49 protein-coding genes are annotated in these 51,897 nt (G+C 30.5%); 28 read left to right on the forward strand and 21 right to left on the reverse strand.

Annotated elements, in window-relative coordinates; all coding sequences use genetic code 11:
• Window positions 1-433: 433 nt before the first annotated feature.
• Complete coding sequence (locus ACIQ16_RS06680) at window positions 434-952, reverse strand: DUF2892 domain-containing protein (protein WP_396149871.1); 519 nt, start codon at window positions 950-952, stop codon at window positions 434-436.
• A gap of 150 nt (window positions 953-1,102) precedes the next feature.
• Here ACIQ16_RS06680 and rpmH point away from each other — a divergent pair, with 150 nt between their 5' ends.
• Both rpmH and carB read left to right on the forward strand, forming a co-directional pair.
• Window positions 1,103-1,264, forward strand: a complete 162-nt coding sequence (rpmH, locus tag ACIQ16_RS06685) for a 50S ribosomal protein L34 (RefSeq protein WP_091315350.1) — start codon at window positions 1,103-1,105, stop codon at window positions 1,262-1,264.
• Window positions 1,265-1,362: 98 nt separating this feature from the next.
• Complete coding sequence (gene carB / locus ACIQ16_RS06690; RefSeq protein ID WP_396149873.1) at window positions 1,363-4,218, forward strand: carbamoyl-phosphate synthase large subunit; 2,856 nt, start codon at window positions 1,363-1,365, stop codon at window positions 4,216-4,218.
• Window positions 4,219-4,260: 42 nt separating this feature from the next.
• Here carB and ACIQ16_RS06695 read toward each other — a convergent pair whose 3' ends face one another.
• The 3 genes from ACIQ16_RS06695 to ACIQ16_RS06705 all read right to left on the reverse strand — a co-directional run bounded on the left by ACIQ16_RS06695 (window position 4,261) and on the right by ACIQ16_RS06705 (window position 6,326).
• On the reverse strand, window positions 4,261-5,727 hold the full coding sequence (locus tag ACIQ16_RS06695; protein WP_396149875.1) for an aminoacyl-histidine dipeptidase: 1,467 nt from the start codon (window positions 5,725-5,727) through the stop codon (window positions 4,261-4,263).
• A 93-nt stretch (window positions 5,728-5,820) separates the two neighbouring features.
• Window positions 5,821-6,117 carry a type II toxin-antitoxin system RelE/ParE family toxin gene (locus ACIQ16_RS06700; RefSeq protein ID WP_396149877.1) on the reverse strand — a complete coding sequence of 99 codons (297 nt, stop codon included), beginning with the start codon at window positions 6,115-6,117 and terminating at the stop codon, window positions 5,821-5,823.
• Window positions 6,117-6,326 carry a hypothetical protein gene (locus tag ACIQ16_RS06705; RefSeq protein ID WP_396149879.1) on the reverse strand — a complete coding sequence of 70 codons (210 nt, stop codon included), beginning with the start codon at window positions 6,324-6,326 and terminating at the stop codon, window positions 6,117-6,119. The genes ACIQ16_RS06700 and ACIQ16_RS06705 overlap by 1 nt, the downstream gene beginning before the upstream one ends.
• Before the next feature lie 73 nt (window positions 6,327-6,399).
• Between ACIQ16_RS06705 and ACIQ16_RS06710 the strand changes: the two genes are divergently transcribed.
• Both ACIQ16_RS06710 and ACIQ16_RS06715 read left to right on the forward strand, forming a co-directional pair.
• Window positions 6,400-7,467: a DUF3810 domain-containing protein gene (locus ACIQ16_RS06710; RefSeq protein WP_396149881.1), complete on the forward strand. Its 1,068-nt coding sequence runs from the start codon at window positions 6,400-6,402 to the stop codon at window positions 7,465-7,467.
• Window positions 7,457-8,647: an LETM1-related biofilm-associated protein gene (locus tag ACIQ16_RS06715; RefSeq protein WP_396149883.1), complete on the forward strand. Its 1,191-nt coding sequence runs from the start codon at window positions 7,457-7,459 to the stop codon at window positions 8,645-8,647. Before ACIQ16_RS06710 ends, ACIQ16_RS06715 begins: the two co-directional genes overlap by 11 nt.
• Here the strand turns inward: ACIQ16_RS06715 and ACIQ16_RS06720 are convergent.
• Window positions 8,644-9,567 carry a LysR family transcriptional regulator gene (locus ACIQ16_RS06720; protein WP_396149885.1) on the reverse strand — a complete coding sequence of 308 codons (924 nt, stop codon included), beginning with the start codon at window positions 9,565-9,567 and terminating at the stop codon, window positions 8,644-8,646. The genes ACIQ16_RS06715 and ACIQ16_RS06720 overlap by 4 nt on opposite strands.
• Window positions 9,568-9,663: 96 nt before the next feature.
• On the opposite strand from ACIQ16_RS06720, the gene ACIQ16_RS06725 reads away from it, so the two are divergent.
• Genes ACIQ16_RS06725 through ACIQ16_RS06740 form a run of 4 tightly spaced genes read left to right on the forward strand, consistent with a single transcriptional unit; the run spans window position 9,664 to window position 12,710 of the window.
• Window positions 9,664-9,942: a hypothetical protein gene (locus ACIQ16_RS06725; RefSeq protein WP_396149887.1), complete on the forward strand. Its 279-nt coding sequence runs from the start codon at window positions 9,664-9,666 to the stop codon at window positions 9,940-9,942.
• 1 nt (window position 9,943) lies between these two features.
• Window positions 9,944-10,780 carry a DUF6671 family protein gene (locus tag ACIQ16_RS06730; RefSeq protein WP_396149889.1) on the forward strand — a complete coding sequence of 279 codons (837 nt, stop codon included), beginning with the start codon at window positions 9,944-9,946 and terminating at the stop codon, window positions 10,778-10,780.
• Between the two features lie 3 nt (window positions 10,781-10,783).
• Window positions 10,784-11,746, forward strand: coding sequence for an L-threonylcarbamoyladenylate synthase (locus ACIQ16_RS06735; RefSeq protein ID WP_396149891.1), 963 nt, complete (start codon window positions 10,784-10,786; stop codon window positions 11,744-11,746).
• A 1-nt stretch (window position 11,747) separates the two neighbouring features.
• A complete protein-coding gene (locus ACIQ16_RS06740; RefSeq protein WP_396149893.1) occupies window positions 11,748-12,710 on the forward strand; it encodes a sodium-dependent bicarbonate transport family permease in 963 nt (320 codons plus the stop codon).
• A gap of 4 nt (window positions 12,711-12,714) precedes the next feature.
• Here ACIQ16_RS06740 and can read toward each other — a convergent pair whose 3' ends face one another.
• From can to ACIQ16_RS06755, 3 genes are all read right to left on the reverse strand, one after another.
• The gene (gene can, locus ACIQ16_RS06745; RefSeq protein ID WP_353079079.1) at window positions 12,715-13,359 is read right to left on the reverse strand and encodes a carbonate dehydratase; all 645 of its coding nucleotides are present in this window, start codon (window positions 13,357-13,359) and stop codon (window positions 12,715-12,717) included.
• A 12-nt stretch (window positions 13,360-13,371) separates the two neighbouring features.
• Window positions 13,372-15,012: a SulP family inorganic anion transporter gene (locus ACIQ16_RS06750; protein ID WP_396149895.1), complete on the reverse strand. Its 1,641-nt coding sequence runs from the start codon at window positions 15,010-15,012 to the stop codon at window positions 13,372-13,374.
• Window positions 15,013-15,077: 65 nt separating this feature from the next.
• Window positions 15,078-15,392 (reverse strand): hypothetical protein, encoded by a 315-nt coding sequence (locus tag ACIQ16_RS06755; protein ID WP_396149897.1) that lies wholly within the window; start codon window positions 15,390-15,392, stop codon window positions 15,078-15,080.
• A 132-nt stretch (window positions 15,393-15,524) separates the two neighbouring features.
• On the opposite strand from ACIQ16_RS06755, the gene pyrF reads away from it, so the two are divergent.
• The 4 genes from pyrF to ACIQ16_RS06775 all read left to right on the forward strand — a co-directional run bounded on the left by pyrF (window position 15,525) and on the right by ACIQ16_RS06775 (window position 21,908).
• On the forward strand, window positions 15,525-16,343 hold the full coding sequence (gene pyrF, locus ACIQ16_RS06760; RefSeq protein ID WP_396149899.1) for an orotidine-5'-phosphate decarboxylase: 819 nt from the start codon (window positions 15,525-15,527) through the stop codon (window positions 16,341-16,343).
• Window positions 16,344-16,532: 189 nt separating this feature from the next.
• A complete protein-coding gene (locus tag ACIQ16_RS06765) occupies window positions 16,533-17,363 on the forward strand; it encodes an ABC transporter substrate-binding protein (protein ID WP_396149901.1) in 831 nt (276 codons plus the stop codon).
• A 1-nt stretch (window position 17,364) separates the two neighbouring features.
• Complete coding sequence (locus ACIQ16_RS06770) at window positions 17,365-18,144, forward strand: alpha/beta fold hydrolase (protein ID WP_396149903.1); 780 nt, start codon at window positions 17,365-17,367, stop codon at window positions 18,142-18,144.
• 341 nt (window positions 18,145-18,485) lie between these two features.
• Window positions 18,486-21,908: a methylmalonyl-CoA mutase family protein gene (locus tag ACIQ16_RS06775; protein ID WP_396149905.1), complete on the forward strand. Its 3,423-nt coding sequence runs from the start codon at window positions 18,486-18,488 to the stop codon at window positions 21,906-21,908.
• Window positions 21,909-21,981: 73 nt separating this feature from the next.
• Here the strand turns inward: ACIQ16_RS06775 and ACIQ16_RS06780 are convergent, their stop codons facing one another.
• The 4 genes from ACIQ16_RS06780 to glyA all read right to left on the reverse strand — a co-directional run bounded on the left by ACIQ16_RS06780 (window position 21,982) and on the right by glyA (window position 27,280).
• Window positions 21,982-22,851, reverse strand: coding sequence for a cation diffusion facilitator family transporter (locus tag ACIQ16_RS06780; protein WP_396149907.1), 870 nt, complete (start codon window positions 22,849-22,851; stop codon window positions 21,982-21,984).
• Window positions 22,852-22,864: 13 nt separating this feature from the next.
• Entirely contained in the window at window positions 22,865-25,087 is a 2,223-nt protein-coding gene (locus ACIQ16_RS06785) for a M20/M25/M40 family metallo-hydrolase (RefSeq protein ID WP_396149909.1), read from the reverse strand.
• A gap of 57 nt (window positions 25,088-25,144) precedes the next feature.
• The gene (locus ACIQ16_RS06790) at window positions 25,145-25,732 is read right to left on the reverse strand and encodes a tRNA-(ms[2]io[6]A)-hydroxylase (RefSeq protein WP_396149957.1); all 588 of its coding nucleotides are present in this window, start codon (window positions 25,730-25,732) and stop codon (window positions 25,145-25,147) included.
• 273 nt (window positions 25,733-26,005) lie between these two features.
• Complete coding sequence (gene glyA, locus ACIQ16_RS06795) at window positions 26,006-27,280, reverse strand: serine hydroxymethyltransferase (protein WP_396149911.1); 1,275 nt, start codon at window positions 27,278-27,280, stop codon at window positions 26,006-26,008.
• Window positions 27,281-27,391: 111 nt separating this feature from the next.
• On the opposite strand from glyA, the gene fahA reads away from it, so the two are divergent.
• Both fahA and ACIQ16_RS06805 read left to right on the forward strand, forming a co-directional pair.
• Window positions 27,392-28,678: a fumarylacetoacetase gene (gene fahA / locus ACIQ16_RS06800; RefSeq protein WP_396149913.1), complete on the forward strand. Its 1,287-nt coding sequence runs from the start codon at window positions 27,392-27,394 to the stop codon at window positions 28,676-28,678.
• Window positions 28,679-28,718: 40 nt separating this feature from the next.
• Entirely contained in the window at window positions 28,719-29,900 is a 1,182-nt protein-coding gene (locus ACIQ16_RS06805; protein ID WP_396149915.1) for a hypothetical protein, read from the forward strand.
• 55 nt (window positions 29,901-29,955) lie between these two features.
• Here the strand turns inward: ACIQ16_RS06805 and ytxJ are convergent, their stop codons facing one another.
• Complete coding sequence (gene ytxJ, locus ACIQ16_RS06810) at window positions 29,956-30,354, reverse strand: bacillithiol system redox-active protein YtxJ (protein WP_396149917.1); 399 nt, start codon at window positions 30,352-30,354, stop codon at window positions 29,956-29,958.
• Window positions 30,355-30,498: 144 nt separating this feature from the next.
• Here ytxJ and ACIQ16_RS06815 point away from each other — a divergent pair, with 144 nt between their 5' ends.
• The 4 genes from ACIQ16_RS06815 to ACIQ16_RS06830 all read left to right on the forward strand — a co-directional run bounded on the left by ACIQ16_RS06815 (window position 30,499) and on the right by ACIQ16_RS06830 (window position 34,431).
• Window positions 30,499-31,293 (forward strand): sulfite exporter TauE/SafE family protein, encoded by a 795-nt coding sequence (locus tag ACIQ16_RS06815; RefSeq protein WP_396149919.1) that lies wholly within the window; start codon window positions 30,499-30,501, stop codon window positions 31,291-31,293.
• A 31-nt stretch (window positions 31,294-31,324) separates the two neighbouring features.
• Window positions 31,325-32,899: a S41 family peptidase gene (locus tag ACIQ16_RS06820; RefSeq protein ID WP_396149921.1), complete on the forward strand. Its 1,575-nt coding sequence runs from the start codon at window positions 31,325-31,327 to the stop codon at window positions 32,897-32,899.
• Window positions 32,900-33,022: 123 nt separating this feature from the next.
• Window positions 33,023-33,583: a GNAT family N-acetyltransferase gene (locus tag ACIQ16_RS06825; RefSeq protein WP_396149923.1), complete on the forward strand. Its 561-nt coding sequence runs from the start codon at window positions 33,023-33,025 to the stop codon at window positions 33,581-33,583.
• Window positions 33,580-34,431 carry an aldose 1-epimerase family protein gene (locus ACIQ16_RS06830; protein WP_396149925.1) on the forward strand — a complete coding sequence of 284 codons (852 nt, stop codon included), beginning with the start codon at window positions 33,580-33,582 and terminating at the stop codon, window positions 34,429-34,431. Before ACIQ16_RS06825 ends, ACIQ16_RS06830 begins: the two co-directional genes overlap by 4 nt.
• 3 nt (window positions 34,432-34,434) lie before the next feature.
• On the opposite strand, the gene ACIQ16_RS06835 is transcribed toward ACIQ16_RS06830, so the two are convergent.
• Together ACIQ16_RS06835 and ACIQ16_RS06840 are read right to left on the reverse strand one after the other, a co-directional pair.
• A complete protein-coding gene (locus tag ACIQ16_RS06835; RefSeq protein ID WP_291241846.1) occupies window positions 34,435-34,893 on the reverse strand; it encodes an RNA methyltransferase in 459 nt (152 codons plus the stop codon).
• A gap of 60 nt (window positions 34,894-34,953) precedes the next feature.
• Entirely contained in the window at window positions 34,954-35,631 is a 678-nt protein-coding gene (locus ACIQ16_RS06840) for a Crp/Fnr family transcriptional regulator (RefSeq protein WP_396149927.1), read from the reverse strand.
• A gap of 109 nt (window positions 35,632-35,740) precedes the next feature.
• Between ACIQ16_RS06840 and ACIQ16_RS06845 the strand changes: the two genes are divergently transcribed.
• The 8 genes from ACIQ16_RS06845 to ACIQ16_RS06880 all read left to right on the forward strand — a co-directional run bounded on the left by ACIQ16_RS06845 (window position 35,741) and on the right by ACIQ16_RS06880 (window position 44,362).
• Entirely contained in the window at window positions 35,741-38,128 is a 2,388-nt protein-coding gene (locus ACIQ16_RS06845; protein WP_396149959.1) for a heavy metal translocating P-type ATPase, read from the forward strand.
• Between the two features lie 88 nt (window positions 38,129-38,216).
• On the forward strand, window positions 38,217-38,378 hold the full coding sequence (gene ccoS, locus ACIQ16_RS06850) for a cbb3-type cytochrome oxidase assembly protein CcoS (RefSeq protein WP_291241849.1): 162 nt from the start codon (window positions 38,217-38,219) through the stop codon (window positions 38,376-38,378).
• Between the two features lie 9 nt (window positions 38,379-38,387).
• A complete protein-coding gene (gene ccoN / locus ACIQ16_RS06855; protein WP_396149929.1) occupies window positions 38,388-40,565 on the forward strand; it encodes a cytochrome-c oxidase, cbb3-type subunit I in 2,178 nt (725 codons plus the stop codon).
• A gap of 4 nt (window positions 40,566-40,569) precedes the next feature.
• Window positions 40,570-40,740: a CcoQ/FixQ family Cbb3-type cytochrome c oxidase assembly chaperone gene (locus ACIQ16_RS06860; protein WP_396149931.1), complete on the forward strand. Its 171-nt coding sequence runs from the start codon at window positions 40,570-40,572 to the stop codon at window positions 40,738-40,740.
• Between the two features lie 12 nt (window positions 40,741-40,752).
• On the forward strand, window positions 40,753-41,682 hold the full coding sequence (locus ACIQ16_RS06865) for a cbb3-type cytochrome c oxidase N-terminal domain-containing protein (RefSeq protein WP_396149933.1): 930 nt from the start codon (window positions 40,753-40,755) through the stop codon (window positions 41,680-41,682).
• Between the two features lie 72 nt (window positions 41,683-41,754).
• Window positions 41,755-43,176 carry a cytochrome c oxidase accessory protein CcoG gene (ccoG, locus tag ACIQ16_RS06870; protein ID WP_396149934.1) on the forward strand — a complete coding sequence of 474 codons (1,422 nt, stop codon included), beginning with the start codon at window positions 41,755-41,757 and terminating at the stop codon, window positions 43,174-43,176.
• Between the two features lie 13 nt (window positions 43,177-43,189).
• Window positions 43,190-43,636, forward strand: coding sequence for a FixH family protein (locus tag ACIQ16_RS06875; RefSeq protein ID WP_396149936.1), 447 nt, complete (start codon window positions 43,190-43,192; stop codon window positions 43,634-43,636).
• A 24-nt stretch (window positions 43,637-43,660) separates the two neighbouring features.
• Window positions 43,661-44,362, forward strand: a complete 702-nt coding sequence (locus tag ACIQ16_RS06880; RefSeq protein ID WP_396149939.1) for a sulfite exporter TauE/SafE family protein — start codon at window positions 43,661-43,663, stop codon at window positions 44,360-44,362.
• Window positions 44,363-44,365: 3 nt separating this feature from the next.
• Here ACIQ16_RS06880 and hemN read toward each other — a convergent pair whose 3' ends face one another.
• The 6 genes from hemN to ACIQ16_RS06910 form a co-directional block, all read right to left on the reverse strand.
• A complete protein-coding gene (gene hemN, locus ACIQ16_RS06885; protein ID WP_396149942.1) occupies window positions 44,366-45,727 on the reverse strand; it encodes an oxygen-independent coproporphyrinogen III oxidase in 1,362 nt (453 codons plus the stop codon).
• A 111-nt stretch (window positions 45,728-45,838) separates the two neighbouring features.
• Complete coding sequence (locus tag ACIQ16_RS06890; RefSeq protein ID WP_396149943.1) at window positions 45,839-46,654, reverse strand: purine-nucleoside phosphorylase; 816 nt, start codon at window positions 46,652-46,654, stop codon at window positions 45,839-45,841.
• Window positions 46,655-47,024: 370 nt separating this feature from the next.
• Window positions 47,025-47,891 (reverse strand): hypothetical protein, encoded by an 867-nt coding sequence (locus ACIQ16_RS06895; protein WP_396149945.1) that lies wholly within the window; start codon window positions 47,889-47,891, stop codon window positions 47,025-47,027.
• 61 nt (window positions 47,892-47,952) lie between these two features.
• The gene (locus ACIQ16_RS06900) at window positions 47,953-48,654 is read right to left on the reverse strand and encodes a hypothetical protein (protein ID WP_396149947.1); all 702 of its coding nucleotides are present in this window, start codon (window positions 48,652-48,654) and stop codon (window positions 47,953-47,955) included.
• 26 nt (window positions 48,655-48,680) lie between these two features.
• Window positions 48,681-49,385 carry a hypothetical protein gene (locus tag ACIQ16_RS06905; protein ID WP_396149949.1) on the reverse strand — a complete coding sequence of 235 codons (705 nt, stop codon included), beginning with the start codon at window positions 49,383-49,385 and terminating at the stop codon, window positions 48,681-48,683.
• 99 nt (window positions 49,386-49,484) lie between these two features.
• Window positions 49,485-49,709, reverse strand: coding sequence for a hypothetical protein (locus tag ACIQ16_RS06910; RefSeq protein WP_396149951.1), 225 nt, complete (start codon window positions 49,707-49,709; stop codon window positions 49,485-49,487).
• Window positions 49,710-49,784: 75 nt separating this feature from the next.
• Here ACIQ16_RS06910 and ACIQ16_RS06915 point away from each other — a divergent pair, with 75 nt between their 5' ends.
• Both ACIQ16_RS06915 and ACIQ16_RS06920 read left to right on the forward strand, forming a co-directional pair.
• Window positions 49,785-51,065, forward strand: a complete 1,281-nt coding sequence (locus ACIQ16_RS06915; protein WP_396149953.1) for a hypothetical protein — start codon at window positions 49,785-49,787, stop codon at window positions 51,063-51,065.
• 71 nt (window positions 51,066-51,136) lie between these two features.
• The coding region (locus ACIQ16_RS06920) for a hypothetical protein (RefSeq protein ID WP_396149955.1) at window positions 51,137-51,897 on the forward strand (761 nt) is incomplete at its 3' end.

Raw genomic sequence — 51,897 nt, forward strand, 5'->3', positions numbered from 1 at the left:
CTTTCCGAACAGAGAAGTTAAGCCCAACTGCGCAGATGGTACTGCAGTTATGTGGGAGAGTATGTCGCCGCCTTCTTTTATTAAAGCCTTCAAGTTTTACTTGAAGGCTTTTTTTGTTATATAAACGTGATTCATAGCTTGTTTACAAGATTTATCTTATGAAAACCAAAGCGTTAGTGGGTGAAGTGGCATCCTTTTTTTAAAAAATAACACCAAAAAAGATATAACGGAACACACGACCTGAAAGGGAACGCACTAAAAATAATATAAAAGGTGTAATTTATGTAAAGAAAAGTTAATGTTTTGTATATTTTGGCAGAGAAATTTTAATGTCCTTTGATTTGATTATTTCAAATGGTTAAAAATTGAATACCTTTTAAAATTAAATCGTAATTATGAAGCACAAAAAAAGTCCCAATTGGGACTTTAAAAATTATATTCTCTTTAATTGTTGTTTCATCATTACAATTTGATCTTTCAACATATTGTGTTTGTCTAATTTTTTTGCTTCACTTAGCCATTTTTCTGCTTCAATTTTTCTTCTTTTTGAAGCAGCAATTCCTGCTAATTGAAGTTTGGCTAAAGCTAAGTCTTGATCCATACTTAAGCCAAGTTCAATTGCTTTTCTAAAGTATTTTTCTGCTTGATTTAGGTTAGTTTGCGAAACCATTAATCCATTTAAGTAATTATAATACCCTTGTTGTTTTTTAACCAAAGCTGTTTCTGGATTGCTAATTTTATCTAAATATTTTTTAGCGCCGTCAAAATTTTGTTTTCTTAACTGTAAAAATGATAAAATAATTAATTCATTTTTAAAATAGAATAAGATAAAAAGGGTTGATAATAGAATTAAAAATATTCCATTTCCAATATTACCACCAATAGTGAATAAGTAAATTGCAAATGAAATTAATCCTGCTGCTGTAATTAGTTTTATGTTTTTATTGAACATGATATTTAGTTTAGTTTGCAAAGGTAATAAAATCTATTAAAAATAATTTTAAAAAAGTATTTGTATTTGAAAAAAGTCTTTGTATATTTGCACTCGGTTTAAAGAAAGCCATATTATTAAAGAATTATATAGAATTTAAAAATACTAACAATGAGTAAGAGAACATTTCAACCATCAAAGAGAAAAAGAAGAAATAAGCACGGTTTCATGGACAGAATGTCATCTCCTAACGGAAGAAAGGTGCTTGCTCGTAGAAGAGCTAAAGGAAGACATAAATTAACAGTATCTTGTGAACCAAGACATAAGAAATAATGGTATTAGTTAATCGAAATATCAGGGTGTTACTATTTTAATAGTAACACCTTTTTTTTATATTTGCATTAAATTAAAATCTACAATAACACAACAATATGCCAAAAGACAATTCAATAAAATCGGTATTAATTATTGGTTCAGGACCAATAGTAATTGGACAAGCTTGCGAATTTGATTATGCAGGTTCTCAATCTGCACGCTCTTTAAAGGAGGAAGGAATTGAAGTTATTTTAATAAATTCAAATCCTGCTACCATCATGACAGACCCAACTATGGCTGATCATGTGTATTTAAAGCCATTGACTACTAAATCTATAATAGAAATTTTAAAAGCACATCCTCAAATTGATGCTGTTTTGCCAACGATGGGTGGTCAAACTGCTTTAAATTTATGTATTGAAGCCGATGAGAAAGGAATTTGGACGGATTTTGGTGTTAGATTAATTGGTGTAGATATAAATGCAATAAATATTACCGAAGATAGAGAGCAATTTAAAAATTTATTAAATAAAATTGGAATTCCTCAAGCGCCAGCTAAAACAGCAAACTCTTTCTTAAAAGGAAAAGAAATTGAGCAAGAATTTGGTTTTCCTTTAGTAATTCGTCCTTCATTTACTTTGGGAGGAACCGGTGCGGCTATTGTTTATAAAAGAGAAGATTTTGATGCGGCTTTAACTTACGGTTTAGAAGCGTCTCCAATTCATGAAGTTTTAATTGATAAAGCTTTAATGGGATGGAAAGAATATGAATTGGAATTATTGCGTGATAGTAACGATAATGTGGTAATTATCTGTACGATTGAAAATATGGACCCTATGGGTATTCATACTGGTGATTCCATAACTGTTGCGCCAGCGATGACGTTATCTGACACTACATTTCAACGAATGCGTGATATGGCCATTTTAATGATGCGTTCTATCGGAAATTTTGCAGGAGGTTGTAACGTGCAATTTGCTGTCTCACCTGATGAAAAAGAAGATATTGTTGCGATTGAAATTAATCCTCGCGTATCTCGTTCTTCTGCATTGGCATCAAAAGCTACTGGATATCCAATTGCAAAAATTGCATCGAAATTAGCTTTAGGTTATAATTTAGATGAATTGCAAAATCAAATTACGAAATCTACTTCGGCTTTATTTGAGCCAACTTTAGATTATGTGATTGTAAAAATACCACGTTGGAATTTTGATAAATTTGAGGGTGCAGATAGAACTTTAGGATTACAAATGAAATCTGTTGGAGAAGTAATGGGAATTGGACGTTCGTTTCAAGAAGCGCTTCATAAAGCTACTCAATCACTCGAAATTAAACGAAATGGTTTAGGAGCTGACGGAAAAGGGTATACCAATTACGAACAAATTATTGAAAAACTAACCTATGCAAGTTGGGACAGAGTTTTTGTGATTTATGACGCTATTGCGATGGGAATTCCATTGAGTAGAATTCACGAAATCACTAAAATAGATATGTGGTTTTTGAAGCAATATGAAGAATTATTTCATTTAGAAAAAGAAATTTCAAAATATAAAGTAGATTCTTTACCTAAAGAATTATTATTAGAAGCCAAACAGAAAGGATATGGTGACAGACAGATTGCTCATATGATGAAATGTTTGGAAAGTCAAGTTCATAAATTACGTGATGAAATGAATATTCAACGCGTTTATAAATTAGTGGACACTTGTGCCGCAGAATTTAAAGCACAAACGCCTTATTATTATTCTACTTTTGAAGCCGAAATTGAAAAAGCAGATGGTACGAGATACGTTCATAATGAAAGTATCGTAACTGATAAGAAAAAAGTAGTAGTCTTAGGTTCTGGACCAAATCGAATTGGACAAGGAATTGAGTTTGATTATTCTTGCGTACACGGTGTTTTGGCGGCTAAAGAATGTGGTTATGAAACGATTATGATTAACTGTAATCCAGAAACGGTTTCTACAGATTTTGATACGGCTGATAAATTGTATTTTGAACCTGTTTTTTGGGAACATATATACGATATTATTCAGCACGAAAAACCAGAAGGTGTGATTGTGCAATTAGGTGGACAAACTGCTTTAAAATTAGCTGAAAAATTATCGAAATACGGAATTAAAATTTTAGGAACTTCATTTGATGCGTTAGATTTAGCAGAAGATAGAGGAAGGTTCTCTGATTTATTGACGGAATTAAAAATACCATTTCCACAATTTGGAATTGCTGAAAGTGCTGAAGAAGCTTCGCAATTAGCAGATACATTAGATTTTCCTTTATTAGTCCGTCCTTCTTATGTGTTAGGTGGACAAGGAATGAAAATTGTAATCAATAAACAAGAATTGGAAGAACACGTTATTGATTTATTAAAATCGATACCAGGAAATAAACTTTTATTAGATCATTATTTAGATGGCGCTATTGAAGCTGAAGCGGATGCTATTTGTGATGCAGATGGAAATGTTTATATAATTGGAATTATGGAGCATATTGAGCCTTGTGGCGTCCATTCTGGTGATAGTAATGCTACGTTACCTCCTTTTAACTTGGGTGAGTTTGTAATGCAACAAATAAAAGATCATACAAATAAAATCGCAGTAGCTTTAAAAACGGTTGGATTAATTAATATTCAATTTGCGGTTAAAGACGATATTGTTTACATTATTGAAGCCAACCCGAGAGCATCTCGTACTGTACCTTTTATTGCAAAAGCGTATGGAGAACCTTATGTAAATTACGCAACAAAAGTAATGTTAGGAGAAAATAAAGTAACTGATTTCGCCTTTAATCCGAAATTAAAAGGATATGCGATTAAGCAACCGGTTTTCTCTTTTAGTAAATTTCCAAATGTAAATAAAGCCTTAGGTCCAGAAATGAAATCAACAGGTGAAAGCATTTTGTTTATTGATGATTTAAAAGATGATCAATTTTATGATTTATACGCAAGAAGAAAAATGTACTTAACGAAATAAATAAAAAAATCCCAATTGAAAAATTGGGATTTTTAGTTTTTACTATTTTCTAACTGGAATATTCTCTAAAATTTCCAATACAAATTTCCAATATTTTTGAGCGGATGCAATATTTGCTCTTTCATCTGGGCTGTGTGCGCCTTTTATTGTTGGCCCGAAAGAAATCATATCCATTTCTGGGTAATTGGTTCCTAAAATCCCACATTCTAAACCTGCGTGACAAGCTACAACTTGTGGTTTGGTTCCGTTTTGTTTCTCGTATATTGAAGTTAAAATATCTAATATTTCTGAGTTGGCATTTGGAGTCCAACCTGGATACGAACCTCCGAAAGTGACTTCACAACCCATTAATTCGAAAGCGGAACGTAAAGCGTTTGCTAAATCAAATTTTGAGGTTTCCACAGAAGATCGTGTCAAACATTGTACTGTTAATTTACCATTAGCAACTGTTATTTTTGCGATATTATTTGAAGTTTCTACTAAATTTTCAAAATCTGCACTCATTCTATACACGCCATTATGCGCTGCATAAATCGATCTAACCATATAAAACTGTGCCATTGGAGGCATAACTTTAGTAGGTGTTGTCGCTGATTTTTCAATTACAATTTCTAAATTGGGTTCTGTAGTTTTAAATTCAGCTTTTATTTCATTGATAATTTCTTGCATATCAAATGTAAATGCTTCATTGTAAATAGGAGCAATGGCTACTTCTGCTATACTTTCTCTTGGAATGGCATTACGTAAGCTTCCGCCATTAATAGTTGAAATTTGTAAACCAAAATCTTCAAAACCATTAAATAATAAGCGGTTCATAATTTTGTTTGCATTACCTAAACCTTTGTCGATATCCATACCTGAATGTCCGCCATTTAAACCTTTTACAGTAATGGTATAACCAACAGCATCGGCAGGAGTGTCTTCTTCATCGTATTCTGCAACTGCAGTAACGTCTACACCGCCTGCACAACCAATATCAATTTCATCGTCTTCTTCGGTGTCTAAATTTAAAAGGATTTCACCTTCTAATAAGCCACCTTTTAATCCCATTGCACCTGTCATACCAGTTTCTTCATCTATAGTAAACAAAGCTTCAATGGCAGGATGTGGAATTGTGGTGCTTTCTAAGATTGCCATAATTGTAGCAACACCTAATCCGTTATCGGCACCTAAAGTAGTTCCTTTGGCACGAACCCAGTCACCATCTACATACATTTCAATACCTTGTGTGTCGAAATCAAAATCGGTATCATTGTTTTTTTGATGCACCATATCTAAATGCGATTGCATTACAATGGTTTTACGATTTTCCATTCCGGTAGTTGCAGGTTTCTTTATAATTACATTTCCAACTTCGTCTTTAATGGTGTTTAAACCTAATTCTTGACCAAATTTCATCATAAAGGCAATAATGCGTTCTTCTTTTTTAGATGGACGTGGTACGGCATTTAAATCGGCAAATTTGTTCCAAAGCACTTTTGGTTCTAAATTTCTTACTTCTTGACTCATTTTATTTTTGTTCTGTTTATTTTTTAATGTTATTGTTCAAAATTCGTTATTCAATATTCAAAATTCGTTTTTTTTTGAATATTTAAACATAGTTTATAAATCGTAATATGAATTTGGATTTTTAGAAGTGTTAAATACAGAAATAATGTGAATTTTTTTGGTTTCTTCCGTAATGTAATAAAACACAATAAAAGGGAATTTTTTCAAAGGCAAACCTATATAATCTTTATATCTAATTTGAAAGTTTGAATTAATTATTATGGTTTCAATTGCGTTTTCTAAAGAAGTATAAAAAACTTCTCCCAAACCTTCTTTTTTTATATCATAATAGGAAACGGCTTCTTGAATATCATTGATAGCATTTTCTTCAAAGAAAACGGAATAACTCATTATTTTTTATTAAAAATTATCTTTGATTTCACTTCATTCCAAGGAATGTGATTTACTTCATTTGAGTTTTTTCGTCGAGTATCAAGTATATTTTTTATTTCAGATGTCATTTCGAAATCAGAAATAGTAGTATCATAATTAAACTTTTCTATTAATTGCATAAAAAAGTTTAAATCTTGATCAGGAATATTTAAAGTAACTTGTGTCATAAGATTAATAGCTATGAAACAAAATTATAAAAAATATTACTATTTATTAGTCTATTTGTAATAATTTTAGCAAATGAAAAAATATCTAAGTTTATTTTTATTCGTTCAAGTTATTCTGATTAATGTGCTTTCACTTTTTCCAGAAGTAGTAGAACGCTTTTACAGTAATGGCTTGTATTTGTATCTTTCTAAGATTAGTCGATTACTTTTAGGTTGGATTCCTTTTTCTGTAGGTGATATTTTCTATATTATTTTGATACTACTTGTTCTAAGATGGTTGTATAAAAATAGAATTGGTTTTTTGAAAAATTGGAAATCTAACGGTTTAACTATTTTGAATTTTATTTCGATTTTGTATTTTTTATTTCATTTTTTATGGGGATTGAATTATTACAGAATTCCATTGCATAAAAAAATAGGTATTGAAAAAGAATATACTAAAGAACAATTGCAAAATTTGACGTTAAAATTAATTGCCGAAACAAATCATTTGCAACTTCAAATAGAAAAATTACATTATAGGAAAGTGGTTTATAACTATTCAGAACAAAAAATGTATGAAATGGCTTTAAACGGATATGCTAATTTGCCTAAACCGTTGTCGCAAATTAAGTATCAACATAAAAGTATCAAATCCTCTATTTTTAGTTTGCCATTGAGTTATATGGGATTTGGAGGGTATTTAAATCCATTTACAAATGAAGCGCAGGTAAATAATTTAAAGCCGAAATACACTTCACCATTAACAATTTGTCACGAAATGGCACATCAAACCGGAATTGCCTCTGAAAGTGACTGTAATTTTATTGGATTTATTGCTGCTTCGCAAAATAAGGATGTTTATTTTAAATATTCCGCCTATGCTTTTGCTTTGAATTATTGTTTGTATAATTTAGAAGTAATGGAAGCAGGTAGTAGTAAAACGTATAAAGTATTTATTAATAAAGGTGTTTTGGAAAATTTTAACGAAAATAGAACCTTTTGGAAACACTATCATTCGTGGATTGATACTTTTTTTGAATACATTTACGACACATTTTTAAAAATGAATCAACAAAAAGATGGAATGGAAAGTTATAGTAAATTTGTAGGTTTATTAATTAATTACGATTTAAAACACCAGATAATTCATGCAAATTAACCCTTCAATTAACGGTTGGATTGAAAAATTTATTCAACAACATGCTGCTGATGTCGTTACATACGATACCGACGAGTCATTCTTTAGGGCTTCTCAAAAAAGTGGTTTGATTTATGGTTATGTTGTAAACTATCATCTAAAAACAGACATAGATGATGCGAAATGGGATGCTGAAGAAAAAATGAAAGTTGGTTTTTTAGCCACATTAATTGCTTTGTTTCAGTCTCAAAAGTTGAATTCAAAAAATGCTTTTTTAAATGAATTGTTGTCTTTTTACGATCAAATTTCAAGAGGAAAATTTAGTTTTTTAAATATGGTATTGCCGCAATCTAATTCATATCAAAAATTAGAGAGTATAATAAATGAACGTTTGCAAACAAATGATAATATTGTTACCAAAAATTTCACTCATATAGTAACCAATTCCATGTTGTATATTGATGTTTTGGCATTTGAATATTATCTTAAAAACAAATCGATTTCACTTGATTTTTTTAAGAATTTAGAACGAAAATGTTTGGCATTAATTATGTTTTCATTGAATGTGAAAAAACATAAATCGGAGTACGACTTAATGCTTCTAAAAATGTTTGAAAATTCGTTACGATATTCTAAGGTTTCTAAAATAAATAATCATGAAATTATTGATATTGTTTTTGAAGGGAATCGGTCTGAATTAGAAAGTTTATATCTATACGAAATTGCTCATATGACGTTGTTAAGCGATGGTGTTGTGTATGAAAACGAGCAAGTTTTTCTTTCAGAATTTGCTTTAAAATTAGGTTTAAATAAAATAAATCAAAACACTGGTTATGAATTAGTTGAATTTATAAATAAGAATAAAAATAATTTACCTTTTTATAATTTAAATCATCCGGTAAAGCAATTTTACACGAACACCCAAGATAATATTGCAAAGTTAGTAAGTAGGAATAAAACCCGTTTACTTAAAGAGCTTTCAGAGAGCAAAGAATTAGTAAAGTTATTAGGGAAATCAACTCAAAATGAATTAAGTTTTGAAGAAAAGAAAAAAGTAAAAAAACAGTTATTAGACATTTGCAAAAGCATTCCTTCGCTTACTATTTTTTTACTTCCGGGGGGTGGTTTATTATTGCCAATTTTAATAAAGTTTATCCCACAATTATTGCCTTCTGCTTTTAATGAAAATTTAAAAGATTAATAATTCGAAATCCAAGAAAAATATTCGTTTTTAATTTCTTCGTGGGCGGCATTTATGTGTTTTAGATAAGCATTTGCGACTGGACTAAATTTTTTCCCTTTTAACCAAATTAATCGCCAGCTAGAAACAATTGGTAATTTTTTTACTGGAATTATTTTAAGATCACCTTTGTCTAATTCATTTTTCAATCCTATTAGAGGCATTATCGAAAGTCCTAATCCTGCAATTACAGATTGTTTTACTGCTTCATTTGAAGTTAATTGGAGTTTCATATTTGGTTTAATTCCGTTTTGATCTAAATAATTTTCCATTGTAATTCTTGTTGCAGATCCAGCTTCCCTATATATAAGCGGGTAATTTGCAGCGTATTCAGCTAAATCATTTTTAGGATTACTATCTACATATTTATTACCTATTAAAAACAATTTGTTTTCTAAAATAATTTTCGATTCAACTTCTATATCTTTTGGAAGTATTGAAACTAAAGCAAAATCAATTTCATTATTTTTTAACGATTTTAACGTTTTTGTTTTGTTAGTCACATCCATCTCCAATTCTACTTCTTTATTATTTTTAATAAAATCACTCAAAAAATAGGGAATTACATATTTTCCTGTTGAAACTACTGATATTTTTAATCTTCCTGATAGTTGACCTTTGTAAGCTTGCGTTTTATAATTTATTGCATATACTTCATTAAGAATTGCTTCTGCTGCAGTTGCAATTTCTTTTCCAAAATCGGTAATATAAATTTGTCTTCCCACCATTTCTGTTAATGGAATATCAAATTGGTTTTGAAAATTTTTTAATTGTATTGAAACCGCTGGTTGAGTAAGAAATAATTCTTCGGCAGCTTTAGTAATACTTAAAGTCTCTGTTATTTTATAAAAAACCTGAAGTTGGTGTAAGGTATAATTCATAAATATATGTTATGGTTTGCATTACAAATATAAATAAAAATTTATGAATAAAAAATATCAATTTTGCAACATAAAATTATTTAACACAAAAATATAATGGAAAAAGAACAAGACTTTAAATTTATTGATGGTGTTTTTACTTTCGATGACGCTGACAAACTTTTAATTGCTTTGCTTAATTATAAAATCGATTATCATAATAGAGAAGATTTCAGTAACCATATCCGATTTAATCAAGAAATGGCACATTCAAAAGTTCGTATTCAAGAATTAATAGCAACTAAAGATGAAATTAAACAAGTTATTGCCAGTGCAAAAGAGAAAAATAAAAAATTGGTAATTAATAGTACGCTAACCATTCGTTTAGAAGAATAATATGTTTGAAGGTCGAAAAGTACTAATTGCTACAAAACATAAAAAAGAGCTTGTTATGACTCCTATTCTCGAGAAAGAACTTGCGATTAGTTGTTTTGTATCTGAACAATTTGACACGGATACTTTAGGAACATTTTCTGGTGAAATTGAACGTAAATATGATGCCTTAACCACACTAAGAAATAAATGTTTCCTTGCTGCTAATGCCTCAAAATCTGATTTAGTAATTGCAAGTGAAGGTTCTTTTGGAGCGCATCCATCTATTTTTTTTGCACAAGCTAATCAAGAATTAGTAATGCTAAAAGATTTTAGTAATGATCTTGAAATTATAGCAAAAGAAATTAGTTTGGAAACCAATTTTAATGGTCAAAAAATTTCTAATGAAACAGATTTACTGACTTTTTCCGAAAAAGTGAATTTTCCTTCTCATGCACTAATTTTAAAATCAGATGAAACTAACTTTTCAACTATTTTCAAAGGCATACAATCTAAAAACGAGTTGCTAGAAAAATTTCATAAATTAAATAATAAGAATGGTTTTGTACATGTAGAAACGGATATGAGAGCCATGTTCAATCCTACCCGTATGAAAGTAATTGAAAAAGCAACATGGCAGTTAATTGAAAAAATAAAATCACTTTGTCCTACATGTCAAACACCAGGTTTTGATATTGTAGATGCTGTTTCAGGTTTGCCGTGTGAGCTATGTAAAAATCCTACACGCTCCACTTTATATTATATGTATCAATGTAAAAAATGCCATTATAGTAATAAAAAAATGTTTCCAAGAGGTATTACTTATGAAGAGCCAACCTATTGTGATACGTGTAACCCATAATTTATGATTCAAATTTCAAAAGATTTAGATTTTGCGAAAAATCTGCTAGAAAACGATGAAGTAGTAGCTATTCCAACAGAAACGGTTTATGGTTTGGCAGGTAATATATTTAGTGAAAAGGCAATAAAAAAAATATTTGAAACCAAAAAAAGACCATTTTTTAATCCGTTAATCGTTCATGTGCATTCCTTAACTTGTTTAGAAGAGATATGTTCGGAAATTCCTTTAAAAGCGAAATTATTAGCAAATAATTTTTGGCCAGGTCCGCTAACGCTTGTATTAAAAAAACGAAATTCTATTTCTGATTTGGTTACTGGCGGAAAAGATACAGTTGCGGTTAGAATCCCTAATCATCCATTAACTTTAGATTTATTGTCTAAACTAAATTTTCCATTAGCAGCTCCAAGCGCAAATCCTTTCGGTTCAATTAGTCCTACTACAGCAGAACATGTTGCAAATTATTTTTCAAATACACTTCCATTGGTTTTAGATGGTGGTAATTGTGAGAATGGTATAGAGTCTACAATAATCGGATTTGAGAATGAAGAGCCAATTTTGTATAGACTAGGAGCTATTTCAAGAGAAGCGATTGAAAGCGTTATTGGTCCAATTTTACTTAAAAATAAAAACGAGAATGCTCCAGAGGCACCAGGAATGCTTACCAGGCATTATGCGCCCTTAACAAAAACTATATTAGTTAATGATGTAAAAAAAGAGATTGAAAAATATTCAACAAAAAAGATTGGATTGCTTTTATTTAATAATGTTACGATTGATAAAGAAGATGTAGTTGTTGAGATTCTATCAAAGAAAGGGAGTCTGAAGGAAGCTACAGCTAATTTATATGCGGCAATGCATCGTTTAGATACTCAAAATTTAGACCTAATTATTGCTCAAAAGTTTCCAGAAATCGATTTGGGAAACTCAATTAATGATCGTTTAGAACGAGCTACTAAAAACAAATAAAATGAATTTAGATTTACTATTTGAAAACCTTACGAACCCAGCGCTACTTTTTTTTATTTTAGGAATTGTAGCTGTAAAATTAAAAAGCGACTTAGAAATACCACCTAATTCTTCTAAGTTCATATCACTATATCTATTATTCTCTATCGGATTTAAAGGTGGCCAAGAATTAGCTCATAGCGAATTTACATTGGAAATTGTTTGGTCTGTTTTGTTCGGTGTAGTTATCGCATTGATTATTCCGATATATTCCTTCTTTATTTTGAGAAGAAAATTTAATGTTTTTGATGCCGGTGCAATAGCTGCCGCTTATGGTTCAGTAAGTGCGGTAACTTTTGTAACTGCTGCTTCTTTTTTAGAGATTCAACACATGACTTTTAGCGGGCATATGGTAGCTGTTATGGCATTAATGGAAGCACCAGCCATTATTGTGGGTGTCATATTAATACGAATGTTTGATAAGAAAAAAGAAACGAATACCTCACTTATATCTTTAATTAAGCATTCTTTTACCAATGGAAGCGTACTCTTAATTTTAGGTAGTTTAGTAATTGGTTTGTTGGCTAGTGAAGAACAGGCGATGGGAATAAAACCTTTTACAAATGATTTATTTAAAGGTTTTTTAGCCATATTTCTTTTAGATATGGGAATTGTAAGTGGTAAAAAATTAGGAGATTTTGTAAAAAGCGGCTGGTTTGCAGTATTTTTTGCTCTGTTTATTCCTTTGATTAATGGTTGTGTTGTAGCTTTATGCAGTCAAATAGTAACGGACGATATAGGCAATCGATTTATGTTAGCGGTTTTAGCAGCAAGCGCATCATATATTGCTGTGCCTGCTGCTATGAAAATTGCCGTGCCAAAAGCAAATCCAGGGTTGTTTTTACCTATGACATTAGCAGTAACATTTCCTTTAAATATTACGATAGGAATGCCTATTTACTTAACGCTAATTAAATGTTTGTAATTTTTTAGTTCGAAAACTTCAATTGATACACTTCATCTAATTCTTCATTAGAACTCATGTTTACGCCTAAATCGGTTACATAACCTGAATTTAAACCATAGGTCCAACCGTGAAGTGTAAGTTCTTGTCCATTTCTCCATGCATTTTGAACAATTGAAGTTTTCGCTAAATCAAATACTTGTTCTTGCGCGTTGACTTCAACAAATTTATTAAATCGTTCTTCTTCATCTTCAATAGTATTTAAATATGTTTCATGTAATCGATAAACATCTTTAATGTGACGGATCCAGTTATCTATTAATCCAATAGATTGATTACCCATAGCAGCTTTTACTCCACCACAACCATAATGTCCACAAACAATTACATGTTTTACTTTTAATACATTTACAGCATAATCTAATACGCTTAACATATTCATATCACTATGAATAACCATATTTGCAATATTTCTGTGCACAAAAACTTCACCTGGTTTTGCTCCAATAATTTCGTTAGCTGGCACACGACTGTCTGAACAGCCAATCCATAATAAAGGTGGTTGTTGTCCTTTAGCTAAATCTTTAAAATATTCTACATCAATTGCTAATTGATTTTCAACCCATTTTTTATTGTTGTCTAAAATCTTTTTGTAAAAATCATTACTCATTTTTCTATATTTTTATTTATTACTTCTTACTATTTCTACTTTTCGTTTCAAAGCATTGTATTTTTTTTCAAAAGTTACAGTGCTTTTAAAATATTCATTATTTTCTAAATTATATGCTTTTTTAAAACCTTCTAATTTCACATCAATATTTAATTCTTTTGCATTTACTTCTGCAAATTCTGTAATCAAAGTTAAAATATCGTGTGCAATATAAACAGTATTTGATGCATTAATGGTTACAAAAGCATTTTCTGGTATTTCAGATAATGTTGTTTTTATTGCCGCTTTGTTCAAAAACGAAACTTCCTGTGCTAAATCGATATGAATAATGTCGCCATCGTGATATTCTTCTTTTTTGAAATGGTAAGCACGTTTCATATTACCCTTTAAAACAAATATAACGCTAATAATCATTCCTAAAGCAACACCTTTTAATAAATCTGTAAAAACTACTGCACCAAAAGTAGCTATAAATGGAATAAATTGATATTTTCCTTTTTCCCAAAAATGCTTAATTGTTGCAGGATTAGCTAATTTATAACCTACTAATAACAAAACTGCTGCCAATGTAGCTAAAGGTATTTTATTTAATACTGTTGGAATTGCTAAAACACTTACTAGCAAAAGCACACCGTGAATTATTGCTGACATTTTTGATTTTGCTCCAGCAGTATTATTTGCTGTGGTTCTTACTACTACAGAAGTCATTGGTAAACCACCTAAAAGGGCACTCAAAATATTTCCAATTCCTTGCGCTTTTAATTCAACATTTGTATTGGTATATCTCTTTAACGCATCCATTCGGTCTGATGCTTCTATACATAATAAGGTTTCAATTGAGGCAACTACAGCAATAGTTATAGCAACAATCCAAACTTTTGAATTTGAGATGGCAGTAAAATCTGGTGTTACAATAATATTTTTGAATTCTTCTAAAGTAGTTGGTACAGGTAAACTAACCAAATGCTCTTTTACGATCGCTAAATTACTTCCAGATTGTATAAAAAATTCGTTTAGCAGAATACTTATAATAACCGCTACTAAAGCTGGTGGAATTAGTTTTATTTTCTTTAAAACATCAACTTTATTCCATAAAATCAATATTGCCAATGAAATCAGAGCTATTACAATTGAACCTAATTGAATATGATCAAATATATTGAAAATTTCAGAAAAAGTATTTTGTCCATCAGGTTGAAAAAAAGATTCATCACCTTCAAAATCTGGATCATAACCAAATGCGTGAGGAATTTGTTTCAATATTATAATTACTCCAATTCCAGCCAACATTCCTTCAATAACATTATTTGGGAAATAGTTAGAAATACTTCCAGCTTTAATAAATCCTAAAATCAACTGAATTAATCCAGCAATTAAAACAGCTAAAAGAAATGCGTTAAATGACCCTAAATCAGTTATTGCGGTTAAAACAATTGCTGTCAAACCTGCCGCTGGACCAGAAACACTTAAATGCGACTGACTTAAATATCCAACAATAATTCCGCCAACAATACCCGAAATAATTCCTGAAAATAAAGGTGCTCCACTTGCTAATGCAATACCGAGACATAATGGCAAAGCCACTAGAAAAACCACTAAACCTGAAGCGAAATCAGATTTAAGGTTTGAAAAAAGATTGATTTTTTTAGACATACCAAAATATAAATTTAATAAATTATTCTTCGATGTTGAAACAAACATCGATATGTGAAAACGTATTAAACTAATTCTGGAGGTGGAGAAAAAATTTCTTTAAATTGAATATTATGATTACTTAGAAAATGAAATAAATTTAATTCATCATCATTAATTGATGTTTTGAAATAAAATTTTTCTGAAAAAAATATTTTGTCAAAAAAATCCAGTTCATTTTTATCTAATTCTTTTTCTTCAGAATTATCTAGCTCTTTTTCAGATTTATCGATGTCACAAAATGAATAGCATTTTTCAACATCCTTTACAAACCAACTAAGTGTAGGCATCGTTAAAGATGATACGAAAATAAAAATTACTATTTGTGCTATGGTTTTCAATGTATTAAATAAATTTATGGCAAATATAAGCAATTATTATGCATTTTGTTTCAATTTTATAACAAAACATATTGCAGGTTAGTTACTTCTCAATTAAATTATTTATACTTTTGTAAGCAGAAAACTGATAAAATGACAACATCACAACTTATTGAACAAATTCGTCTAAAAAAATCATTTCTATGTATTGGCTTAGATGTTGATTTAACTAAAATCCCAGCACATTTATTAACAACAGAAGATCCAATTTTCGAATTTAATAAAGCGATCATTGATGCTACGCACGATGTATGTGTATCATATAAACCAAATACGGCATTTTATGAAGCTTATGGCATCAAAGGTTGGCAATCGTTACAGAAAACAATCGATTATATAAACAATAACTATCCCGATATTTTCACAATTGCCGATGCAAAACGCGGTGATATTGGAAATACATCAACAATGTATGCCAAAGCTTTTTTTGAAGATTTAAATTTTGATTCGGTTACAGTGGCGCCTTATATGGGAAAAGATTCTGTAGAACCTTTTTTGGCTTTTGAAAACAAACATACTATTATGTTAGCTTTAACGTCAAATGAAGGTGCTTTCGATTTTCAAACTTTAAATACTAACGGACAAGAATTATATAAAACGGTTTTAGAAACGTCTAAAAATTGGAAAAACAGTCAAAATTTAATGTATGTTGTAGGGGCTACAAAAGCAGAATATTTTACAGAGATTAGAAAAATTGTACCAAATAGTTTCTTATTGGTTCCAGGCGTTGGTGCTCAAGGCGGAAGTTTAGCCGAAGTTTGTAAATACGGAATGAATGAAAACGTTGGCTTGTTAATCAATTCTTCACGAGGTATTATTTATGCTTCAAACGGAACTGATTTTACTGAAAAGGCAAGGGAAGAAGCATTGAAGTTGCAACAAGAAATGGAAGTTATTTTAAGTAAAAAGTAAAAAGTAAAAAGTAACAAAGTTGCAAAGTTGCAAAGGGACAAAGTAAAAGCTAGTCAATCTATATTTTCTAGGCATAGCGAAGCTACCTAATTTACCAAAATCTTTTCTTTGTTTCTGTATGTTTAATTATAGTAGAAAATTAAAAACCAATACCCAAAACCCAACACCCAAAACCCATCACCATTAAAAATGAAACAATTCACAGACCAAATTGGCACTATTCACACCTTCGAAAATGCACCGAAAAGAATTATTTCTTTAGTGCCGTCACAAACGGAATTGCTTTATGATTTGGGTTTGGAAGATTCAATAGTTGGTATTACGAAGTTTTGTGTGCATCCGTTTCATTTTAAATCTACTAAAGAAATTATTGGCGGTACGAAAACCATCAAATTCGATAAAATAAAAGCGCTAAAACCAGATATTATCATTGCCAATAAAGAAGAAAACACCAAAGAAATTGTAGAGCAATTAAGAACTATTTGTCCAGTTTGGGTGACAGATATTGTTACAATTGCCGATAATAATAAAATGATTGAAGATTTCGGAAATCTGTTTAATAAAAGAACCAATGCACAAAAGTGGATTGATAAAATTAACTTCGGATATCAAAAACTCCAAACTCTTTTAGCTTCAAAATTTGAAGAAAATGCCAAACAAAAAGTAGCGTATTTTATTTGGGCCAACCCATATATGGTTGCTGCTGGCAATACATTTATTAATGAGATGCTAAAATTGAATGGATTAGAAAATATCTACGATAAAAATCCAAAATATGAAGGAAGATATCCAGAAGTGGTCATAAATAAAATTCGAATTCAAGGTGATCCTGATTTTGTGTTTTTATCTTCTGAACCTTTTCCTTTTACTGATGAGCATGCATTCGAATTAGGCAGACATACGCACCACGCAAAAACTATTTTTGTTGATGGTGAAATGTTTTCTTGGTATGGAAGTCGTTTAGTTAAAGCATTCGATTATTTCACTTTGTTGCAAGAAAAGCTTTACATTTACAAATAAAATGATAGCTTATACCACATACGAAAATAAAAACACGACTGAATGGGTAACGTTTGTCCATGGCGCAGGTGGTAGTTCTTCTATTTGGTTTAAACAGATAAAAGAATTTAAAGCGCATTTTAATGTTTTATTATTAGATCTTCGTGGTCATGGAAATTCAAAAGAGAAAATTACTAAAAAATATACATTTAAAGCCATTGCTAATGATGTTTTAGAAGTTCTCAATCATTTAAATATTCAAAAATCACATTTCATAGGAATTTCTTTAGGAACAATCGTAATCCGACAATTTGCAGAAATGTACGAAAACAGAGTACAGAGTATGATTATGGGCGGTGCTATTTTGAAAATGAATTTTCGTTCCCAAATTTTAATGCGATTGGGTAACATGTTCAAATATGTATTACCTTATTTGGTTTTGTATCGCTTTTTTGCATTTGTTATTATGCCAAATAAAAACCATAAGCAATCTCGTTTGTTATTTATCAATGAAGCAAAAAAACTCTATCAAAAAGAATTTATAAAATGGTTTAAGCTAACAGCCGAAATCAACCCAATTTTAAAATGGTTTCGTCAAGTGGAATTAGCAGTTCCTACTCTTTATGTAATGGGAAACGAAGATTACATGTTTTTACCTTCTGTGAGAAAAGTGGTAGAGAGTCACTACAAAACCTCAAAATTACTCGTTTTAGAAAACTGTGGTCATGTGGTAAACGTAGAAAAATGGGAATTATTTAATTCGGAAGTAATTCAATATATAAAAAATCAAAATAAGGTATAAAAAAAAACAACTGAAACCTGAATTTCAGTTGTTTCTTGACTAAAAACTAACCTTAAAAAACTATTTATTGTTTTGCAAATATCAGAATTTTAGTTAGTTAATACTGTTAAGATTTTGTTATACTTATTGTAGAACATGTTAAATTTCAAAAATAGTTACTTTAATCAAATCGAATTTAAAGATTTATATTAGTTCTAATTTTTGATTTTAGATACTTCACATTTTATAATTTCAAATAACACATTATTTTTAAATTTTTATTGATTTTTTACATCTATAAATTAGAAATAAAAATTATTAAATTCGTAAATTGCACCCTTAAAATCGATTAATATTTAAAAATGGAACCACAAATACCTTATATTCCTGTTAATAAAGTAAGAATTGTAACCGCAGCGTCACTTTTTGACGGACACGATGCAGCCATTAACATCATGCGAAGAATTATCCAAGCGACAGGTGTAGAGGTAATTCATCTTGGACATGATAGAAGTGTTGAAGAAGTTGTAAATACAGCCATTCAAGAAGATGCGAATGCGATTGCAATGACGTCTTATCAAGGAGGTCACAACGAGTATTTTAAATACATGTACGATTTGCTTAAGGAAAAAGGAGCTGGGCATATTAAAATATTTGGCGGAGGCGGAGGCGTTATCTTGCCTTCAGAAATTTCAGAATTACACGAATACGGCATCGAAAGAATTTATGCTCCAGATGATGGTCGTGCTATGGGATTACAAGGTATGATTAATGATTTGGTCAAACGTTCTGATTATCCAATTGGTGATAAATTAACTGGAGAATTATCCCATATAGAAGAAAAAAATCCAACTGCTATTGCAAGATTAATTTCGGCCGCTGAGAATTTTCCAGAAATTGCAAAATCGTTTTTTGACCAAATTCACCAAAAGAATGAAACGTCTAAAATTCCTGTTTTAGGAATTACCGGTACAGGTGGCGCAGGAAAATCATCTTTAGTAGATGAATTGGTTCGTCGTTTTTTAATCGATTTCCCAGAAAAAACAATCGGATTAATTTCGGTTGACCCATCAAAACGTAAAACAGGTGGCGCTTTATTGGGCGATAGAATTCGTATGAATGCAATTAACAATTCAAGAGTTTATATGCGTTCGTTGGCAACTCGTCAATCCAATTTAGCCTTGTCAAAATATGTGGCAGAAGCTATCGAAGTATTGAAAGCTGCTAAATACGATATCATTATTTTAGAAACGTCTGGAATTGGACAATCGGATACTGAAATTATAGAGCATTCAGATGTTTCGTTATACGTAATGACTCCCGAGTTTGGAGCAGCAACACAATTGGAAAAAATCGATATGTTGGATTTTGCGGATTTAGTGGCGCTGAATAAATTCGACAAACGTGGTGCTTTAGATGCGATTCGAGATGTCAAAAAACAATACCAACGCAATCATAATTTATGGGATGTAGATACAGATAAGATGCCTATTTTCGGCACAATTGCATCACAGTTTAACGATCCAGGAATGAACACGTTGTACAAATCCATTATGGATAAGATTGTAGAAAAAACAGGAGCTGAATTACAATCTACTTTTGAAATTACACGCGAAATGAGTGAGAAAATTTTCGTAATTCCACCACACAGAACGCGTTATTTATCTGAAATTGCAGAAAATAATAGAAAATACGATGAAACGGCACTTTCTCAAGTAGAAGTAGCTCAAAAATTATACGGAATTTTCAAAACTGTGGAATCGATATCGGAAACCAAACCAATGTTAACCAAAGCTGGAATTGACCATAATTTTGTCATTCCGAAGGAATCTCAAGTTTTTATGAATTTACTTTTAGATCAATTTGATAAAGTAAAAATGAACTTAGATCCTTACAACTGGGAAATCATTTTAACTTGGGACGAAAAAGTAAACAAATACAAAAATCCAGTTTATAGTTTTAAAGTTCGAGATAAAGAAATTAAAATCGCAACACATACCGAATCGCTTTCGCATTCGCAAATTCCAAAAGTAGCGTTACCAAAATACCAAGCTTGGGGCGATATTTTAAAATGGAATTTACAAGAAAATGTTCCAGGAGAATTTCCTTTTGCGTCTGGTTTATATCCATTTAAAAGAGAAGGCGAAGATCCAAGTAGAATGTTTGCTGGTGAAGGTGGTCCAGAACGAACGAATAAGCGTTTTCATTATGTGTCTGCAGGATTGCCAGCAAAACGATTATCAACAGCTTTTGATTCGGTGACTTTGTACGGAAATGACCCTCACATTCGTCCTGATATTTATGGAAAAATTGGAAATGCCGGAGTTTCGATTTGTTGTTTAGACGATGCGAAGAAATTGTATTCTGGTTTCGATTTGAGTCATCCAATGACTTCTGTATCTATGACGATTAATGGACCAGCACCAATGTTGTTGGGATTCTTTATGAATGCAGCTATCGATCAAAACTGTGAAAAATACATTATTGAAAATGGTTTACAAGCTGAAGTCGAAGCTAAAATCAACGAGATTTATAAGCAAAAAGGCGTAACGCGTCCGACGTATCAAGGCGATTTGCCAGAAGGGAATAATGGTTTAGGTTTGATGCTTTTAGGCGTTACAGGTGATCAAGTTTTACCTTTTGAGGTGTACCTAGATATAAAAATCAAAACTTTAGCACAAGTCCGTGGTACAGTTCAAGCCGATATTTTAAAAGAAGATCAAGCACAAAATACGTGTATTTTCTCTACAGAATTTGCTTTACGTTTAATGGGCGACGTACAAGACTATTTCATTAAAGAAAACGTTCGTAATTTTTATTCAGTTTCTATTTCAGGATATCACATTGCTGAAGCGGGCGCGAACCCAATTACGCAATTGGCATTTACGTTAGCTAATGGTTTCACTTACGTGGAATACTATTTGAGTCGCGGAATGAACATCAATGATTTCGGTCCAAATTTATCGTTCTTTTTCTCTAACGGAGTGGATCCAGAATATGCAGTTATTGGTCGTGTAGCTCGAAAAATTTGGGCGAAAGCTATGAAAAACAAATATGGAGCGAATGAAAGAGCACAAATGTTGAAATACCACATTCAAACGTCTGGACGTTCGTTACATGCCCAAGAAATTGATTTTAATGATATTCGTACCACGCTACAAGCTTTGTATGCGATTTACGACAACTGTAACTCGTTACATACCAATGCTTATGACGAAGCGATTACCACACCAACCGAAGAATCAGTACGAAGAGCTATGGCGATTCAGTTGATTATTAATAAAGAATTAGGTTTAGCGAAAAACGAAAACCCAATTCAAGGTTCTTTCATTATTGAAGAATTAACTGATTTAGTTGAAGATGCTGTTTTACAAGAATTTGACCGAATCACAGAACGTGGCGGTGTATTGGGAGCAATGGAAACCATGTACCAACGTTCTAAAATTCAGGAAGAAAGCTTATATTATGAAACCCTGAAACATACAGGTGAATTTCCGATTATTGGTGTAAATACCTTCTTAAGTTCAAAAGGATCTCCAACGGTTATTCCTGCTGAGGTTATTCGTGCAACGGAAGAAGAGAAAGCCTATCAAATAGCAATGCTAACGAATCTGCAACAAGCAAATGCAGATACAGTTTCTAATCAAATTGAATTATTACAAAATGCGGCAATTAAAAACGAAAATATATTTGCCTTATTAATGGAAGCTACAAAAGTGTGTTCGTTAGGTCAAATTACTAGCGGATTATTTGAAGTAGGAGGACAGTACAGACGCAACATGTAAAATTTTAAGTTTTTTACATTTGTTAAATATAAAAACACCCAATTACAATTTTGTAATTGGGTGTTTTTTACTTCTACTCATTCGGTTCAATATGAATTAAGACATGTCCTAACTCTAATATTTTACTTCTTAAGGTGTCTTTTAGTTTATGAGCCAAATCGTGTCCTTCTTTAACGGAAATTTTTGCATCTACAATAGCATGTAAGTCAACATGATATTTCATTCCAGCTTTTCTGATAAAGCATTTCTCTGTACCGATAATTCCATCAACTTTTAACGATTCTTGACGAATATTTTCTACTAAATCATCATAACGATGTTCATCCATAATTTCACCAAGTGCAGGTCGGAAAATCATATAACTATTATATAGAATAAAAAAAGAAGCTAATAAAGCTGCCCAATCATCAGCAGATTCGTATCCTTTTCCTAAAATTAAAGCAATTGAAATTCCTATAAAAGCGGCAACCGAAGTTATCGCGTCACTTCTATGGTGCCAAGCATCTGCTTTTAAAGAAGAGCTATTGGTAATAATACTTTTTTTCATTACTTTTTGAAATGAGTATTCTTTCCATAAAATAATTAATGCCAATACGATTAGTGTCCACGATTTTGGTAAATCATGAGGCGTCCCAATATTTAATATACTTTCATAAGCAATAATTGTAGCAGAAGTAATTAAAAATCCTACTACAAGAAAAGTAATTAAAGGTTCGGCTCTTCCATGTCCATAGGGATGATTTTCATCTGCAGGTCGGTTAGAATATTTAATTCCAAATAAAACTAAAAACGAAGCAAAAATATCCGTTGTAGATTCAATTGCATCAGCTAATAATGCATAAGAATTTCCGAAAAAACCAGCCAATCCTTTAATAAGTGCTAAGCTTGTATTACCAATAATACTAAAATAGGTAGCTTTTATAGCGGTTTGCTCGTTTGTCATTTACTTGTTTTTGTTAAAAAGTTACGTTTACCTTATTAGTTTTTCCGTCTCTAATAAAAATAACTTCTTTCGTTTCACCGGAGTTAATTTTAGATAAACATTCCATATAACTATAAACTTCTTTTACTTCGCAATCACCAATTTTAGTAATTATATCTCCTTCTTTAATTCCGGCTTTTATCGCTGGACGGTCTTCAGTAACACCATCTACGTGTAAACCATCTCCATGCTCTGCATAATCAGGCATAATTCCAAGTGTTACTTTGTATTTTGCCATTTTCTTTTCGCTGTTTATTTTGGTTTTGGTAAATTCTATATTTTCTTTATCGGCCAATTCATTTGTGATTCTAAAAACATAATTTACAATATTGGTTACGCCATAATAATTAATTTTTTCTTCATCATCACTTGGTTTGTGATAGTCTTCATGCGTTCCTGTAAATAAAAACAGTACTGGAATATCTTTTAAGTAAAATGAAGTATGATCAGATGGTCCAATTCCGCCAGTTTCTTCTGTAACTCCAAATCCCGCGGGTTTGTTACGTTGAATTAATTCTGAGAAAATAGGAGAGGTGCCAGTTCCACCAACTACAAGACTTTTTTTGTCGTCTAATCTTCCAATCATATCCATATTAATCATTGTGATTACATTTGGATACAATGTTTTAATTGATTCAGCCATATACTTCGAACCAATTAAGCCATCTTCTTCACCAGAAAACAGAGCGAAAATGAAATTTACTTTTTCTTTTGTGTTGTTTTTTGCATAGATACGAGCCAAATCTAACACACCAGCAACACCAGAAGCATTGTCGTCTGCACCATTATGAATCATTCCTTTTGAAAAAGGTTTGGTAGAATTATTATGTTCGTTTCTTCCTAAGTGGTCATAATGTGCACCAATTACGATTGTTTTATTTGCGCCATTGTCCAAGTAAGCTACTACATTGTTTGAATTTAATAAATCTCCTACAACTGTTGAATCTGCATGTGGATTGGTTTTGTAGCGATATGAAAAAGGTTGTAAAAATGTTTTGTTGTATGGTTGTAAACCTAATTTTTTAAATTCACTTTCAATATATTTTGCTGCTGTTTTCTCAGCTTTACTTCCTGAAAGTCTTCCCTCTAAGGCATCAGAAGCTAAATACGAAATATGTTTTTTTAAATTTTTACTATCCGCATTTTCAACTTCATCTGTTTCTACCCAATCTGCAATAAAAACATTTGTTTCACGTGCTTTTTCTTGTTGGCGATTACTTGAAAATACTAATTTTTTTCCGTCAGGGGAAAATTGTGGAAACGCATTAAATTCACTTTCATAGGTAATTTGTTTCAATCCCGTACCATCGATATTAATCATATATAATTGAAAATCATATCCTTTAGTAGCGTGATGATTGGATGAAAAAATAATTTTTTTGTCTGATGGATGAAAAAAGGGCGCCCAATTGGCTTTACCTAATTTGGTGATTTGTTTTAAATCTGAGCCATCAATATTACAAGTATAAATTTCCATATTAGTTGGCATCACTAAATTTTCTGCCAATAAATCTTTGTATTCTTTAACGTCTTTTTCTGTGGTAGGACGAGAGGAACGAAAGACTAATTTTTTACTGTCGTGTGAAAAGAAACATCCGCCATCATATCCCAAACCAAACGTAATTTGTTTTAAATTACTTCCGTCAATATCCATAGTATAAATTTCTAAATCACCAGAACGAATACTTGTGAAGGCTATTTTTTTTCCGTCAGGAGAAACCACCGCTTCTGCATCATAACCCGGAGAATTAGTTAATTTTTTTACAATTTCACCAGATTTAGTTGCCATATAAATTTCAAATTCAGGATAAATGGCCCATAGGTATTTTCCGTCTTTTGGTTTTGGCGGAGCAGGGCAAGCTACATTCGCTTCATGCGTAGAGGCATAAATAATGTGTTTGCCATCTGGCATATAATATGAACAAGTGGTTCTTCCTTTACCTGTAGATACTAATTTCAGATTGTTAAAATCAGTTATAGGTTGCGTCAAATCTAACGAGTAAATTTGATCGCAAGGCACACCAAATTGAGTATTGGTAACTTGCATGGTTAAGTTTTTACTATCCGGACTAAAATATGCCTCAGCATTATCACCACCAAAAGTTAGTTTTTTTATATTTCTTAGATTTCTTTCTTGTCCTTGAACGGTTAATGAAAGAAATAGAAACGATAGAAATGCGTATTTATTTATTACCATTTTATTTTATATTTTATTTATTTTTTAAAGATTCTATCTGCTTTTGACTTTCGACTTTTAGCCATGTACAGTAACACCTTCACCATATTTAGCGATTACACTCGCTTCGTATGCTAACCATGCTTTCCAGCGTTTTTCTACATCGATATTTCCAGCGTATTTTCTGGCTAAGTTTATAAAAGTGGTATAATGAGCGGCTTCACTTTCCATTAAATCTCTATAAAACTGTGCTAATTCTTCGTCTTTTAAATTTTCAGAAAGTACTTTAAATCGTTCGCAACTTCTGGCTTCAATCATAGCTGCAAAAAGTAAACGTTCTATTAATCCGCCTTCACGACTTCCGTCTGAGGACTTTTTTAAAAATTTCATTAAATCGTTCACATAATCGTCTTTTCTTTCCCTTAAAAATTCATAACCACGTGCCTTAATAATATCATGAACCATTTGAAAATGTTGCATTTCTTCAATAGAAATCGCAGTCATTTCTGTAACCAAATCTTCTTTCTCTGCATTATTAATAATAAGCATTATGGCATTTGTGGCTGCTTTTTGTTCGCACCAAGCATGGTCACTTAAAATATCTTCTAAGTTTTCTTCTACTATATTTGCCCATCTTGGATCGGTGGGTAATTGCAATCGTAAAATAGACATAATTTTAAGGTTATGAGGTTTATAATGTTTATGAGTTTATTTGTTTAAGAGTTTAAAAGGTGTTGTGTTACGGTTACAATTCAAACTTAAATTTTGTTTTAAAAGAATAAAAGGTATTACAGATAAAATTTGTTTTAATATTTGACGATTATAAAAAAATAAATGGATTATTTTAACACAAAAATTTTTAAACTTATAGTCATTACTTTTTAAACAATTTTACTCAATACCTTTTAAACTAATAAACTGTTACACTTTTAAACTAAATTAAAAAACAAACATAGCTCTTTCGCCCATAAGTTCGTTAACTTCTTCAGCTACTTCTTCTATTATAGCTTCATTAGTGTAATTCATTAATACTTTATCAATTAAAGCAACAACGGTTTCCATATCTTCTTCAACTAATCCACGAGTTGTAATTGCTGGTGTTCCAACACGAATTCCTGAAGTTACGAATGGCGATTTATCGTCAAAAGGTACCATGTTTTTATTTACTGTTATTTCTGCTTTAACCAATGCGTTTTCTGCATCTTTACCAGAAATATTTTTGTTACGTAAATCAATCAACATCATGTGATTATCAGTTCCTCCAGAAATTAATTTATAACCTCTTTTGTTGAACGCTTCTGCCATAGCTTTTGCATTTTTTTGCATTTGTAAGGCATAACGGAAAAATTCATCTGTTAGCGCTTCACCAAATGCTACTGCTTTAGCGGCAATAATATGCATTAACGGACCTCCTTGATTTCCAGGGAAAACAGACATATCTAATATATGACTCATCATTCTAATATCGCCTTTTGGAGTAGTTAATCCCCAAGGGTTTTCAAAATCTTTTCCCATCATAATTAATCCACCACGAGGACCACGTAAAGTCTTATGTGTAGTAGTTGTTACTATATGACAGTGAGGAATTGGATCATTTAACAAGCCTTTTGCAATCAATCCAGAAGGATGTGAAATATCAGCTAATAATAATGCTCCAACTGAATCTGCAATTTCACGGAAACGTTTAAAATCCATATCACGAGAATAAGCCGATGCTCCTGCAATAATCATTTTAGGTTTTTCCTTAGTTGCAATTTCTTGTATTTTATCGTAATTTAATAATCCAGTTTCTTCTTCTACACCATAAAAACTTGCAGTATATAATTTACCTGAAAAATTTACTGGAGATCCATGGGTTAAATGCCCACCGTGGGCCAAATCGAATCCTAAAATTTTATCTCCTGGTTTTAAACATGCTGCAAAAACAGCTGTATTTGCCTGCGAACCAGAATGTGGTTGTACATTAGCATATTCAGCTCCAAATAATTCTTTTACTCGATCAATAGCAACTTGCTCTACAATATCTACTACTTCGCAACCACCATAATATCTTTTTCCAGGATATCCTTCTGCGTATTTATTGGTTAAACATGAACCAGCAGCTTCCATAACTTGGTCGCTCACAAAGTTTTCTGAAGCAATTAATTCAATTCCGTGAATTTGTCTGTCTTGCTCGTCTAAAATTAGGTCAAAAATAAGTTCGTCGCGTTGCATTTTTTAGTATAAATTTAAATTTTGTCAAAAATACAAAAAATGTTTGGTAAATTGAATCTATAGTTTAATTTTGATTGCTCAATTATCAACAAAATAATTTAAGGAATAGATATGCCAAATTTAGCTAATGACCCAAGTAGAAAATCTTGGTTAGATATTAAAAAAGATAGTGATTTTCCAATCCAAAACATCCCATTTGGAGTATTTATCACTAAAGAAGATGTAGTTACAATAGGGACCAGAATAGGTGATTACGCTATTGATATGGGAGCTTTACAACAATTAGGCTATTTTGACGGCATTGAACTTACTGATGATATGTTTATGCAAGATACGCTTAACGATTTTATTTCTGACGGAAGAAAAACTTGGCGTTTAGTACGAAATAGATTATCGGATATCTTTTTAGATACCAATCCGAAATTAAGAGATAACGATTCACATAAAAACATTGTTATTTTTAAAATAGATGATGTTGAAATGTTATTACCAGTTCAAATTGGTGATTATACGGATTTTTATTCAAGTAAAGAGCACGCTACTAATGTAGGAAAAATGTTTCGCGATCCAGAAAATGCATTATTACCAAACTGGTTGCATATTCCAGTAGGATATCACGGAAGAAGTTCAACGATTGTACCAAGTGGAATTCCAGTTCACAGACCATACGGACAAACGTTGCCAAATGGCGAAACACAACCTGTTTTTGGACCTTCAAGATTGGTAGATTTCGAATTAGAAACTGCTTTTATTACTACGGATGCAAATTTGATGGGAGAACCTGTTTCTGTAGCAGATGCAGAAGAATGTATTTTCGGAATGGTTTTATTTAACGACTGGTCGGCAAGAGATATTCAAAAATGGGAATATGTACCATTAGGGCCATTTTTAGCAAAAAACTTTGCATCATCAATATCACCTTGGATTGTTACTTTGGATGCTTTACAGCCCTTTAAATGCTCATCACCTGAACAACAACCAACACCATTGCCTTATTTACAACAAACCGGTAATCATTCTTACGATATTAATTTACAAGTAGCCATTCAGCCAGAAAATGCTGTTGAAACTATAGTGTCAAACTCTAATTTTAAATACATGTATTGGACTATGAGTCAGCAATTGGCACATCATACAATAAATGGTTGTAGAGTGAATTCTGGAGATATGATGGGAAGTGGTACGATTTCAGGACCAACACCAGATTCTTTCGGTTCAATGTTAGAATTGTCTTGGGGTGGACAAAATCCAATTAAAATGAATGATGGTTCAGAACGTAAATTTATTAATGATAACGACACGGTAATTATTAGAGGATATTGTCAAAATGACCAAATTAGAATTGGTTTTGGAGAAGTATCAAGCAAATTACTTCCAGCTATTGAATTGAAATTTTAAATTAAGCACGCTATTGTTTCCCAAATCTAAAAGTGTATATATGAAAAGAATTATTTTACTATTACTAACCTTGTTTTTGTTTTCCTGTGGAGTAAAAAAAACGCAGTCTATGTTAAGTAATGGCGACTATGATGGCGCTATTGAAAGAGCTTTAGATGGTTTAAGAACAAATAAAAATGCCAAAGGAAATCAAGATTATGTATATCTTTTGGAAGAAGCATTTGCCAAAGCGAAAGAACGTGATTTAAATAATTTATCATTATTGGTAAAAGAAAAAAATCCAGCAAATTTAGAGAAAATCTATAATTTGTATAATCAATTACACAATCGACAAGATAGAATAAGAGGTGTTTTACCTTTAATGTTATTGAAAGAAAACAGAAACGCTATTTTTCCTTTTAATGATTATTCTAACGAATTAATTGCGAGTAAATCTGATTTGTCTATTTATTTATATGATAATGCGAAAAAACTACTTGCTTCTAAAAATAAATTAGTCATTCGTGAAGCGTATGATGATTTAGCTTACTTAGATAAGTTAAATCCTAACTATAAAGATGTCCTTGATTTAATGGATCAAGCGAAATTTAAAGGAACTGATTTTGTATTTGTGTCGACTAAAAACGAAACAAATATGGTTATTCCATCTCGTTTACAAGATGATTTATTGGATTTTAGTACGTACGGAATTAATGATAAATGGACAGTATATCATAATAAAAAGCAAAGCGATATTTTTTATGATTTTTCATTGGTTGTAAATTTCAGAGAAATTAAAATTTCACCAGAACAAGTTAGAGAAAAACAATTTGTTAAAGAAAAACAAATTAAAGACGGAACAAAACCACTTTTAGATGACAAAGGTGTTCAAGTTAAAGATTCTGAAGGTAAACCGATGGTTGTAGATGTTATGAAAACAATTTCAGCAAGCATTTATGAATTTACCCAATTTAAATCTGTGCAAACCACTGCTAAAGTTGAATTTTACGATTTAAACACAAAACAATTAATTGATGCCTATCCGTTATCAAGTGAATTTGTTTTTAATTATATATATGCTAATTATAATGGAGATAAACGAGCTTGTGAACAAGATTATTTTCAATATTTTGACAGAAGAGCAGTACCGTTTCCAACAAACGAACAAATGGTTTATGATTCAGGTGAAGATTTAAAAGCAAAATTGAAATCTATAATTTCAGGCAACAGATTTAGAAGATAAATAATGAATAAAAAAATCGCTTTTAAAATTTTAAAAGCGATTTTTTTATTTTAAATTAAGTAAACTGCTTTAAATCTTCCGCAGAAATACTATCGTGTGATTCATTAAAAACCGCTTTTCCATTTCTGATCACTACTATTTGTGGCGATTGATGTACTACGTTATATCTGTTTGCAATTTCATTAGATAAATCTCTGTGATTTAACAAATCCAATAAATACCAATCAATTTTTTCTTCAGGATAATTAAATTCGGCATCAAATTGTTTTAGCGCCATTCTACTGATGCTACATCTTGTACTGTGTTTGAAAAGGACAACCGGTTTTGTTTGAGAAATTTCATCTATTTCATCAAATTGTTCCATTTTATCTAATGTGAAAAATTTGGCTGTCTCATTTACTTCTTCCTTTGAAGAATTTACATTTTCTTTAAAGATATTTTTGAAAAAACTCATATTTGTTTGTTTTATGGGACAATTTGTCTTTATAATTTACATTAACTTATTTTTACAAATATACTACAACTTAAGTCGATTTAAAATTTTATAAAATAATAGTATATTTGAAAATAATTTTCATCCATATTTTGAATAAAATTAATGAACCTACTCGAACTCTTTTCACAACACGACATTTCAATACTTATATTTATGGCTATTGCCTCGCTTTTTGCGGGTTTTATTGATGCAGTTGTAGGCGGTGGCGGATTAATACAATTCCCTGCATTTATGATTTTGTTCCCAAATTCAACAGTGCCAACTGCTTTTGGGACTAACAAAATAGCCGGGCTTTCAGGTACTTCTATAGCAGCTGTTCAATATGCAAAACGAGTAACGTTCAATTGGAAATTATTATTAATTACTGCTTTTAGCTCCTTTATTTTTTCTTTTATTGGTGCGAAATTGGTTACTCGAATCGATGTGAACATTCTGAAACCTTTTATCTTTTTTATGTTAATTGCAATTGCTATTTATACATTTAAAAAGAAAGATTTTGGTTCTTTTGCTACAAAAGTATTATCCTATAAAAAAAAGTATTTATTTGGATTTTTACTGGGTATTATTATTGGTTTTTATGATGGTTTTTTAGGTCCAGGAACAGGAAGTTTCTTGGTTTTAGGATTTGTAGCACTTTTGGGATTTGAGTTTTTAGAAGCTTCCGCATATGCAAAAGTAATTAATTGCATCACCAATATTTCTGCGCTTTACGTGTTTATTTCGCAAGGAAATTATATTTTAGAAATTGCAATTATTATGGCGATTTCCAATATATCAGGAAGTATAATTGGTACCAGAATGGCTATTTTAAAAGGCAATCAGTTTATTCGTAAATTATTTTTATTTGTTGTAGTCATAATGATTTTTCGTTATGGATATGATGTTTTTTTTAGTTAGATTTGTTTTTCATTATAAAAACCCCAAATTTATGAAGAACTTTATTATCCTTTTCGGTACGCTATTTCTATTTTCTTGTCAATCTACCAAGAAGTTTAATCAGCAATTAACACAACCTATTGCAGCAAAAAAGCTTCAAAAAGATGTAGATTATTCGTATAAAAAACTCAAACAATTACATCCAAAATTGTATTGGTACATTTCAAAAGAAAAATTAGATTATAAGTTTGATAGCTTAAAAAAATCCATTCAACAACCTATGACGGGTTTGGCTTTTTATAAAGAATTGAGCCAAGTGGTTAAAAATGTTGGACAAGGACATTTAAGCGTTTCACCAAGTTTACCAAAATCTACAAAAAAAGAAACAAAGGCACTAAATAAAAAAGGAAAATCACCTTTTTCACAATTTGATTTTGAATATATCGACAACAAATTAATAATTTTAAAAAATCGATCGCGTAATACTATTTTAGCGAATACTGAAGTTGTTTCCATAAATTCTGAAAAACCATCCGATTTAATTTCATTATTTTCTAAAAGAATAGCTTCGGACGGTTTTAATACAACCTTTATTAATAGATATTTAGGAAAATATTTCGGTGCGTTTTTTAATTTAGATAAAGGAAAAGTACAAGATAGTTTACATTTACTCCTAAAACTTGAAGGAAAGGATTCTCTTTTTGTTGTGAAACGAGACACATTCGGTTCAAATTCAAATCAAAAGAAGCCGAAATTATCAAAAAAAGAAAGAAAAGAAAAAGCCAAATTTAATAGTAAATACGGCTTTAATAGCGATACTAAAACATTTACCAGAGAATTAAAATTTTTGGATAAAGATAGTATCACTGCAATGATATCGATTAAACAGTTTTCAAATGGAAATTATCACGATTTTTACGAAGATGCTTTTAACATATTATCTGTAGCAAACACTAAAAATTTAATTATTGATTTGCGTAATAATGGTGGCGGAAGATTGAATGAAATTGCTGATTTATATAGTTATTTAACGCTGGAACCTTTTGTCTTTATTGATGATTACGAAGTAGTATCAAAAACCAGTTTTTTACATATGAATTATTTTAAAGGAAGTGGTTATGTTACTAAGTTTTTTAAGATTTTAGGCGCGCCTATTTTTTATCCTTTATTTTATTTTAAAACTAGAAAAGAAGCAAGTGGGACCTATTTAAGTAATCGACATTCTAAACAAAGAAAGCCAAAACCGAATAATTTTAAAGGAAAAATTTACGTGTTAATTAATGGTGGTAGTTTTTCGGCAGCAAGTATTATTTCTTCAAATTTAAAGTCAAATCAACGTGCTTTCTTTGTTGGTGAAGAAACTGGAGGTGCTTATAACGGAACGGTTGCTGCTCAAATGCCTTTGGTGCAATTGCCAAATAGTAAAGTGAATTTACGAATAGGTTTAGCTTTAGTAAGTGCCGCGGGTAAAACAAATATTGAAGGAAGAGGAATTTATCCAGATAAAGAAATTTTACCTACTTTAGAAGACAGAAAAAACAATATCGATCCAGAATTGAATTGGATTTTAGAGGATATTCGAAGAGAAAAAGAAGTAGAATTATTAATTAAACCCAAAAATAAATAGGTACAACACAGATTATAGAAATTATTAAAATTTTAGAAATCAATAAATCCTTAGCGAGCCTTACGAAAATCTTTGCGAACTTTGCGGTTAAATAAAATACAATATTTATCAAAATTAAAAAATATGCTTACCATAAATTTTCAACCCTTTCCAATTTTGGAATCAGAACGATTGGTTTTAAGAAGACTTAAAGACTCAGATGCTCCAGAAGTTTATAAAATAAGAAGTAGTCCAGAAAGAATGAAATTCGTGCCACGACCAATTCTACAAAATGAAGGTGAGGCTTTGGCGATGATTCAAATGATGAACTCTAAAATTGATGAAAATACCGATATTAATTGGGGTGTTTGCTTAAAAAATTCAGATAAACTAATTGGCTTTATGGGGTTTTATAGAGTACAACCAGAAAATTATCGTACCGAGATTGGATATATGATTTTACCAGAATATGATGGAAAAGGATATGTGTCTGAAGCTGTAAAAGCTATGCTGAATTATGCCTTTATTACTGTCGGATTTCACTCTGTTGAAGCAGTAATCGATCCAGATAATATAGGTTCAGAGAAAGTTTTAGTTAAAAACGGATTTAGAAAGGAAGCCCATTTTATTGAAAATGAATACTTTGATGGAAGGTTTTGGGATTCGGTACATTACGGATTATTAAAAAAAGAATTTAAAAAATGATAGTTACAATTTCAAACACAACTTTAACAGCAACCATTAATACACTGGGTGCCGAATTAATTTCATTAGTTAAAAACAATAAAAATTACATCTGGAATATCGATGAAACGTATTGGGATAAAACCTCACCGGTATTGTTCCCTATAGTTGGTCGTTTAAAAAATGATAGTTATTCATTTAATGGTAAAACGTATCAATTACCACGTCACGGATTTGCCAGAAATATGGAATTTTCATTCGATAAAAAAAGTGATTATCAAGTTATTTTTGAACTTAATGAAACCGAAGAAACAAAAGCAATTTATCCTTTTAGTTTTAAGTTATTAATGGCATATACATTAATGGAAAACGAATTAGTTATTGAATACTTTGTAAGAAATCAATCGGATGAAGTACTTCCTTTTTCTATTGGAGCACATCCTGCCTTTGCAATTTCAGATAAATTTGAAAATTATTCATTAGAATTTAATGCAGCAGATACTTTTGAAACGCACCATTTAGAAAATGAAAGTTTTATTGGAAAAACAACTTTGGTTGATACAAAAAACAATGCTATTGCTTTAAATTATGCTTTATTCGAAAAAGATGCATTGGTTTTTAAACAATTAAATTCAAATGAAGTTACTTTAAAAAATAATGACAAAGCGATTTTAAAAGTAAATTACGATCATTTTCCATATTTAGGAATTTGGACCAAACAAAATGCTCCATATTTATGTATTGAGCCTTGGTGTGGTTTAGCAGATGCCATAAATCACAACGGAAAATTAGAAGAAAAAGAAGGAATGAATCATTTACCAGCTGGTGAAGATTTTTTAAGAGCCATCCGAATTGAAATTTTAGAATAAGTATTAAATTCTGGGTTTATTCAGCCCTCTGTCATATAAAATAATACTTCCAGCTACAGAAACATTTAAACTTTTTTCCGATTTAAATTTTACTAAATGGTGGCATTTTTCCATAGCTTTTTTAGTCATTCCATGATCTTCTGCGCCTAATAAGTATACACATCGTTGTGGATGATGAAAGGTTTCTAAATCTACTGCGGCATCATCAAGTTCAACGCCAACTAATCTTGCGCCTTTAGGTAAGTTTTCGTAAAATGCTTCAAAAGTATCATAATGAAAATATGGAATCGCTTTTACTGCGTTGTGTGTATCGCAAGCTTGTTTAGCATACCGTTTTCCAATGGTGAAAATAAAACTCGCACCAAAATTCTGAGCCGAACGCCAAAGCATTCCTAAGTTTTCAGGTGTTTTACCGTTTTGTATGCCTATTCCAAAAAATTCGTTTATAAAATTATCGTTCATATTGGGATATGTAAAATATACAGCAGATTATACGTCTATGATTTGAAGTCTATAATCTATTTAAATTATCCTTTGTAATTCTCTTTTATTGGAAAGGGTAATTTTTTTGCCATGTAAAGAAATCCAACCTTCTTTGTTAAATTCAGATAGTAATCGAATGCAACTTTCAGTAGCTGTACCAATCATTCCAGCTATTTCTTCACGAGATAATTGAATTTTTAAACTTCCATCTTCGTGAATGCCAAAGTCGGTTTCTAATTTAAGTAAGGTTTCTGCCAAACGTTGTTTTACTGTTTTTTGTGCCAAATTCACCATATTATCATCGGCATCTTTTAAATCGCCACAAACCGATTTCATCATATTTAATGAAAACTGATTATTTTCGTTAAAAAACTGTAAAATTTCTTGTTTTGGAATAAAACAAACTTGCATATCTTCCACAGCAACCGCACTTAAATTAGTAGATTCTTCACTAATTAACGAACGTTGTCCTAAAAGTTCCCCTTTTTTTACGAGTTTCACAATTTGATCTTTTCCGTTATCGCTAAGTTTTGATAATTTACAAATGCCGTCTTTTATACAATAAATACCATTTAAGGCATCGCCTTCGTCAAAAACTGTTTCTCCTTTTTTTACGGTGTACGACGTTTTACAATCGGCAATTTTCAATAACTCATCTTTATTTAATGCCTTAATAGCACTAAATTCTCTAACAATGCATTGTTCACATTTCCCCATAAAATCACAATTAATTGAAGTCGGTACAAATTTACAAATTGTATGACAAATATCATATTTTACTTATGAACAATATTTCACCTTTGTATCAGGTAAAATGAGCATTATTATGGGCAATAAAAATTGTTTTCATTGTGGTAAGGAATATACTGCAAAAGAAGAAATACAATTTGACGAAAAATCATTCTGTTGTGTGGGATGCAAAACAGTATATGAAATATTTAGTCAAAATGATTTAACATGTTATTACGATTTTCAATCGGCTCCTGGAGCCACACCACAAGAAATTAAAGGTAAATATGATTTTTTAGATGATGAAAAAATTCAATCCAAATTATTGGAATTTCAAGAAAATACAATTTATATTGTTTCCTTATACATACCACATATTCACTGTAGTTCATGTATTTGGATTTTGGAAAATTTACAAAAACTTCAAAAGGGAATAAGTACTTCTCAGGTTAATTTTACACAAAAAAAGGTTCGAATTACCTATAATTCAGAACAAACCAATCTAAAAGACATCGTTTATTTATTGTCATCCATTGGTTATGAGCCTTATATAAGTTTAGAAAATTACGAAACAGACACCAAACAAATTGATAGAAGTTTAATTTATAAATTAGGAATTGCATTTTTCTGTTTTGGAAACATTATGCTTTTATCGTTTCCAGAATATTTTGAAGTAGATGAATTTTGGATAAATAAATATCGAAATTTCTTCAGAACGCTAATTTTCTTTTTATCCTTACCTTCTTTTTTATATTCGGCAAGTGGCTATTACATTTCTGCATATAAAAGTATCAAATCTAAAATGTTAAATATCGATATTCCAATTGCTTTAGGAATAATTGTAATGTTTGTTCGAAGTGTAATTGATATTACTTTTGATTACGGTCAAGGTTATTTTGATAGTTTAACAGGATTGGTTTTCTTTATGTTGTTAGGAAAATTATTTCAACAAAAAACATATGATTTTTTATCATTTGAACGCGATTTTAAATCTTATTTTCCAATTGCTGTTACGAAAATTAATCAAAATGGAGAAGAGGAACCTTGCCAAATTTATGATGTAGAAAAAGGTGATAGATTAATTATCAGAAATCAAGAATTAATTCCAGTTGATGGAATATTAATTTCACCAAAAACAGCTTTAGATTATAGTTTTGTTACTGGTGAAGCCATTCCAATTGAAAAAAAATCGGGCGATAAAGTTTTTGCAGGCGGCAAACAAATGGGCGGTATAATTGAAATGGAAGTGTTGTTTTCCGTTTCGCAAAGCTATTTAACGCAATTGTGGAGTAATGATGTCTTTCAAAAAAAAATAGAACAGAAACACAAATCGATTACAGACAAAGTAAGTCAGTATTTCACACCAGCTTTACTTTTGTTAGCTTTTGGATCCTTAATTTTTTGGCTGTTTATAAATGCGTATTTAGCGTTTAATGTTTTCACTGCAGTGCTAATTGTAGCGTGTCCGTGTGCTTTGGCTTTAACCGCACCTTTTACCTTAGGTAATGTGTTACGAATTATGGGAAATCATAAATTGTATTTAAAAAACGCTCAAGTTATTGAACAAATGGCAAAAGTAGATACGATTGTTTTTGATAAAACAGGAACGATTACCTCATCTTTAAAATCGAATATTGAATATGTGGGTGAAACATTATCGCAAGTAGAATTTGCCAAAATTAAAAGTATTGTCAGAAATTCAAATCATCCTTTAAGTCGAAAATTATACGAATTTTTACCGCAATCTCAATTAGCTGAACTTACTAATTATGAAGAAATTGTGGGTAAAGGAATGTTGGCTGAAGTTGAAAATAGTATATATAAAATAGGTTCTCTTCACTTAATGAATTTAAAATTAGAAATTGAAAAAGATAAAAATACTAAAGTACATATTGAAATTGGATCTCAATATAAAGGGTATTTTGCCTTCAACCATCAATATAGAGAAGGGTTAAATACATTGTTCAATCAGTTGGATAAAAATAACTTCAAAACTGTCATTTTATCGGGTGATAATGATGGCGAAAAGGACTATTTAAAATCTGTTTTACCTCAAAATACTACATTGGTATTCCATCAAAAACCAGAGCAAAAATTAGATTACATTCAAAAACTTCAAATCGAAGGTAAAAATGTAATGATGGTAGGAGATGGGTTAAATGATGCTGGTGCTTTAGCACAAAGTAATATTGGAATAGCGCTTTCAGAAAATGTAAACGTCTTTTCTCCCGCTTGTGATGGTATCATGGATGCTTCGCAATTTCAAAATTTGTTTTATTATATTCAGTATTCTAAAAACGCAATGAAAACCATTTATATGAGTTTTGGTCTTTCGTTACTATATAACTCAGTAGGATTAGCTTTTGCTTTAACAGGTAAATTATCTCCTTTGTTTGCGGCCATTATTATGCCTATGAGCGCTATTACGATTGTGAGCTTTGTAACCATATTGAGTAAATTTTACGGTAAAAAAATCAAATCGTAATTCGTAAATAAAAATAAATTCAATATATGATAAATATCATATTTAGTTACATCTCGCTAATCTAAATTTGTTTAAAACTTATAGAGGTATGAGTATCATATATTTTCTTATAACCATTAGCATCTTAATAGCCATTGTGTTTTTAATCACATTCATATTAGCCGTAAAAAACGGTCAGTTTGATGATGATTACACGCCATCGGTTCGTATGCTTTTTGACGATGAATTAAAAAAAACTAAAACTAAATAAACATTAATTATGGAAATGCAACAATTTCGTTATGATAATAAAATCGTTCGTAATTTTATTTATGCATCGCTACTTTTTGGAGTAGTCGGAATGTCAGTAGGACTACTTGTGGCTTTATTTTATCTTTTTCCAAATTTAACAGACGGTATTCCGTGGTTAAGTTATGGTAGATTAAGACCTTTACATACCAATGCAGTAATTTTTGCGTTTGTTGGTAATGCCGTTTTTGCAGGAGTATATTACTCTTTACAACGTTTGCTAAAAGCCAGAATGTATAGCGACTTTTTAAGTCAGGTTAACTTTTGGGGTTGGCAACTTATTATTTTAGGTGCTGCTATAACGTTACCAATGGGAATTACTACATCAAAAGAATATGCCGAATTAGAATGGCCATTTGATATAGCAATTGCCTTAGTTTGGGTAGCGTTTGGTATTAATATGATTGGAACTATTATTAAGCGAAGAGAGCGCCATATTTATGTAGCGATTTGGTTTTACATCGCCACTTTTGTTGCCGTTGCTTTGTTACATATTGTAAACAGTATTGCAATACCTGTTTCTTTAACAAAAAGTTATTCTGTTTATGCAGGTGTTCAAGATGCTCTGGTGCAATGGTGGTATGGTCATAATGCAGTAGCATTTTTCTTAACTACACCGTTTTTAGGATTAATGTATTATTATTTACCTAAAGCGGCTAACAGACCAGTATATTCATATAGATTGTCAATTATCCACTTTTGGTCGTTAATTTTCTTATACATTTGGGCAGGTCCGCACCATTTATTGTATTCTACATTACCAGATTGGGCGCAAAATTTAGGAGTAGTATTTTCAATTATGCTGATTGCTCCATCTTGGGGAGGTATGATTAATGGATTACTAACTTTAAGAGGTGCTTGGGATAAAGTAAGAACAGATGCCGTTTTAAAATTCTTCGTAGTTGGGGTAACCGGTTATGGAATGGCCACTTTTGAAGGACCTATGTTATCACTTAAAAACGTAAATGCGATTGCTCACTTTACGGACTGGATTGTCGCACACGTTCACGTTGGCGCATTAGCTTGGAATGGTTTCATGACATTTGGTATGATTTATTGGATTATACCAAGAATTACTAAAACAAAATTATATTCAGAAAAATTAGCCAATTTTCATTTTTGGATTGGAACATTAGGTATCATTTTATATGCTTTACCTATGTATGTGGCTGGTTTTGTACAATCATTAATGTGGAAACAATTTAATGAAGACGGCACATTAGTATATGGCCAATTTATGGATACTGTAGTGGAGATTATGCCAATGTACGCTATGCGTGCAGTAGGTGGTGTGTTATACTTAACAGGTGTTTTAGTTGGAGTATATAATGTAATTAAAACAGTAAAAGCAGGTTCTGCAGTTACAGATGAAGAAGCAGAAGCAGTTGCGCTACCAGTAATCGCATCAAGTCGATTGAGAAATGAAAAATTACACGCTTGGTTAGAACGTAAACCAGTTCAATTTACCATTTTAACAGTTTTGGCAGTTTCTATAGGTGGATTAATTCAAATTGTCCCTATGTTAATTGTGAAATCAAATATCGCAACGATAACAAGCGTTAAACCTTATACTCCATTGGAATTAGAAGGTAGAGATTTATATATCAGAGAAGGTTGTAATAATTGTCACTCACAACTGGTTCGCCCATTTAGAAGTGAAGTAAAACGTTATGGTGAATATTCTAAATCTGGAGAATATGTATATGATCATCCATTTTTATGGGGTTCAAAAAGAACTGGTCCAGATTTAATGCGAGTAGGTGGTAAATATCCTCATAGTTGGCACTTTAGCCATATGTGGAATCCACAAGCTACAACAACAGGTTCTATAATGCCAGCTTATAAATGGATGTTTGATAATAAGAAAATGAAACATGACGACATTCAGAAAAAAATGAGTGTTATGAAAACGTTAGGTGTACCTTATACAGATGCCGAAATTGCTAATGCATTTATAAGTATTGAAAAACAAGCTGTAGAAATTGAAAAAGGTTTAGAAACAGATCCAAATTTCTCTAAATCATATGCAGCTAGTAAAGAAAAAGCAAAACTTACAGGCGAACCTTTCGTACAAATGAAAGATAGAGAAATTGTAGCCTTAATTGCATACTTGCAACGTTTAGGAACGGATATTAAAGTAAAAAAATAAGGATATGTTAAAATTTGTAAAACACAACATGGAAGGTATTAATGGAGTAGAGATTTATCCTATAATATCATTAGTAATTTTCTTTACCATATTTATTTCTTACTTAATATATGCTTTATCGTATAGTAAAGAGCAAGTGAAAATTATGAGTGAATTACCTTTTAACGAGAAATAAAACAACAAGATTATGAGAAAATATATTCCAGTATACATTAGGTTTCCGTTTTTTTACCTAATTGTTTTTGCCTTATCAGAATATTTTATTGATTCTGGAGACCGTCCAGCTTTTGTAAAATATCCAATAGTGCCATTAATGCATTTGTTATTGATATTCATTTTTATTGTCATTGAAGTAATATTAAATGCAGTAGACAATGTTTCTTACCAATTGCTTACAGATGAAGCAAAAGCGCAATTTGATATTGAAAAAGCAAAACCATTTACACAATCTGAGTTTTATAAAAAATGGTTGTTTAAAATTTCGGCTTTAAAACCAATTGAAGATGAAAAAGACATTCAATTAGATCATGATTATGATGGAATTAAAGAACTAGATAATGGTTTACCACCGTGGTTTACGGGATTGTTTTATGCTACAATTGTGTTTGCTTTGGTGTATTTAGTTCGTTTTCATATAGTTGGAGATTATACGCAAGACCAAGAATATGTAATGGATAACACTTTAGCGGAGAAACAAGTAGAAGAATATAATAAAACAGCTCCAGATTTAATGAATGTTGATAAAGTAACATTACTTACTGAGCCAGCTGCTCTTGCAGAAGGAAAAGCCATTTTCACAACCAATTGTGTGCTTTGTCATAAAGCTGATGGAGGTGGGGCAATTGGTCCTAATTTAACAGATACAAGTTGGATTTTAGGTGGTGGAATTAAAAATTTATTTAAAACTATTACCGAAGGTGGTCGACCAGGAAAAGGAATGGTAGCCTGGAAAGAAAGTTTAAAACCAACCGAAATACAAAAAGTGGCTAGTTATGTATTGTCTCTTCAAGGCACAAAACCTGCTGGAGGAAAAGCACCTGAAGGGGAAGTATGGAAAGAAGAAGGTGCTGCTGCAACTGCAAAAGTTGAGGTGGTAGATACGATTGCAAAAAAATAAATACTAACAATTTGGGTATGCTTTATTGTATACCCATATTTGTTACAGCAGTAATGCAAAATATAACAAAAGATGTCAAATATTGAAGACGATAGTTTCCGTGATTCCATTGGAACTATAAACGAAAAAGGAAAAAGAAAATTTATTTTTCCAAAAAAACCTCAAGGAAAATATTACGAAAGAAGAAAATTAGTAAGTTATGCATTATTGGCATTTTTACTTTCTAGCCCTTTTATTAAAATAAATGGCAATCAGTTCTTATTGTTTAATGTATTGGATCGTAGATTCAATATTTTTGGAATGCCATTTTGGCCACAAGATTTTTATTTGGTGGTGATTTTAATGATTACCGGAGTGGTTGGGTTAACCTTATTTACTGTAGCTTTTGGTCGTATATTTTGTGGTTGGTTTTGTCCGCAAACTATTTTTATGGAAATGGTTTTCAGACGAATTGAATATTGGATAGATGGCGATAGAGGTGCTCAAATAAAATTAGAAAGTCAAGAATGGAACGCAGAAAAAATCAGAAAACGTGTATTAAAATGGTTTGTGTTTTTAATTATTTCCTTTGGTATTGCCAATGTGTTTTTAGCATATTTAGTTGGAAGTGATACACTTGAAGCAATGATTGTTGAAGGGCCGCTAAGTAATGTAAAAACCTTAATTGTGTTATCCATTTTTACAGGAATTTTCTATTTTGTTTTTACTTGGTTTAGAGAACAAGTTTGTATTATAGCTTGTCCGTACGGAAGGTTGCAGGGTGTTCTTTTAGACAACAAATCCATTGTTGTAGCTTACGATTATGTTCGTGGTGAAAGTGAAAATGGAAGAGCTAAATTTAAGAAAAATGAAGACCGAAAAGAACAAAAAATTGGTGATTGTATTGATTGTCATCAATGTGTAAATGTTTGTCCAACAGGAATTGATATTCGTCACGGAACACAATTAGAATGTACCAACTGTACCGCTTGTATGGATGAGTGCGATTTGATGATGGAGAAAGTCAACTTACCAATAGGATTAATACGTTACGCAAGTGAAGTAGAAATTACTAAAAAGGAAACGTTTAAATTAACCACCAGAATGAAAGGGTATATTGCCGTTTTAGTAATTTTAACTACAGTTATGATTTCAATGATTTTATTGCGAACAGAAGTAGATACTAAAATATTAAGATTATCCGGTCAGTTGTATGAAGAAAAAGGGAAAAACATCAGTAATGTATATACCTATAGAATTATTAATAAAACAAATGACAATTTAAAAAACATAACATTTAAGTTAATTCATCCAAAACAGGGTACCCTTAAGTTAGTAGGAAATTCAATTTTACATGTTGAAAAAGCAGATGCTGCAACAGGAACATTATTTGTTGAAATTCCATTGGTAATATTAGAATCAGATAATACAAAGATTAATATAGAAGTACATCAAGGAAATAAATTAATTGAAACAATTACTACAAATTTTTTAGGTCCAAGAACATTTAATTAAAACAACAACAAATATGAAATTTAATTGGGGAACAGGAGTAATTATTGGTTTTGGAAGTTTTATGACTTTTATATTGTTTTTTGTGTTTTTGGTACAATCAAATTCAAAATACGATAATGAGTTAGTTGCTAGTGATTATTACAAGCAGGAAGGGAAAGTACAAAGCGATATTGAAAGCCAAAATCTTTCAAATGCTTTAAAAACTAAATTAAAAGTAGCAAAAACTTCTGAAGGGATACAAATTTATTTTCCTACAGATATAGATTATAAAAAAATAAAAGGAACTATTTCCCTATACAGACCGTCAAATCAAAAGTTGGATTTTGAAATGAAAATTTCTTTATCAAGTCCAATAATGCTCATACCTAATCATAAATTGATTGGCGGTCTTTGGGAAATATCTATAAATTGGAAAGTAGATGAGGTTGCTTATTTAAATAAGGAGACGATTTATTTTTAATTTACGATTTGAATTATAAAAAAAATGCTTTATTCTGCGCTAATATTTGGGTTTATAAGTAGTTTGCACTGCGTAGGTATGTGTGGGCCAATTGCTATGATGCTCCCAATAGATCAAAATAATTCATTTAAAAAATGGATCCAAATTGCTACTTATCAACTGGGTAGAGTAGTGGCTTATGCTTCTTTAGGTTTGCTATTTGGTGTTTTAGGTTCTGGTTTTTTCTTTGCAGGATTTCAACAACAGCTTTCTATAGTTGTTGGAATTTTTATGATTATTGTTGCCATTGTTCCAGAGAAAAAATTTGCAGCATATAATTTTTCTAAGCCTATTTATAGTATTATCAGTAAAGTAAAATCTCAATTGGGTTCACAATTTAAAAACAAAACGTTTAAATCGTTATTTTTAATTGGACTCTTTAATGGGTATTTACCTTGTGGAATGGTGTATGTGGCATTATTTGGCGCAATGGCTATGAATCATGTTTTCTTAGGAAGTTTGTATATGATTTTATTCGGATTAGGTACCATTCCACTAATGGCTGTTGTTGTAAATTTTTTTAAAAGTAATTCGTTTACTTTTTACGCTAAATTTCAAAAAGCAATTCCTGTTCTTATGATTTTCATGGGAATATTATTTATTGTAAGAGGTTTTGGATTAAATATTCCTTATTTTTCTCCAAGTTCTATGAATTTGCATATTCAGTCAGAAGTGAATTGCCATTAATTTTTAAACCGTCATTGAAAATAATTCTGTTTGTGGCACCGTTCTTTTTAATCTTAAATCGAAAGCCATACAAATATTTCTTACAAATGCTTTTCCTAAATCGGTAACAATTAGTTTTTTGTTCTCAATATAAAGCAATCCATCTAATTGCATTTCGTATAAAGAATCCAATACGTCATAAATTTCTGTAAAATAAGTAGATTCATCTTCCCAATTGGTTTCAAAATGGCACATTAAGTTTAATATATGCTGACGAATTACTACATCTTCGGAAGTTAAATGATGTCCTCTAAATACAGGTAAATTATTGCCATTAATTTTTTGATAATACGTTTCTAACGATTTTTCATTTTGTGCAAAACTATTCCAACTATCACTAATAGATGACACACCTAAACCAATCATTAGTCCCGTTTTCGAAGCGGTGTATCCCATAAAATTTCGATGTAGTGTTTTGCTTTTAAATGCCAAATACATTTCGTCTGTAGGCAGAGTAAAATGATCCATGCCGATTTCAACGTAACCCATTTCAAGTAACATTTTCTTACCTAACTCATATAATTGTCTTTTCGTATCATTTTGCGGAATGTCTTCATCTTGAAATCCACGTTGCCCGTTTCCTTTTAACCAAGGCACGTGCGCATAACTATAAAATGAAATTCTATCAGGTAAAAGCGATTTTGTTTTTAATATTGTGTCTTCAATATCCTGAATTGTTTGAAAAGGTAATCCGTAAATTAAATCGTGACCTATAGAAGTATAGCCAATTTCTTTCGCTAACAAAGTTACTTTTGATACATTATGAAAAGATTGCACTCTATGAATTGCTGCTTGAACTTTTGGGCTATAATCTTGTACGCCAAAACTTACTCTTCGTAATCCTAAATTATATAATGTTTGCAAATGTTCTTTTGTAGTATTATTGGGATGTCCTTCAAAACTAAAAATATAGCTTTCTGCTTTGTTTGCTGTTTCAAATATGCCTTCAAGTAATAAAGTTAAATTTTCTGTAGAAAAAAAAGTTGGCGTTCCGCCTCCCAAATGAATTTCTTTTATATTCGGCTTTCTTGAAAATAAATTGCAATACAAGCGCCATTCTTTTATTACGGCTTGAATATAAGGCAATTCTACTTCGTGACGTTTCGTAATTCGTTTGTTACAACCACAAAAAGTGCATAAACTTTCACAAAAAGGCAAATGAATATATAGACTTATTCCTTCTTTTTGATTAGAAATTTTAAACGTTTCTGTTAGATTTTGAATCCATTTTTTTTCTAAAAACGCTTCTTCTTCCCAAAATGGAACTGTTGGATAACTGGTATATCTGGGACCAGGCACATTATATTTTTGTATCAATGACGACATAACTTTATGAATTTATCACAAAATTATGGGTATTCACGCTAAATATTTATGATAAATATCATACGAAGAAAGTAATGTTAATTTGAAATAAAAATAGATTTAGAAATCCAATTAGGTGTAAGAACAAATTAATTCTTTAATTAACGTTCTAATTTGAGGTTCGGCATTTTTGGCAGCTTTTAGTACTTCTTCATGTGATACGCTTTCCATATTTTCTTCATTTCCCATATCGGTAATAACAGAAATTCCAAACGTTTCCAAATCCATATGTCGTGCAACTATTACTTCAGGAACGGTACTCATACCTACACAATCGCCACCAATATTTTTTATCATTTTATATTCGGAAAGTGTTTCATACGTTGGACCTTGTAGTGCAACGTATACACCTTCTTCTACTTGTATGTTTTTTGCATTAGCAATTTCCTTAACTTTTGCAATCATGTGATGGCTGTATGGCTCACTCATATTTACAAATCTTGGTCCTAATCGTTCATCGTTTATTCCTTGTAAAGGATGTTCAGGCATCATATTAATATGATTTGTAATTAAAACAATTGAGCCTACTTTAAATTTTGAATTTACGCCTCCGGAAGCATTAGAAACAATTAATTTAGAAACTCCCAAATATTTCATTACCCGAATTGGAAATGTAACTTCTTTCATCGTATGTCCTTCGTAATAATGAAAACGGCCTTGCATTGCGATTACTTTCTTAGTTCCAATAGTTCCAAAAAGTAAAGCACCTTTATGGCCAGCAACAGTTGAGGTTGGAAAATTTGGTATCTCCGAATAAGGTATGGAGAATTCAATAGCAATATCTTCGGCAAAACCCCCTAAACCAGAGCCTAAAACCACTCCGTATTCTGGTGTGAAATTTGTTTTTGCTTTGATGAATTCACACGTTTCGTATATTTGATTTAACATATTTTGAAGTATTTAGTTACTCAAATATACGAAAATTATAGTGTTTTTGATTAAAAAGTCTACGCGATTTTGTAGGAATCATTCTACAAAAAAGTTTCATTTAATATATTTATATTTGACAAATGTTTTTGCACCCAAATTGCATATTATAAAATCTCCCCAATTTTATAATAAAAATAGAAACATTTATGTTAGATTTTTTCAGCATAGTTTTGTTAAAAGACTTCAAGAATGCTTGAAGTCTTTTTTTTTGTTTTATAGTTTGAACCTAAATGGGTTTACAGCACCTCGTCTTTTCGTAAAAATAAAAATTAAAATAAAAATTCAACTCTAAATTGAAAAAACAAACAACATATTTATAAATTTATTTTTAAAAGGGTAAGTTTATAATAAAAAGTTCAAAAAATGCCGTTTCAATAATTTGATAGGTAAAATAAACGGCAACTAATAAGACCACAAACAAAATTAATGCAAATGTACCAGCGCCTTCTCCACCTGCTCTGAAGAGTGCCGAAAATAACAAAGGATAAACAACAAAAAGAACTAGTAATCCCAAAATAGATATAACTACAATTCCCATACTATCTGCCCAATTTAAAGTAAAAAAACTAATTTCATTACTATCAGTTAATTGAGAAGAAAAGTACACTTCTTTTATACTACTATTTTTTTCAAAATAGATTCCTTTTCTCCAATTGGAGTTTTCGTAATTGTCATCCATTAACAATTCGTCACCTTTTTCAAGTTGACTTATTACATCATACTTTCTTCCTGGACCAGCTCTTAAGTTTAGTTTTTTAGTTAAAATAGTAGATAATTTTATATTGTTTGAAATAGTTTTTTCATTCAAATCCCAATCAAATGTTACATATTCTTTACCATTCGCTTTTTTAATAAAAAGAGTATCTACAATCTTAGTACCTGATACCAAGTTGCCTTTTTTTGTAAAATAATTTAATAATTCTTCATTGCTATTACTACAATTCAGAGATACTTTGTAGCTTTCATCATTTAATTTTTCAATTGTTTGAATATCAAAAGACAGCAATTCATTTTCGCTTAAAAATCGTTGTTCAAACGTAAATAGGTTTTTATGGTCTTTAGGCCAAATATATTTTGAAGCCGCAGAAGTTTCACCTGAGTTTAATCTGTTAAAGGTTTTCTTTATATTTCTTTCGTTAGAATCACAGGAAACCAATACTAGTGAAAATAATGTCAGGTAAATTAAATTTTTCATTCTTGATTTTTTTACAAAAAGACCAATTCTTCTTTTTATTTATATGAATTGTAATACATGATTAATTGATTGCGGATTTAATATGTCTAATTAAAATGGCTTCGGTATATTTATCTAATCTTCCATATTGCCATGAGCCACATAAAATTGTAGGTATTTTTTTATTGTTTATTTCTGAATAATAAATTCCCTTTTCGCTATCTGTTTTTGAATTTTGAAGAATGATTTGTCTATAATATTCTGCTGCCATAGCATTTGGTATAATAATAACTTTTGGATTCAAATTGGCTATATGAGATTTTAAAATATTTAATTGTTCTAAACCAAATTCATTTAAATCACCATCATTGTTCTCAACCATTCTCTTTACAGCTTTTGAGTCAGTTTCTCTCATCAGGAACAAATCACAATGTTCAAATCCATCCTCACCAAGTTTCTTTGAAAAATTATGAAGTGTGTTAAAATATTTTCCATAATAAAAATCGTTTGAAGGATCTTTAGAATCAGTATTAATTTTTGTAAAATATTTTATTTCTTCATTTTCAATATCAGAATTAAAGGAATAATTAATGAATTTTTCATGAGTTTCTTCTCTCTTTTGAAAGGCTGGATTCAAACCAATAAATAAAATTTTGTCTTTTGTTTCTGGAACGGATAAATAACTTGGTACACGTTTCATTATTTCCTTATGGTAATCATCAAATATTAAATTATATTTATTCCATAATTCCGTAATTTGAGTGTTTAAATAATAATGTCCCATATTAAATAGTATTAAACGAATTTATTTTATTTGCATTTAAATTTATAGTCATTATCAGGTTGACAATAATGTCTAATGTCTCCACAATTGTTGCAAACTGGTTTAAATGAATAATCAAATCCAATTTTATTTTGAACTCTTCGTAAAGTATATTTGTGGCCTAATTCTCTTTGACAATCAAATTTTCTCCATGTTTCACCACCTCCACAATATTTACAATAATGAATTCCGTTTGAAACAGAATATTCATGGGTTTTATTTTTTTCCAATTCCGCTTTTTCCTTTGCTAATTGCTTTTCTTTATCTGCTTTTTCTTTTGCAATTTGTTTCTCCTTATCTGCAAGTTCCTTAGCTATTTGTTTTTCTTTAACATTCTTTTCTTTATTAAGATTAAAAATTATTGACTTTAATTCTTTATATCTTGTGTCAAATTCTTTTAAATCCATTTTACCAAACATGTCTTGTAGCTCAGATTTATACTTGATAAGTGCTAAATAATTTTCTTCCCAAGTATCATACAGATTATTTTTTTCTAAAGAATTAAAAAAAGCTTTAAGTAAGGGCTTAACACTTCTTTCATATATTTCTCCATCTTCTTTTTCCATTTCAATAAGATCGAGCAAGTCTTCATCATTTAAAAATTCTGGTACGCTAATTTCATTTATCAAATCGTACGCTAGGTTAGCAACATCATCCCTAATATTTAATTTAATAAAGAAAGGTATATTCAATGAATCGGTTATTTTTGAAATAAACTCAGCTTCATCGTCACCTATGTTACTTTCTTTTAATCCTTCATTTTCTTTCCAAGCAACAGCACATGCAGAAAATCAGCTAATAATTTTTGTTATTGGATCTTTATCATTTAGTTGCGATAAATGACCGCCTAAAGTTGTAAAAGTATTATAAGAATTGTTAAATCGATCATTATCCATTTTGAAAAATTTACGAATGGATCTAACAATGTTTTTTTCATTTTCAGTCATAGGTTGTGTTGCATTTCCACAGGCCCAAGCTGATCTCACAATTAATTCATCTAATTTTAAATTTGCCATTATTTTATTTTATAAACATTAATACTTCAAATTTAAATTAATAATTATTATATTTAGCCCAAATTATGCCCATGTATGTATAACGATTATTCTCAATTACTGATTGATGTTCAAAAAAAGTCAAATATTACGGTCACTTCACTTCGAGATGTTAAGTTTTTGAAAGAAGAAATAGATACGAATATTGATAATTCTATTGGCTTTAATACGCTTAGAAGGTTATTTGGATTTTTAGATAAAACAGTACCTTCTGTGACTACCTTAAATACCTTATCGTTGTATCTTGGTTTTTCATCTTTTTCTAGTTATAAAAATAATCAAGCTAATTATAGCGAATGGTATTTTCAGCAAACTTTGTTACGCATGCAACGCCAAAGTAAAATAGGAACAGAGGAAATAAATAAAATAAACATTGGTTTATTAGACGAAAAAAACATTGTTTATTTGGCTTATTTTTTATCATTTCATGTTGAGAAAAATAATTTAGAAATACTAGATGTTATTTTTAAGCATGTCGATTTTAAACACATAACAGGTACGCAGTTTCATAAATTTTCTACAACTATTTCATTGAGTCTGTCTAATATTCCAGAAAAAAAGGCTTTGCCCATTTATGAATCATTAATTCATTACGATACGTTTAGAAATAATATTCCGCTTTTGTATATAGATTACACCAATTTAAATTCAAGATATTATAAGATCCTTAAGATTATTGAAAGAAATGCGGCAAATGATTCTGATATATTTTTCGTGTCTTTAATGAAGTTTTATAAACGTTTTTATTCTGAAAATACTGATTATCAAGATATAGAAATTTTTAAGCCTATAGGATTTTCTGATTTCTATTCTGTATTAAAAGGAAGGTATTACGGATATTGTATTTTGAAATCAAAAAGCGTTAGTAAAACATTAAAAAACGATATTTTAAAGGAATGTACTACAATCCGAGTGAGTTTTTTCTTAGAAGAAATAATTCCTGCATTACTAATTAAAAATGAATATGAGTTTTTAAAATTGATATTAGATACGTATTACGAAGAACTTTTTGAGTCGGATGTATGGTCATCTACTACAACAAGTGCTATTTATTTAATTGGTTTGTCAAATAGTAACTGGCATGCAAAATCCTATTCTAGAGCCAAACGAAATTTAGAGTTAGTGCAATTGGAATTAGTTGAAATAGGCTATTATGATTACTTATCTTTGCTTTATTATTATACCAAATTAAAAATTAGTTTTTCAGAAAAAGCAATTGAAATAAATCGTAATGCCCTGAAAAATATAAAACTTCATGTTAAAAAAACAGGATTTAAATTATTTCTTTCATTAGCTAAAGAATTTAGTTTGAAATAAACGCTTAAACTTGAACTAACTTGAACTGTAGCTTTCATTTATATTTTATAGTTTTATAAAAAAATAGAAATATGTATTACGATAAGATTTTGCTAGATAAAATATTTAACAAAACAGGCATTTATATCACTAATAAAAACGAGTGTAAATTATTAAGTCAGATTATTGCTAGTGAGAAAAAAGGATACTTATCGGAATCTACTTTATATCGTTTTTTTCTTAGTCCAAATGGCAAACACAAGCCGTATAAAAATACTTTAAATATATTGGCTCAATTCTGCGGATATGTTTCTTGGGACAATTTTGTGAATTATTGTGATAGCGTGCATTTATTTACTGATGCTAATTTCTTAAATAAGACCTTCGATACAATTATTACTGATTTTGTAAATCATGCGAAATTTAACACTTTAATTGATGTTTTTGATAGTGTGTCAAACGAAAATTATAAAACAAAAGAATATGTTGGACTTCGGACTTTTATATCTTTTCAAAAAACCACATCGTTTTCAACTTTTGTTAAAAAATATGGGCAGCATGATTTTGTAAGAAATATTCTTTTAGAATCTTTATACGATCCTTTTCATCGAATTCAAGGCTATACAGATAGTTTTCAACATTATTTAGAATTAACAAATCCAAATGATACTAATTATTTGCAAGATTATATTTTTGCGAATGCAGTTTTGTTTCGTTATTTTTATTTTAATGATATTCTAAAAGCTAAAGAAATTGGTAAAAAACTTTATGGCTTACCTATTAGTTCCAATGATCTTGATACAATTTATATATTTCCAAAAGCGCGATATGTAGCATATAAAATGTGGTATTT

This window comes from Flavobacterium sp. (genome assembly GCF_044360715.1).
Lineage (GTDB): Bacteria > Bacteroidota > Bacteroidia > Flavobacteriales > Flavobacteriaceae > Flavobacterium.

Coding starts and splice junctions, on each gene's coding strand:
- glyA (WP_396149911.1), bottom strand. CDS start 27,280: ATGCAACGCGACGAACTTATTTTTGACCTAATTTTAGACGAGCAAGAC.
- rpmH (WP_091315350.1), top strand. CDS start 1,103: ATGAGTAAGAGAACATTTCAACCATCAAAGAGAAAAAGAAGAAATAAG.
- ACIQ16_RS06915 (WP_396149953.1), top strand. CDS start 49,785: ATGTATAACGATTATTCTCAATTACTGATTGATGTTCAAAAAAAGTCA.
- ACIQ16_RS06740 (WP_396149893.1), top strand. CDS start 11,748: ATGAATTTAGATTTACTATTTGAAAACCTTACGAACCCAGCGCTACTT.
- ACIQ16_RS06700 (WP_396149877.1), bottom strand. CDS start 6,117: ATGAGTTATTCCGTTTTCTTTGAAGAAAATGCTATCAATGATATTCAA.
- ACIQ16_RS06825 (WP_396149923.1), top strand. CDS start 33,023: ATGCTTACCATAAATTTTCAACCCTTTCCAATTTTGGAATCAGAACGA.
- ACIQ16_RS06780 (WP_396149907.1), bottom strand. CDS start 22,851: ATGACAAACGAGCAAACCGCTATAAAAGCTACCTATTTTAGTATTATT.
- ACIQ16_RS06820 (WP_396149921.1), top strand. CDS start 31,325: ATGAAGAACTTTATTATCCTTTTCGGTACGCTATTTCTATTTTCTTGT.
- pyrF (WP_396149899.1), top strand. CDS start 15,525: ATGACAACATCACAACTTATTGAACAAATTCGTCTAAAAAAATCATTT.
- ACIQ16_RS06835 (WP_291241846.1), bottom strand. CDS start 34,893: ATGAACGATAATTTTATAAACGAATTTTTTGGAATAGGCATACAAAAC.
- ccoG (WP_396149934.1), top strand. CDS start 41,755: ATGTCAAATATTGAAGACGATAGTTTCCGTGATTCCATTGGAACTATA.
- ACIQ16_RS06720 (WP_396149885.1), bottom strand. CDS start 9,567: ATGAATTATACCTTACACCAACTTCAGGTTTTTTATAAAATAACAGAG.
- ACIQ16_RS06765 (WP_396149901.1), top strand. CDS start 16,533: ATGAAACAATTCACAGACCAAATTGGCACTATTCACACCTTCGAAAAT.
- carB (WP_396149873.1), top strand. CDS start 1,363: ATGCCAAAAGACAATTCAATAAAATCGGTATTAATTATTGGTTCAGGA.
- ACIQ16_RS06815 (WP_396149919.1), top strand. CDS start 30,499: ATGAACCTACTCGAACTCTTTTCACAACACGACATTTCAATACTTATA.
- ACIQ16_RS06680 (WP_396149871.1), bottom strand. CDS start 952: ATGTTCAATAAAAACATAAAACTAATTACAGCAGCAGGATTAATTTCA.
- ACIQ16_RS06860 (WP_396149931.1), top strand. CDS start 40,570: ATGTTAAAATTTGTAAAACACAACATGGAAGGTATTAATGGAGTAGAG.
- ACIQ16_RS06840 (WP_396149927.1), bottom strand. CDS start 35,631: ATGGGGAAATGTGAACAATGCATTGTTAGAGAATTTAGTGCTATTAAG.
- ACIQ16_RS06785 (WP_396149909.1), bottom strand. CDS start 25,087: ATGGTAATAAATAAATACGCATTTCTATCGTTTCTATTTCTTTCATTA.
- ACIQ16_RS06880 (WP_396149939.1), top strand. CDS start 43,661: ATGCTTTATTCTGCGCTAATATTTGGGTTTATAAGTAGTTTGCACTGC.
- ACIQ16_RS06775 (WP_396149905.1), top strand. CDS start 18,486: ATGGAACCACAAATACCTTATATTCCTGTTAATAAAGTAAGAATTGTA.
- ytxJ (WP_396149917.1), bottom strand. CDS start 30,354: ATGAGTTTTTTCAAAAATATCTTTAAAGAAAATGTAAATTCTTCAAAG.
- ACIQ16_RS06845 (WP_396149959.1), top strand. CDS start 35,741: ATGGGCAATAAAAATTGTTTTCATTGTGGTAAGGAATATACTGCAAAA.
- ACIQ16_RS06805 (WP_396149915.1), top strand. CDS start 28,719: ATGAAAAGAATTATTTTACTATTACTAACCTTGTTTTTGTTTTCCTGT.
- ACIQ16_RS06705 (WP_396149879.1), bottom strand. CDS start 6,326: ATGACACAAGTTACTTTAAATATTCCTGATCAAGATTTAAACTTTTTT.
- ccoN (WP_396149929.1), top strand. CDS start 38,388: ATGGAAATGCAACAATTTCGTTATGATAATAAAATCGTTCGTAATTTT.
- ACIQ16_RS06830 (WP_396149925.1), top strand. CDS start 33,580: ATGATAGTTACAATTTCAAACACAACTTTAACAGCAACCATTAATACA.
- ACIQ16_RS06750 (WP_396149895.1), bottom strand. CDS start 15,012: ATGTCTAAAAAAATCAATCTTTTTTCAAACCTTAAATCTGATTTCGCT.
- ACIQ16_RS06715 (WP_396149883.1), top strand. CDS start 7,457: ATGCAAATTAACCCTTCAATTAACGGTTGGATTGAAAAATTTATTCAA.
- ACIQ16_RS06725 (WP_396149887.1), top strand. CDS start 9,664: ATGGAAAAAGAACAAGACTTTAAATTTATTGATGGTGTTTTTACTTTC.
- ACIQ16_RS06710 (WP_396149881.1), top strand. CDS start 6,400: ATGAAAAAATATCTAAGTTTATTTTTATTCGTTCAAGTTATTCTGATT.
- can (WP_353079079.1), bottom strand. CDS start 13,359: ATGAGTAATGATTTTTACAAAAAGATTTTAGACAACAATAAAAAATGG.
- hemN (WP_396149942.1), bottom strand. CDS start 45,727: ATGTCGTCATTGATACAAAAATATAATGTGCCTGGTCCCAGATATACC.
- ACIQ16_RS06890 (WP_396149943.1), bottom strand. CDS start 46,654: ATGTTAAATCAAATATACGAAACGTGTGAATTCATCAAAGCAAAAACA.
- ACIQ16_RS06735 (WP_396149891.1), top strand. CDS start 10,784: ATGATTCAAATTTCAAAAGATTTAGATTTTGCGAAAAATCTGCTAGAA.
- ccoS (WP_291241849.1), top strand. CDS start 38,217: ATGAGTATCATATATTTTCTTATAACCATTAGCATCTTAATAGCCATT.
- ACIQ16_RS06900 (WP_396149947.1), bottom strand. CDS start 48,654: ATGGGACATTATTATTTAAACACTCAAATTACGGAATTATGGAATAAA.
- ACIQ16_RS06865 (WP_396149933.1), top strand. CDS start 40,753: ATGAGAAAATATATTCCAGTATACATTAGGTTTCCGTTTTTTTACCTA.
- fahA (WP_396149913.1), top strand. CDS start 27,392: ATGCCAAATTTAGCTAATGACCCAAGTAGAAAATCTTGGTTAGATATT.
- ACIQ16_RS06875 (WP_396149936.1), top strand. CDS start 43,190: ATGAAATTTAATTGGGGAACAGGAGTAATTATTGGTTTTGGAAGTTTT.
- ACIQ16_RS06910 (WP_396149951.1), bottom strand. CDS start 49,709: ATGGCAAATTTAAAATTAGATGAATTAATTGTGAGATCAGCTTGGGCC.
- ACIQ16_RS06770 (WP_396149903.1), top strand. CDS start 17,365: ATGATAGCTTATACCACATACGAAAATAAAAACACGACTGAATGGGTA.
- ACIQ16_RS06695 (WP_396149875.1), bottom strand. CDS start 5,727: ATGAGTCAAGAAGTAAGAAATTTAGAACCAAAAGTGCTTTGGAACAAA.
- ACIQ16_RS06730 (WP_396149889.1), top strand. CDS start 9,944: ATGTTTGAAGGTCGAAAAGTACTAATTGCTACAAAACATAAAAAAGAG.
- ACIQ16_RS06895 (WP_396149945.1), bottom strand. CDS start 47,891: ATGAAAAATTTAATTTACCTGACATTATTTTCACTAGTATTGGTTTCC.